Here is a 45886-nt window from a genome sequence, read left to right as displayed (position 1 = left end):
TTAATCCCCAGGCGAACCGCATCATGAATCTGCCATTGATCCTTGAAATGGGGTATGCTACAGGAATTGCATGCAAAAAAAGGCCAGCCTTCCCACATTCACGGCGGACGAATTGGTCGTTGTCAACAATGCGGTTGCCATGGCCGAGGAGTTGGTCAGCAACCACTATAAAATGTCAGCCAGCCAGTGGCTCCATCCCAAGTACGATATCAAGACGCTGGCCGATCTCAACCCAAACGAAATCGTCGATGGCCCCTTTGCCCAGATCATTCGCTATGAGGGCAAGCCGGACGGCGGCATTCTGGGGTCCAGCAGCTACGATTTTTATAAAGTCTGTATTCAGGATCATGCGATCCTGGAAGTGCTGCAGGCACAACCTGAAATCGCCCTCTTCCCCTTCGGCCTCTATGTGGTCACCCACGAATTGGTCCATATCGTCCGCTTCAGTCGTTTTCTGCAAAGCTTCAATGCCACCGAATTGGAAAAACGCACTGAAGAGCACCGCGTTCACCGCATTACCCGAACCATTCTCGATAGCGTCAAAACACCTGGCATGCATGCCGTGTTGACCTATTACGGGACGTGGCATAGCCCCATTGATGGATTAAAATCGATCCCCTGATTTTGGTCTCCATTTTCTTGACAAGCCTGAAAGACGACATATATTAGTCAAGTCATTTCGACGAAACACCCTATAATAATTAATGGTTGCAATACGTTAGAGGAGTCTCGACATGCCGCTCTACGAATACCAATGCACTGCGTGCGGGAAAATCGAGGAAGCCATTCAGAAATTTTCGGACCCCCCGTTGACCACCTGCAAACACTGCTCGGGTGCGCTGACGAAGCTTATTTCCCAGAGCAGTTTTCACTTGAAGGGTACCGGTTGGTATGTGACGGACTACTCTAAAAAATCTTCCCCAAAAGACGAAAAAAAAGCAGCAACATCGTCGAGTGAGAAGACATCATCCGATAGTACTGGCACCAAAGCGGACGCAAGCGACAAATAGTGCCACCAACCAAGGCTGGCCACGCTGACAATGGGCTGAAGGGCAGTGATGTGTGTATCAGGCCGGTCGTTGTCAAGTCCACCATAATTATAATTATATCCTTTACAATCGATAACATGTGATTAGTTTTGTGGATCCTCTTCAGAAAGGGGCACCCCGCTTCTCTAAAAATTGTCTGTTATCAACGGGTTCTTTGGTGATGCCCGTTCAAATAGCGAAGGATCGATTTTTTCAGTCATTAACATGCGTACCCATCGAAAAAAGGAGAAATGCAGAAATGAAACTCAGACCATTACAGGATCGCATTCTGGTGCAGCGCGTCGAGGAAGAGACCAAAACCAAAGGCGGGATCATCATTCCGGACACGGCCAAAGAGAAACCGGCTGAAGGCAAGGTCGTCGCCGTGGGTAATGGCAAGGTCGCCGATGATGGCAATCGTATCGCACTGGAAATCAAGGTCGACGATCGGATTCTGTTTGGAAAATACTCAGGTACTGAAGTCAAAATCGAAGGTGAAGAGTACTTGATCATGCGTGAAGACGACGTGCTCGGCGTCATTGAGTAGAACAGACTTTACTATAACGTCAGATAGGGAGGTTAAGCAATATGGCTGGTAAGATAATTAAATATGATATGAAAGCCCGCGAAGCGATGCTCAATGGCGTCAAAGCGCTTGCCGATGCAGTGGTCGTTACCCTTGGCCCCAAGGGAAGAAATGTCGTGATCGACAAATCGTGGGGATCGCCCACCGTGACCAAGGACGGCGTCACCGTGGCCAAGGAAATCGAGCTGGAAGACAAATTCGAGAACATGGGCGCTCAGATGGTAAAAGAAGTCGCCAGCAAAACCAGTGACATGGCCGGTGATGGAACCACGACGGCAACCGTGCTTGCCCGTGCCATCTATGAAGAAGGTCAGAAACTGGTCGCCGCCGGCAACAATCCCATGGCAATCAAGCGCGGCATCGACAAAGCCGTTGAAACCATCGTCAAAGAGCTCCACAAAATGAGCAAGCCGACCAAGGATCAGCGCGAGATCGCCCAGGTCGGGACCATTTCGGCCAACAATGACGAGACCATTGGCAACATTATCGCCGAAGCCATGAATAAGGTTGGCAAGGAAGGCGTCATCACCGTCGAAGAAGCCAAGGGAATGGAAACCACTTTGGAGGTTGTCGAGGGCATGCAGTTCGATCGCGGCTACCTCTCTCCCTATTTCGTCACCGATCCCGAGAAAATGGTTGCTTCCCTGGAAGACCCCTACATCCTCATCAACGAGAAAAAGGTCAGCAACATGAAAGACCTGTTGCCGGTCCTTGAGCAGGTGGCCAAGATGGGTAAACCGCTGGTCATTATTGCCGAAGATGTCGATGGTGAAGCGTTGGCGACCTTGGTGGTCAACAAGCTGCGGGGTACCCTTCAGGTTGCGGCCGTGAAGGCTCCGGGTTTTGGCGATCGGCGCAAGGCCATGCTGGAAGATATCGCCATTCTGACCGGTGGCCAGGTGGTATCCGAAGACCTGGGCATCAAACTGGAAAACATGACCATCACCGACCTGGGCAAGGCCAAACGGATCACCATCGACAAAGACAATACCACGATCGTTGACGGCGCCGGTGCACGTTCCGCCCTGGAAGGCCGGGTCAAACAGATTCGTGCCCAGATTGAAGAGACCAGCTCCGATTACGATCGCGAGAAGTTGCAGGAACGGTTGGCCAAACTGATCGGCGGCGTCGCCGTGATCAATGTCGGCGCGGCCACGGAAACCGAAATGAAAGAGAAGAAAGCCCGTGTTGAGGATGCACTCAACGCCACTCGGGCGGCCGTGGAAGAGGGCATCGTTCCCGGCGGCGGTGTCGCCTTGGTGCGCACCCTTTCTACCCTGGATAAAATAAAAATTAAAGCTGATCAAAAATTGGGCGTTAAAGTAGTTATGCGCGCCATTGAGGAACCCCTGCGTCGCATCGCGTCCAATGCCGGTTACGAGGGCAGCGTTGTGATTGACAAGGTCAAGAACGCCGAAGGCGCCATGGGCTACAACGCGGCCACCAACGAGTACGAAGATCTGATCGAGGCCGGTGTAATCGACCCGACCAAAGTGGTCCGCTTCGCCCTGCAAAATGCCGGTAGCGTGGCATCCTTGATGCTCACCACCGAGGCAATGATCGCTGAAAAGCCCGAAGAAAAAGCTGCTGACCCGATGGCGGGTGCTGGCGGCATGGGCGGCATGGGTGGCATGGGCGGTATGGGTGGTATGATGTAAGTCATTCCCCAACCCGTCCTTTTGATTCGAAAAGCCTCCTCAGGTCGACCCTGGGGAGGCTTTTTCTGTTAATATGGACGACCACATAGACGCTTGACAACACGTCAGTAATCAGGTTACTGAAATTAATAAGAAAGTTTCCATAATTTGACCAACGACACCCAAAATATGAGGTATCTGATGAGTCGCAGAACGAATTCAATTTTACATGTCTGCTTGTTTTGCCTGGTTTGCCTGGCTGTAACCACACCGGCGGCAGCGAAGGATAAACTCAACGTCGTTGAAAGCGAAACAGGCTTCTATTATACCATCCAAAAGGGGGATACACTCTGGGATCTTTCCAATCAATTCAATGACTCACCTTGGTTGTGGCCGGAATTGTGGGAAGAGAACAAACAAATCAGCAACCCCCACTGGATTTTCCCCGGTGAACGAATTCGGCTCTACAAAAAGTCAGGTTCTCAGGGTATCGCCGATGAGGCGCCGATCATGCACGCCCCCAAGGCCGATGTCCCCTTCTTTCTTTTTCCCTCCATTCAACGCGTCGGGTTCATCCGCAAGCCACCGGTCGCACCAACGGGCACGATTCTTGACATTGAGGGAAAAAAGAACTGATCAGCGAGGGCGATATTGTTTATATTCGACCGTCAAGCGATGGCGGCGACCAGCTCATCCCAGGAAGCCGACATACCGTCTTCCGCTATATGCAACCGACCGACGACCACAATTCCACAGAAACCATCGGCACCCAGCATTACATCCTCGGCGTCATCGAAGTGACCCAACAGGACCCGGATCTGGTAACCGCCAAGGTACTCAAATCATATCGAACGATCCATCTTAACGATCTCTTGATGCCCTATGTGCAAGAATCCCCTAAAGTTGTACGCCAGCCGAGCACGCCGGGTATTGATGGGCAGATCATCATCTCCGAAGACCACACCACCCTGACCGGTGACAATGTGCTTGCCTTTATCGACAAAGGCCGGAACGACAACCTTGAAGTCGGCCAACAATACGACCTCTACCGTCAACAAAAATCGGATAGCGGCGCCATCATGCCACCGATTTCGATGGGTACCTTCATCGTCCTTCACACGGAAGAAAACACGTCCACCGTGGTCATCACCGATGCCGTCAACAACATCGAACGCGGCGAGCGATTTCGTACGCCGGTCGAATAAAAGTAAAAAAGGCAGCTTCCGGCAATAACACCGGAAGCTGCCTTTTCTTCTTCAGATGTATTTTTATGGATGGCGCCGGTCAGGGAGCCAACCGCTTCCCGGACCGCCTCTCAAAGATTGCCACCCGAGGTAACCCGCAGTACCTCCTGGTACGTCGTCGTACCGTCCATGAGTCGCTCAATCGCACTTTCACGCAATGAAATCATTCCTTCGGCACGCGCCCCCTCGGTCAATGCAGCCAAATCCGCGTCCGGGACCGTCAGGGCTTTTATGGTATCGGAAAATGGCAGCACCTCATGGATCGTCGTCCTGCCCGAGTAGCCCGTCTGCCTGCATTTCTGGCACCCCTGCCCTTGGTAAAGAGACAATCGCCCGGTCCGGCCGGTTGCCAAACCCATGGCCTCCAGCGCGGAGGCGTCGATTTCAATTTTCTCCTTGCAATTATTGCATATTTTCCGAACCAGGCGTTGGGATAAAATGCCGCGCAAGGTGGCCTGGATCAGGAAGGAGGGAACTCCCAGGTCCATGAGGCGGATGATCGACGACGGTGCATCGTTGGTATGTAGTGTTGACAGAACCAGATGCCCGGTGAGTGCTGCCTGGATGGCATTTTCGGCCGTTTCCAGGTCTCTGAGCTCACCAACCATGATGATATCGGGATCCTGGCGCAGGATATTGCGCATGATCGATCCGAAGGTGATTCCCAACTGCGGTTTGACGGCAATCTGATTGAAGTCCTCGTGAACCATTTCAATGGGATCTTCGATGGTGGTCACATTGACCCGCGTGGTACTGATTTTTCGTAGGGTGGAATAAAGCGTTGTTGACTTGCCGCTGCCTGTGGGACCGCAAACCAGCACCAACCCGTGGGAATGGGAGACAATCTGGTTGTATTTGGCCATGTCGACGGAAGAAAAGCCCAGATGCTCCAGGTCTTGGAACAGAATGTCCGGGTCCATGATGCGCATGACCACCTTTTCGCCAAAGGCAACGGGAATGGTGGAAACGCGGATCTCCACTTCGACGTCATTCTTGCCGGTCTTGATGCGCCCATCCTGGGGCCGCCGCTTTTCAGCCATATCGAGCCCGGAGAGGTTCTTGATCCGACTCACAATGGCAGAGTGGACATTTTTGGGCAGCCGGTAAACGGTGTGCAAAACCCCGTCGATGCGTATCCGGACCAGGCTTACCGCTCGTTTGGGTTCAATATGAATATCGCTGGCTTTCTGATCAAAGGCATAGACAAACAGGTGGTTGACGGCGTTGACCACATGCTGGTCGTTGGAGGGCAGCTCATCGGCGGATTTGAGATGAATAAACCGTTCGAGATTGCCCAGATCCACCGTCGGCCCGGAAAACTGATGCTCGGCGGCGGCAATGGATCGCTTGAAGCCGAAAAACTCCTCGATCAGCTTGATGATATCCGAACGGGGACTGACCACCGCATTGACCCGCAACTGACTGGCCCGGGCGATATCGTCGAAGACCTCGTGATTGAACGGGTTCGGCGTAGCGACGGTCAGCTCACCCTGGCTGACGCCGATGGGCAAAACCAGATGGTTCTTCGCAAAAGAGATCGGGATGGTCGTGGTGACCAGGTTAAGATCCAGCTTCAACGGGTCGACCTTGACAAAGGGGATGTTCCAGCTTGCCGCCAGGGCCTGGAAAATGGAATCCTCATCAACGGTTTTGGATGGGTTGTCCCTTCGTTTGAGGTTCAGGGAAACGATGGCGTCGATCAACAGAAAGGGTTTGTCACGCGCCTCATCGATGACAGGCTCACCGGACTTGCCGCGACGCCTTTTGTATTGCTGAATCATCTCAAACCGGTTGGCGTAGAAATCCCTTGCCTGGGAGAATGAAATCAGCGCGCTTTTTTCCAAAACAGCCAGTAGCCGTTTGGATGACCAAACGTCACTCACGTCCACCTCGTCTTCGTTATCCGCACAGGCCATTGCTGCGCATGGTTTCCATCTATAACGTTAACATCGCCTGACTGCAAAATAAATTAAGTCGAGGGACGAAAAAGTGGAGAACAGCCCTTCCGGCTTCAATGGGTCTCGATCAAAACCTCGGTGAGCCGCCTGCGCAACGCCTCCAACTGTTTGGACTTGAATGCCCGGCGGGTATCCTCGATCACCGTGATGGCCTCCTTGAGCGCATCCTTCAGCACGGCCTCCCGGGTTCGTTGGGGACATCGGGCCCGTCGGCATCCATCCAGTCCTTCCGAGCCTTTTTCAAGGATGGCGCTGACCAGGCAGCAATGCATGTCCATCCCCTGCCTCAGGCTGCGGATGCTGTTGTCCAAGGCTGCCAATACGTCAGGGTGGTCCAGGTCTCCGGCTTTCATTTTCTTCTCCACGGCCGTTATATTTTTTTTGATGGAATAGTTTTTTTAGGAATGACAAACTTTATTTTTCTACTCTAATAATCGTCATCCGGGATGACTGTCAAGCCTTTTTCACAAGTCCTTCGCTGACGAAATAATCCTTGACAATCCTGACGGTTCATGGTTCTTGTGCAGTACATACAGTTTTTGGTATTCCTAAATTTTATTGGAATGTCTTACGATCTTCGACATTTTGGACGAAGAAAGTGAAGGCGTAACGCGAACCGCATCTTCCATGCGGAAACGGGTTGCGCTTTTTTTGTTCATGACGTCGATCAGCAGATTGAATCAACCGCTAATACAAGGAAACGACCTCATGCCATTCTCTCTTTCCCGATCGTTTGCCGCGCGGCCGGCCGATCCGCAACGCCCTTGGCATTCGCGGCCCACGAATAGAAATAAAACGATCAGGAGAAAACCTTGGAAACGGGTGATCCATGGACGGCCCCTGTTGAGAATGATTTCCAAGCCAGCGGGACGTTGACCGCCTGACTGGCAATTGAATGATGGCTGCACCACCCGCGGTTGGCCGGCGAACCGCCATTGGCGGCAGGCAATATCGACGTTGCCACACCGCGCCCCCATCCCAATCCTTCCCCCTCTCCGCCCGGCCTGAACGGGGCTCCCCACCCCTTCAGGCCTTCATTAACGCTCTGCTTGCATCTCTCATTGTTGAACGGTATAAAATGAGGGTTGTAATCGTTTCAGAGCCTCTCCCTTACAAATCCCTTCGCCCATACGCTGAAAAATGGTTGGCGAAGCGCGCCGGAGATATGCCAGATGGCCAATGAATCAGATGCGAATCTGCCCCTTGCCGTATTGATTGACGCCGATAATGCGAACCCGTCTATAGTCGAGGGTTTGCTGACGGAAGTCGCCAAACTGGGTACCGCAAGCGTCAAACGGATTTATGGCGATTGGACCACGCCGAACCTATCATCATGGAAATCCGTTCTGCTGGAGTACGCCATTCAGCCCATCCAGCAGTTCAGGTACACAAGCGGCAAGAATGCCACGGACAGCGCAATGATCATCGATGCCATGGATTTGCTCTATACGGGTAATTTTTCCGGATTCTGTCTGGTTTCGAGTGACAGCGACTTTACCCGTTTGGCCGCACGCATCCGAGAATCCGGTAAGTGGGTTTACGGATTTGGAGAGCGAAAAACACCACGCGCTTTTGTTTCCGCCTGTGATCGGTTCATCTATACCGAGGTCTTTGTTCAGGCCCAGGACGAAGTTGACAAGGCCTCCGTATCAGCTAAAGCAAAGACACTACGTGGTAATACAAAGCTTATCAATTTAATCCGGTCGGCTATCGAAGCAGCCTCCGATGAAAACGGCTGGGCCCAGTTGTCACCAGTCGGCAGTTTTATCAACAAGACAGCGAACGACTTTGATCCACGCAACTACGGGTTTGCCAAACTCAGTGAATTGGTCAAAGCCATCGGTCTTTTCGAAATCGATCGCAGGGAGCATCGTATTTATGTCAAGGACAACCGCAAAAAGACGAAATCTTAAACGTGTTTGGCGGCAAACGCTGGCAGCTGCGATCGGCCTGCCGCTCCTTGGAATGCAAAGAGCCCTGGCCCAACCCGGCCCTCCATGAAGGAGTATTGGCCATGCACACCGCCCTACTGGTCATTGATGTTCAAGATTGGTGATCTGCGGTTATGCCTCGGAGTTTTGCGTGGACACCACGGTCCGGCGCGCGGCGGGACTGGGCTATGCGGTACTGCTGGCCGCCGACGCTCACACCACGCACGACAAAGCCCATGCCTCGAGCGCCTGGATCCGGAACCATGTGAATGCCACGCGTCCATCTATCACCAGCTTTGGCGTGCCCATCGCCGCCATTGCCTCGGTCGATATCGAATTCGGGGACACCATTGCTCGGAAGGTAACAGGCTAAGCGAGCTAAGGATGATGGACTCGTAAAAAGCGGCCTACCCCTCGCGGGGAAACATTTGGGTTAACAAAGCAACCAAAATTTCGGGGCACTTCCTTAGAAGTCGCATTTCCCAACTGTCGATGGGACTCCATCGGCGGAACGCGCCATGCCACGCCCTGCGCTCCCATACCCACCGAAACGCGCCTGGTAGGCCCTTGGCTGCAACCCGGTCAATTTAACGAAAATCTTCCTAAAGAACGAAATGTCGGCGTAGCACCAGGTCGGCGATTTCGGCGACCGTGTGGCGCCCATCTTCCAGGAGGCGTTTGGCGCTTTCGATGCGGAGTTGTTGCAGGTAGCCCAGCGGCGTATACCCGGTGGCCTGTTTGAAGCGCCGTTCCAGGGACCGCCGGCTGATTCGCTGGCTCGCCGCCAGATGGTCGTAGTCGACGGCTTCGGTATGGTGATCTTCCATCCAGGCCTGGACGCTGGCCACCACCGGGTCACCGTGGGCCTTGGAGAGAAGAAAGGCGCCATAGGGGCGCTGGGTCTCGCGCCCCATGTCCAGGACCATGGTCTTGGCACACTGGACAGCGGTCTGACGGCCGCAGAATTTCTCCACCAGATAAAGGGAGAGGTCCATGCCCGCGTTTGCACCCGCCGCGCAATAGAGCCGTCCATGGTCGATGAACATACGGTCCAAATCCAGGTTTACCCGGGGATAACGGCTGCGGAACTGGTCGGCAAAACCCCAATGCAGGGTGGCCGACCGTCCGTCCAAAAGACCGGTCTCGGCCAGGAGGAAGACACCGGTGCAGATACTGGCCACATGGGCGCCCCGGGCATACTGGCGGCGAATCCAGGGCACCAGGGCGGGTCCGGTGGTTAGGATTCGATCGATATAGGTGGCCGAGGCGATCACGATCAGATCGGTCTCATCCACCGCATCAATGCTGCAGTGGGGTTGGACCATCACGTTGTTCAGGCAGCGAATCGGCCGGCCATCCGCCGAGGCGATGGAGACCTCGAAAAACGGGGTCTGGGGCAATTTTCCCAGGCGGTTCCATAGCCGCCCGGCCTGATTGAAGATATCCATGGGACCGAACAAGGTGCTGGCCATGGAATTGTAACAGCCGAGCAGGGTTATCCGGTGAATCGTCTTGCCCATCATACCCGTCTCCACCAAGCAAACGGTAGTTGTCGTGATCGCCTCTCAAGATACCGTTTATGCCATTTTTGTGGTCAGCACGCAACAGCTATGATTGAAGCCCCGTCGGGCAATACCGCAACGACCGATAGCCCAAAAACACGATCCTGAATACGATATGGATGGGTGTAGAGCGCTCTTCTCACCGAGCCTGACGAGTCAGCGCAATACTTTGTAAGTGCAGAGCTTGCAGATCACTTCTTCAGCCTTCAAGTAATCGGTATCGTGCATATCGATCAGTTCCCACCCCCGGTCCTGCTCCAGCTCGATCATGTGCTGGCGATACCCATAATCTTCATAGGCGCCCTGACGGATGGTGAAGCAAACCAAGCCACCCGGCTTGGTGATCCGGATCAGCTCGTCAAAGGCATTTGCCTTGACGTGACCATAGGTAAATGTGCCCGTGCAGACAACCGCATCGTATTGATTTTCCGAAAGGGCCAGCGGCTTGCTCAGGTCGGCTTGCATATGCGCTTGATAAATGTTTTTACGGCGGGCCTCTTCCAACATCTCCGCGGAGTAATCCAAGCGTCGATGTTCCGATAACCTCTTTTGACCAGCTCCTGCCCCACCAGCCCGTGCCGCATCCCGCATCGAGAATGGCGGCTTTTTTATCGCCAAGAAACCGGTCAAGCGTTTCGGCGGTGGCCACATGGGCCACGTAGCCGAAATTTCCCACCGTATCGGTTTCGTAATCGGCGGCCCAAGCCTTGTATGCATCCATCAGTTCGGTATGATTTTTTGCCGTATAGACCTTTTCGAGGGTTTCAATATCACTGACCATGGCTTGTTTCCTTTTCTCCTTTGATATTTTCCGATGATTATTCGCTCATCACCTTGTAGGCACAAAACTTGGCGGTGACTTCCTCCTTGAGAATGATATTACCGCTGAGAAGATATTTTTACTGAGCATGATTTGTGCCACCGCACATTGACCTCGCCGACCAAGGGCGAAAGGGTGCCATTACCGACTGACATGACAGGAAATAACTATCTACCATGCAAGATGCGGCAACCAAGACATCGCAGCATAACCGAAAAAAAGGGGGAGAGATGATGGGCAATAAGTAGTCAGTCTGAATCGGCCGCTAACAAAGACGAGCATATTATGCCCGAAAGAATATCCGACAAAGCTTCCATTTATTCCATGGCCACCGCCGCGCAGAGCCCAATAAATTAATATCTATATAATATAACAATATGTTCAAAACTCTGAAACGCCAGACCGACGACAGAGGGCAACACAACAAGTGTGCAATTTTTCTCAAATCCTAAGTGTACACAATCGGCAAGCGGCCCATGCATTACGGGGCATAGATAGTGAATGGCTCTGTCCATCGTCCCGTCTTGATCGAAAAAAAGGATAATTGTCGGTATCCCCCCTCAAGGTGTCGTTTATGCCGCTTCCACTTCCAGAGCGTGGTCGCTATGATGGCAACCGTAATCCGACGCGCAGCGTAACCAACGGCGTCGCCCGGAAATAACACCCCAAGCCAAGGAGGCATGAAATGACTAATGAAACGATCAAACATGCACTGGCACCATGCGGATTGAGCTGCGAAACCTGTTTTGCCCATGTGGACGGTGGCATTCGACGGGCCAGTCAAGCCCTCAAGGAGAAGTTGGGCAATTTCGGTCCCTACGCCGCGTTCTTTGAAAATTTGATGCGTGAACCGGTCTTCGCGAACTACCCGGCTTTCCAGGCCATGCTCGATTACCTGGCCGAAGGCCACTGCACCGGCTGCCGCAACGAGCAGTGCCGGATGTTCAAGGAATGCGGGGTACGCCCCTGCCATCAGGAGAAGCAGGTCGACTTCTGCTACCAGTGCACGGATTTTCCCTGCGAACAAACCAACTTCAGTAAGCCGCTCTACCGGACCTGGGTGCGGGTCAACGAGAAAATCAGAGAGGAGGGTCTTGCGGCCTATTACGCGGCCACCCAGATACTGTCCCGGTATCCTTAAAGGTCTATGCCGATGATAGGATAAACGCGTTTGCGATATTTCGACAATCGCTTCAGTAAACTGCCACGGGCTCGTCCAGCAAACGCCGTATCGCCATCAGCAGTTTACTTTTTACAACCGGTTTATGCAATAGTGCCCGCACACCGATCGGTTCAATGGTTTGCTCTGTTACCAAACGGGTGTACCCCGTGCATAGGATAATGGGTAAATCCGGACGAATGGCAAGCATCTCCTTCGCCAATCGATCACCGGTTATTTTCGGCATGGTCACATCCGATAATACCAAGTCAAAATTATCCGGTCTTTCCTTGAAATGTTCAAGGGCTAGCAAACTGTCATTTTCGGCTGTCACTTGGTACCCGTACTTGGATAAAAGGTCGCCGATCACCTTAAGAATGACGGGTTCATCATCAATCATGAGGATTCGTTCGCTGCCATTGGGCAGGGCCTCTTCAACGGTCGATTTATTTTTATTGATTTGTGCTTTGACCGCTGGGAAAAGGATGCTAAATGTGGAGCCTTCGCCCACAGTCGACCTTACGGAAATGTCGCCGCCATAATCCTTTACGATACCATGCACGACCGAAAGCCCCAACCCCGTACCTTCCCCCAAATCTTTGGTGGTGAAGTAAGGGTCAAAAATGGATGCCATAATTTCCGGCGGCATGCCGCAACCCGTATCGCTGATATCCAGTCGCAGATAGCTCCCCGGGGCCAGGTTCGGCATCGTCGACACCATGCCTTCGGTAAAATCGGACTGTGTCAGCTTGACTTCCAGGATCCCACCGTAAGGCTCCATGGCATGGCTGGCATTGGTACAAAGATTCATGACAATTTGATGAATTTGAGTTGGATCTGCAAGGATCGGATCCAGCTTCTTGTCGATCTGTTGCTTAATCGTAATACTCGAAGGCAGGGTCGACCGCAGCAGTTTTAAAACCTCTTTGACGATGATCCCGATATTCAAGGGCAACAAATCGGTATTCGTTCTTCGACTGAAGGTTAAAATCTGTCTGGCCAGGTCTGTGGCCCGAACACCCGCCCGATGGACTTCTTTAATATATCCGTGGGCCTTGGCGGACGGGTCCACGCCTTCCATGGCCAATTCGGTGTAGCCCATAATGGCGGACAGGATGTTGTTGAAGTCATGGGCGATCCCACCGGCCAACGTTCCCAGGGACTCCATTTTTTGGGCCTGGCGAAGTTGATCTTCAAGCGCGACCCGTTGGGTGATATCTTCCGAGACCTCCACCGCACTGACGATCGCACCCGCGTCATCCCTGACCGGAAATCCATGAATCCGCCAAACGCGACCATCGGGGGTCTTTTTGTGAATGGAATACTTTTTTCCGTTTTGGAAGGCGTCTACGACAGGGCAGTCATCGCAAGCCGCTTTTTGGTCTTTCCAGAGTGCATGGCAAGGGCGACCAATGATTTCCTGTCTGGACATGCCCGCCACCCGGCATGCTTCCCTGTTGGGCCACAAAACACGCATCCGAGGATCAACAAGAACGATCATGCTTGTCTGCGCGTCAAGAATGGTTTTCAACCGTAGTTCCGAATTTCTAAGGGCCTCCTGTGCCAGGCGCTGATCCGTTATATCAATACAGAAGCTTAACAAGCAGTTTGGAAAATTTGGGAAGGAGATCGGCACCTGAACATTTTTAAACCATCGGATGTTGCCATCTGCCGTCGTGAAAGATATTTCCTTTTTCTCATCCCCATCGCTACCCGATGCTGCGTTCCCATGCGCCCCACCGCTGGCGTAAAAGCCGAAGGGAGATATTTCCTTTTGCGTTTTCCCGATCATTGCCGGTATGGTCGTCCCATAAAGATCGGCAACAGCCTGATTCACAAGGATAAAACGACCATCCGAATCTTCAATAAAAATACAATTCGGTGATATGTCAAGCACCAATCGAAGCCGTTGCTCACTATCCTTATATCGATTCTCGGCTATTTTCCGATCGGTGATGTTTTCATGAGCAATGACAACTTTATGGGGTATCTCACCTGTAAATGGTGTCACGCGAGCATGGAACCAGCGTTTCTGGTCGGCACTATGGCAGGGGTACTCCAGTTCAAAAAATCCTTTTCACCTTTAATAACGGCACGAATGCCATTTGCGAAATCAAGGGCGATATGGCTATCACTGCCGGATGCACGCTCACACGCATCCAGGTAGTTCAATCCGATAAATCCGTCTTCTCGATTGGCGCCGTTGTCCCTGGCAAATGTCAGCCAGGCCGCATTGACCGAAAGAATCTTTCCAATAGGGTCCAGTATCGCGATGTGGGCTGCCAGCGCATCCATGGCGCAACGTAAAAATTGCTCCGATTCACGCAATGAATTCTGGTATTGATGCCGTTCGACCGCATAAACGATAATTCTCGTCAACAGCTCACCAGAGACTTTGCCTTTGACAAGGTAGTCCTGAGCACCGGCTTTTACAGCCGACCGTCCCGTTTCCTCATCATCATAGCCTGTCAGAACGACAATGGGAACCTGCGGCACGGTTTCACGGATTTTCCACACCGTTTCAATTCCGTTGCTGTCCGGAAGCCCCAGATCGAGAAGAATCAGATCGGTTGAATTCATCTTCAGATGCTTGATCGCATCCGAAAGTCTTGTAACATGGGTAAATCGAAATATTCTTGTCGGATTGTCAGCCACAAGATCCTGGATCAGGTCGGCATCTCCAGGGTTGTCCTCGATGATCAAAATATCTAACGGGGGTATCACTGTTTGGCTCCATTGGGTGGCAAAACAACAATGCTCAACCAGAAATCCTCTATTGACTCAACCACCTTCATGAATTGGTCAAAGGCGATGGGTTTGGTGATGTAACAATTGGCATGCAGGTTGTAGGATCGGAGAACGTCCTCTTCCGCCTTTGACGTGGTAAGAATGACAACAGGGATCCGCTTCAGGTAATCATCTTTTTTATTTCTGACAGAACCTCCCTGCCATCCATACGAGGTAGATTGAGGTCCAGGAGGATCAGGTCCGGGCGTGGCGCATTTGCATATTTGTCGGATCGTTTGATAAATGCCATGGCTTCAACGCCATCCTCAACCACATAAAGGTTGTTGCTTATCTTGCTGTTTTCAAGCGCCTCGCGTGCCAAATCGGCATCACCTGGATTATCTTCCACCAACAGGATATCAACCGCTTTGGCCATGCATTGTCCACTCATTTTGCCTCTCATTTTTTGGATATGGAAATATTCGCTCCCAGAATTATCGACGGGCAGCCTTTTCTGCGCCATGGCGGAAACACGGGCCAGGGATGAATTCCTATTTACCCTGCCTTGAGGATAAAATAGAAAGTACTTCCCTTGCCCGGTTCGGATTTCAGCCAAATCCTTCCACCAAATCGTTCGACAATCCGTTTGCATATCGATAGGCCAATGCCCGTCCCGGCATACTCACTGCGTGTATGCAGTCGCTGAAAAATAACAAAAATCTTTTCCAGGTACCGTTCCTCGATACCGATACCATTGTCAGCAACGCTAAAGCGCCAATACTCACCGTCTTTTTCGGCACCGACATGGATACGTGGAGAAGTATCACCCCGGAATTTGATCGCATTACCGACCAGGTTCTGAAACAACTGCGTCAGCTGCGTTCCATCCGCCGCAACGGAAGGCAGCGGATCTTGGGTGATTACAGCCCCGGACTCCGCAATGGCCGCCTCAAGATTGGAAAGCGCATTCTGCAGTGCGGGTTGGCTTTCCACCTTTGCGATTTCGCCGCCCTTGGTGGTGACGCGAGAATAGGCCAGCAGGTCCTGGATCAACTGCTGCATGCGAACGGCACCGTCCACGGCGTAATGAATATACTTATTGGCTTTTTCGTCCAGTTTATCCTTGTACCGATCAGCCAGGAGTTGGGAATAACTTGAAACCATGCGCAAGGGCTCCTGCAAATCATGGGATGCCACATAGGCGAATTGTTGCAGTTCTTCATTGGAACGCTTCAGGTCGGCCATCACTTGTTCGCGTAAAGCGGTTTCCTTTTTTCGCTCTTCAATTTCTGCCGCAAGCGCATCCCGTGATACAAGCGTGGTCGACAGTCTTTTGACCATCCTGTCAAAGGCCCGTGCCAAATCGGCGATTTCACCCCGTCCTTTCGTTGCCAGGGACACCTCCAGTCGGCCGGCTTCTATCTTATCCGTCGATTCCAACAGCCGTCGAAGCGGGATGGTCACGTGAAAGGCGCTTGCCCACCCGAGGCTGGCGGCAAGCAGCGATATTCCAGCGACAATTCCCAGAACCGTCTTTCTCAGTCGGTCAATCGGTGCATATGCCTCGGCCTGATCGACCTCGGTGACCAGGCATAATTCCCATTCCGGCATCCACTGATAGGCCCCGATAACGGGTACACCGCGATAATCAAGATACAAGCCGACGCCATCTTTTTGTTGCAAGGCTTCGGCCACACCTTGGGTATGGATGGATTTCCTGAGCGCATAATCCTTACCGAAGCGAGGTTCAGTGACGTAAAAATTAAACTTATTGACAAGATAGGTGTCTTCGGTTTCGCTCAATCCGCTACGCTTTTCCATGATCTTGGAAAGCTGGGACAAGTCCAGACGGCCGGCCAAAACGGCGATGGTTTCGCCGTTCAAATCTTTAAGTGGCGTACTGACCGTCATGGCGGGTTTCTGGATTGACATTCCGTAATAAACATTCTGAATAAAGGTGCCTTTTTTACCGTTGATGAAAAAAGGCCGATTGTCTTTGTATTTGCCTTCCTGCCGACGATCAGTCGAAACCATCAGCAACCCGTCGGAAGCCCGCAGGATGAACAACTCCCAAAAAGTCCCTTTTTCTAGTACCGGATTGAGATGTTCCTTGATGCGTTGATGGGCAATTTCATGTGACAGGTCAGTCGGATCGTGAGCGGCTTGAATGGCAGGAAAGGTGTTTTTGAAAAAAGGACTGATGGCAATCATTTCTATAAGCTGGGCACTGTCATGCACCCAGCGTTCATATTCTGCCTCTTTCAGAAGATTGGTGGATACAAGATGGCTTATCGTATTTTCTTCTATGGTACAGCGCCCATTATAAAACGATAGATATCCTATCACCAAAGCGGGAACGACGGTCAGCAGAAGAAAAATCAAGGATAGCTTGGTGTTCAGTTTCACCTCAACCCCTCTTGTTTGATCCTATCGAGGAATTGCATGGTAAACAGTTGATTTACCTGATCCTTGGGATTGTCTATGAGCCCCTGTTCAGCCAACATCTGGTGCATATCATGCCAATCCTTGGGTCGCATCCATCCAATCATGTCTTCACCGGTGTGGACGAGTGGAAGCATGGCCTCAAACATCGCCGTCTGGATCTTCCGATCCTTTGTCTGCGCGTATTTCATTATCGTTTCGATGGTACCTGTGGGATCACCGACGGCTGTTTGCCAGCCTTTCAAAGAAGCCCTCAAAAAACGGAACAGTTTCTCGGATTGCCTGTCAACCATTTGGTCCGTGGTAGCCAGGGTGTCGGAATAAAAACGAACTTTGTAGTCTCCGGGCCAAATGATATTGGGGGCGTAACCCTTTTGCCGAACCTTGATCAGCCCGCCTGTTGCATAAGCTGCGGTCACATCCACGGAACCATTGTAAAATCCTTTATATTCAGGGTCATAGGGAACATTCCGAATCAAAGCCATATCCATTCCAAGGGTTTTTATCATGGCATCCAATTGGAATTCGAAATCCCTGACACTGCCTTGTTGGCCAGCGGAAGCAATGGTTTTGCCGACAAAATCCTGGGGACGAAGAATGCCTGACCCAGGCATGGACAGATAAACGACGGCACTGCGCCGATAGATGGCAGCAATGGCTTTTATGGGAATGCCTTGATTCCGCCGAATGATGATGTCTTCCGGAGACAACACCGCGACATCGGCAACACCGCTGGTGATGGCGCTGACCAGATCGGTTTTTCCATTGTTTGGTATCAGACAACGTCAAGGTCCTCTTTGGCGTAATATCCCTTATCCATAGCGACATAAAACCCGGCAAACTGCGCTTGATGGATCCACTTCAATTGAACCCGGATCTTTTCAGCGGCCATTGCCGATGGGGTACTTTCCAATGCAATAACCAGTATAATCAGGATGATTCGCCGTATCCCCATGTTCTCCCTTTCGGTAGTATGCCGCTAGTGGATGATATCGGAATCAGGGAAAAAGACTTAATAGAATTTTTGTTCTTGACAAGGTTATTGGGCGTCAATTAAAAAGAAACCAGCTGGCCGGTTTTTAATTAATTCGTCGAATGATTGAAAGAAGACAATGCGCTCAATTGATAAATTTAATAATTTCACGGAAAAAGGAAGAAAACAGATTGACCAGATCTGCCTCACGGCAGCAAAAGTGTTTGGTCAAAATGGGTATCTATCCGCCACCTTAAGCGATGTCGCCCTGGCTGCGGGAACCACCAAAGGGGGATATTTCACTATTTTTCAACCAAAGAAGAGCTGCTCTTTTTAATCGTTCATCGATACATGAACAATTCATTGAAAGGATTGGAAAAAAAGCTATCGGCCGTCAAATCTCCCAGGGAAAAATTATACACGTTTATCAGCCACCACATTCATAATTACGTGGAACATCAAAACGAGTCACGCCTGGCTTTACTTGAACGCTCCAACTTACCCCGGGAAAGCTTGGAGGTCATAAAGGAGGGGGAAAGACAGTACGAAACGATTTTGAGATCCATCGTCGATGGCGTGGTTAAGGAAAAAGGAGAAAATCTCGATAGCGTACGGCTGATTTCATTTTCCCTGCTAGGGATGTGCACCTTCCCCTACATGTGGTTCGACCCCGAAGGCCAGTCGACACCGCATCAACTCATCGAAACCATATTTAAGATTTTTTGCGGCAACTTAAAAATTGATCAATCATAGGATCTTCAAGAAAGAATTGGCACCTTACTTCCGAACTGCTACGAACTTGATTTAAAAGTTTAAAATACCAATGGTTAGGTTTCATCCCGTGATGAAATAAGCGGTTGTAGGACGCTTTCATCGCGGAGATTTATAAACCAAAAACATACCGGCTGGCCGGTTTTTAAAAGAGGTAAAATGAATTTTGAATTTACCAAGGAACAAATGGAGATAAGAAAATCCGCTCGTCAATTCGCCAAAAATGAATTTCCGCAGATCGCCAAGGAAATTGATGCACAAGAGAAGTTCCCTTTCGAGTTATGGAAAAAGGCCAGTGAAGTTGGCTTTATTGGTTGTTACGTCACGGAAAAGTATGAAGGCGCAGGGTATGGCATTACGGAACACTGTTGTATCGCGGAAGAATTTTGGCGAGTCGATCCCGGTTGCGGACAGTGTTTATGCTCGGTCGCCATAGGCGCTGAAGTCATTGACCGATTTGGTAGCGAAGAACAAAAAAAAGCATTCCTTACGCCGGTGGTCACTGGTGAAAAAATCATGGGGATAGCGATTACCGAACCAAACGCCGGCAGCGATGCGTTTTCGATTACGACCGAAGCCAGAAAAGATGGTAATGAATATATCCTCAATGGCCAGAAAACATTCATTACCAATGGCAGCATTGGACACTTCCTGGTGGTCTTTTGCGTAACCGATCCGGAAGCTGAAAATTATCGCAAACGATTCAGCATGATCATCGTCGAAACCGACCGTCCGGGATTCAAATCCCAGAAGATGTCGGGAAAGCTTGGTGTTCGGGCGTCTGACACGTCGGAGGTGTGGTTTAACCAAGTACGCGTTCCTGAAGAAAACAGGATCGGTGTTGAAGGTGAGGGCGCAAAATACCTGATGGGTTTTTTCAATCGCTCACGGTTGATGGTAGCAGCGTTCGGCGTGGGACTGGCCCAGGGCGCCATGGAGCTTGGCATAAACCACATCCAACAGAGAAGACAGTTCGGAAAAAGGCTGGCCGACTTTCAGGTCAATCGAAGCAAGGTCGCTGAGATGGCAACGTTTATCGAAGCTGCAAGGTGCCTGACCTACAAAGCGACGCAGATGGCGGACAATGGGCATTACGACAAAAAATTGGTTGCCATGGCAAAATGGTTTTCCGGTTGGATAGCGGTTCGGACGGTTGATGAAGCGCTGCAAATGCATGGTGGCTATGGCTACATGGGGGAATACGATATTTCCAGATTCTACCGGGACGCCAAAATTCTGGAAATATATGAGGGCACGAAAGAAGTAGAAAAAGAAATCGTAGCAAATAGCATTCTAAAATAATTGTTAAATCTTAATTTCATGACAACAAAAAAGAGGTGAGATTATGTCGAAAAATAAAGTTTGTTTTGTCAGTGGCGCGGCAAGGGGCAAAGGCAATGGTAGAGCGATCGCATTATCTCTAGCAGAAAAGGGTTATGCTGTAGCCGTTGGAGATATTCTTTACGAAGAAGCGAAATCGGTTTCAAATGAAATAATAAGTAAAGGGTGTAAATCATGTGCAGTAAAAATAGATCTAAGCAATTTTGAATCAGTTAAAGAGGGGTTCGATACAATAACGCAAGAGCTTGGGTCCGTAGATATTTTAATAAACAATGCAGCCATTATGACAAACATGAACACCATAAGCAAAATGGCGCCACAGGCATGGGATAATGAAATTAAAGTGAACCTCTCTGGGGCGTTTTATTGTGTAAAACAAGTATTACCTTCAATGATTGAAAACAAATGGGGCCGTATCGTCAATATCTCTTCAGTAGCAGGAACAATGGGAGGCTATGGCCAGTGTTCCTACTCCTCAAGCAAGGCCGGGTTGATTGGACTTACCAAACAATTGCCCTGGAAGGTGCAGCGTTCGGTGTAACATCAAATGTGATCACATTAGGTGTTTTTGGCACCAATGCTTTCGATGATCTTAATGAAAAAGCGAAAGAAAAAATCCTTAAACGCGTTGCATTGAAAAAGGAAGGAGATCCAAAAGATGTGGCGGCTCTGGTAAATTTTCTATCTTCTGAAGACGCCAAGTATATAACTGGGGCAAATATCATGCTAACTGGCGGTTTAGATCTTTTTGTATTTTGATAAAAGCATGAGGTAAAAAATGAAAAATTTTAAATTTATCAATATTGAAATAGATACAAGCATAGCATTGGTTACCCTGAATAGACCACCGGTCAATGCATTGAATCATCAATTTGAAGAGGAAATAGATACTATTTTTGATGATCTTGATAAAATGCCGGATGTAAGGGTTGTCATTATCACCGGAGCTGGAAACAAAGCATTTATGGCGGGTGCGGATATTAAGGAAATAATCAGTTTTGATGAGAACAACGCCATCCAAATGTCTGCTGGATCCCAGAAAGTATTTAATAAAATCGAATCCTCTGAAAAAATAATAATTGCTGCAATCAACGGGTTGGCATTAGGTGGCGGATGTGAACTCTCGATTGCATGTGATATTCGGGTTGCCGATGAAACTGCCTTGTTTGGTTTTCCTGAAGTCAAATTGGGGTTGATGCCTGGCGCCGGTGGAACACAACGATTAACCAGGCTTGTAGGAGTAGGAAATGCCAAAAAAATGATACTAACCGGCAATCCAATAACAGCTCAGATTGCATATGAAATTGGCTTAATCGAACAGGTTTGCCAAAAAGGGGATTGTGTTAAAGAAGCCCAAAAGATAGCCAAACAAATCGTTAGCAATGGTCCGCTTGCAATTGTCAACTCAAAAAAAGCGATTAACAAAGGCCTTGAAACAATCTTTGAAGATGGTCTTCGCATGGAAACAAAACTCTTTTCTGATCTTTTCAATACAGAGGACAGAAAAGAAGGAATAAATGCTTTTTTAGAAAAAAGAAAACCAGAATTCAAAAACAAATAGCCTTCATTATATTTTAAAGGGAACCTCTAAATCTTAATAAAAGGTGGATTATGAATACTATTTGTACCTTAAGAACTATCTTGAAAAGAAATATTGAACATAATCCAGATAAGTTAGCATTTGTTGAGAATGATAAAAAGTATAGTTTTTTGGAATTTAGCAATAGAGTCTTTAAAATGGGCAACACATTGTTAAATATGGGCCTTAATAAAGGTGATAGAATCGCGTTATTGGCAGAAAATTGTATAGAAGCCATTGAATTTTGGCTAAACGGGCCTTGCGCGGGTTTAATTTCGGTTCCACTCAATTTTCGATTGGCACCGAGGGAAATTTTGATAACACTTTCAGACTGTCAAGCTGCCGTTTTGATCGTCCAGGAAAAGTACATCCCTTTTATAAACAAGATTAAAAGCGACCTAAAATTTGTAAAACACTTTATTTATATTGGAAATCGAGAAAATATGCCGGATGACTGGCAACACTATGAAGATTTACTTGAAAATTCGTCATCCGATATACCAAATGTCAGCATTAACGAAAATGATATTGCCGCCCTAGTTTATACAAGCGGAACGACTGGATCGCCAAAAGGAACGATAACCACCCATCGCAATCTTTATCATGCCGGAAGAGCATATAATCTGAATTTAAAGCTAACCAGAAACGAGTTCGGCATTTTGGCCGTACCGCTATTTCATATAGCCGGTGGTGCTGATGTCATGCTGAATCAGTATGGTGGAAATCCATGTGTAATAATGAACAAATGGGACGTTGTAGACTTTTTAAGCCTCGTTGAAAAATACAAAGTAACAACAGGCATGCTCATCACACCGATGGTAATTTATCTTAGTGAATACCCCGACGTTCATAAATACGACATTAGCAGTTTAAAAAGCCTCCACTTTGCCGGCGCTCCGCTTAGTGCCGCTTCATATGAAAAAGTGTTAAATAAATTCGGAAATGTATTTTATAGTTTGTTTGGTGCTACGGAAACTACTGGACCGGCGACTTTGTTACTGACGGATGATGTTGAAAAGGCCATGAGTGGGGAAGACAAGCAGAAATTAGGTTCATGCGGAAGAGCGTTTATAGACACGGAAATTCAGGTTGTCGACGAAAATGATAATATTTGTCCTCCCGGAAAGATCGGCGAAATGAGAGTTCGCGGATTGGGCATTACCAGCGGATATTGGAATAAAGACGAACAAACAAAATCGGTCTATCGAGGAGGATGGTATTATCCGCTGGACATCTGCATGAAAGACAAAGAAGGATATGTCTATGTTATTGATAGAAAAAAAGACATGATTATCTCCGGCGGCGAGAATGTATACCCAACAGAAGTCGAATCTGTTCTTTGTAATCATCCTGCTGTTAAAGAAGTTTCCGTTATCGGTCAGCCAGATCCAAAATGGGGAGAAATAGTAACCGCAGTGGTTGTAAAAACAGATGATGAAGAGGTCACCGACAATGAACTAAGGGATTACTGCAGACAATATATTGGTGGCTACAAGGTACCCAAAAAGATAATCTTTTTAAATGAATTACCAAAAAGCTCCATAGGAAAAATATTAAGATATAAGCTCAGGGAAGGGCTAAAAAGCAAGTGATTATTTTGCAAGTGGAATTACTAAACGGGCAGAAAGGAAATTAACGATGTTGACAAAAGCATTTATACCATATGGTGGCTATTATTCAACTCCATTTGCACGTTGGCAAGGCACGCTTTCCAATGAGCACTCTCTAATCCTGGGAGCAAATACAGCCAAAAGATGGTTTTCCGCAAAAAAGATCGATCCAAAGGATATCGATTATCTCATTTTAGGGGCGACGATTGGTCAAAAACAGTGGTTTTATGGTGCCCCATGGACGGCTGCCCTCATGGGTAACCCCGACATATCCGGAATGACAATCAGTCAAGCTTGCACGACTTCAGCAACATGTGTTTGGCAGGCGGCCGTCAATGTCGAAAATGGCGTTTACAACAATGTTTTTACCTTGATGGCTGATCGCACGTCAAATGGCGCACATACAGTTTGGCCGAATCCAAAAGGTCCTGGGGGTCAAGTGGAATCCGAGAACTGGATGATGGATAATTTCAATAAAGATCCTTGGGCTGGCGATGCAATGATTGTCACGGCGGAAAGAGTAGCAAAAGAGCTTGGACTTTCGAAAGAAGCGCTTGATGAAGATGCTTGGGTGAGATACTCACAATACAAAGATGCGCTTGAAAATGACAGAGAATTCCAAAAACGGTATATGTTCCCAGTCGAGGCGAATATATCAAAAAAGAAAAAAATTGTATTGGAAGAGGATGAGGGGATCTTCCTACATACCGAGGAAAGTATTAAACAGCTCAAACCCGCACTAAATGGTGGCATTATCACCTCCGCTTCCCAAACCCACCCAGCAGACGGGAATTGCGGATTGATTGTGACGACAAAAGACAATGCAAAAGATTTAAGCACGAATGCTGATATATGCATCCAAATTATTTCCTATGGCTATCACAGGGCGAAAGCGGGATATATGCCCATGGGACCGCCGCCTGCCGCAAAAAAGGCATTAGAGAACGCTAATATCAGTGTAAAAGATCTCAAGGCCATCAAAACGCATAATCCTTTTGCGACAAATGATTTGTTCATGGCAAAAGAAATGTCTATTGATGTCAGACAGTTTAATAATTACGGCAGTTCCCTGGTTTATGGTCATCCGCAAGGGCCAACTGCAGGACGTGCTATTATCGAGGGGATTGAAGAAGTTGTCCTTTTGGGTGGTGGCTATTTTCTATTTGCGGGTTGTGCGGCAGGAGATTGCGGTGTTGGGCTTGTTTTAAAGATAAGCTAACAGGCGCTGAATTTGAAAAAAAGGCTCATCGCGGATTTGTGTGAACTTTTTCCGCGATGAGCATTTACTTTGCTGAATCCAAAAACTCTTTTCCAATGAACGCCAGCGCCTTCCAGCGTGGGTTTTATTTTAGGGTACCCAGGTAACAATGCCGTCATTGGGGTTTTGTTCCTTCCAGCGCCAAAATGCTTCGACATCGCGAACACCACCTTCAATGACAGCTTGATAGATCTGAATGGACATCACCTTTCTTTCGATCGGAATGGTGTTTTTTATCCTAAGAATCGCTTCTTGCATGTCGTGGGTCAAAGCGTTGGAAATACGTTCCGCCACGTTTTCAAAATAACCGGCATAGGGCGATTCATTAAGAATATGAATCATATCAATTTGCCATGTCTTGCCATCTCGATCCTCATAAAAAGCATGCCATTCAATACATCTATCCTCGGCTTCCAGCAAATTTGAATAATTAATCGTCTTAATGCGTCTGTTCTCAGCAAGTTTGGATATTGCCAAAAAGCTATCCGCAAGCTTGAAGGGATGGGTATAGATGTGAAAATCGATATCGCGATTCTTTATCATTAAGCCGGTCTTTAAAGACCCGACCAGGTTGATGGTGGCCCCAATCGAAGACCAAATTTTTATGACATCGGTGTGTTCAATGACGGACCAGGCTTCTCTCTGCATCTTCTTTGAGGTTTCTATAATGTTTTTCATTTTACTTCTTTCAGTTCAAAATCATCGATACAAATCAGAACCAACACTTCAGCCGACCGGGTGGCGGGATCTGTTGAAGGTTTCCGAGTATGGACTTGGCTTTCATCATTTTTTCGGAATGGGACGGCTCTTCACTCACCACGACCGCGAGCCCTTCGTCAAACCATGTGGGCATGGAAGAGATGCCAAACACCCCGCCCATTTTCGCGTCCATCCTTGCCCTAAGCTCGGCATGCGACCATTCATGCGTCAGAATGGGAGTCGTCAGCCCTTTTTGAGAGATGAGTATCTTGGATGTTCCAAGAAGCAACCCACGTTGAGAAGTTCCCCCCAGACGCTTAAAAGAGGCTTGCGTAGAACATGCGAGAATATCCGGGGCGCTGATAACACCACCATAGAAATTGATGATTTTTTCTTTTGCCGCCATGGCAATGCCTGCGACTTTCTCTCTGTCCGCAGGTGACATATCGGGATTGACGAACACGTGGGGGGCAATTTTTTCCATTCCCAGAGTAGATGGCGATATCAGATAGGTTTTTGCCCGATTGACCTGCGTGCATCCACTCAAAAGCACAATAAGCATCCAAAGCCCAAGGTATTTTCGCTTCTTCATTGCACCCCTTTTTGATGACGCCTGCATGTCCGGAAGAAAGGCCATCTGCCGGAACAATAATCCAACAAGCAGGTTGTTCCGTCAAGCAATTAGGTCGTTTCATGACTTATATTTAGAGGTTTAATGTTGCTTGGAAGAATGACCGATAATAGGAATCAGGACGGTGCAAGCCTATCGCAATCGCAAATCGGTCACGGGTTGGGCAAGGTGGATTGTCACCGTCAACTTCATGGGAAGGAGAAAAATCACGATTGCCATGCAAAAAACAATTCAAACCCTGATCATCGCCTGTTGTGCTATTTTGGCGGCAAACACAGCCCATTCATTTGATATCAAAATTGCCGTCATTCAAGATAAGAAAACGGAAAGCAGCGAATATCGATTATTGAAAGCGTACCTTAACCGCAAGGGAATCAAGCCTGTCCTGTACGCATACAATAGCTACCCGCTGGCATCGAAAAATTTCCAGAATGGCGTCGTCAATATCATGTTCACCGGATCTTGCATTGCCGCATTGATGATCAAGGAAAAAATCGCGTATCCTGTGGTCCGTCCAATTGATCCGAATGGGGTCAGCACCTATTCAGCGGTGATTATCGGACCTGCCGGCACAAATGAATCAGACGGCATCCTATCCTTATTGAAAGGCAAGAAAATTGCGGCGTGCGAACTTGCGTCCAGCGGAGAGATCTTTGTTCGCGCCGACCTGTTGGCTGACGGCCAAATGGTACTGACAAAGTCACACAGCGATGCGCTTGAAAAATTGAGAAGCCATGAAGTTGACTATGCCGTCGTCAAAAATACCGTCTGGGATGCTTCAAAAAAGAAATTTCCACAACTTAAGCAGATTGGTAGCGATGCAAGACAACACCCCAATGGAACACTCATCGCGTCTTATCAGGCCGATCGAAAAAAAATCCAGGACCTGAAAAAAGCGCTGCTCGATCTTGAAGGCGACAATTCACCAGAAGCGGTCGCTTTCAGATCCGGCACAAACATACAAGGGTTTATCGATACCCGAGAAACCGATTTTCAAGATACATTTGCGCTACTCAAAAAAGCCGGGATGTGAAATGCGCGTCGATTCGTAAAAAAATGGCGTGAGAAAAAAAGCAACACCACCACGGAACGTAGATACAACCCCAGTTAACGAAGCAGAGCCATGACATAAACGTCATGATACTGCCCGTCGATCAGGCTGCCGCGACGCAAAATACCTTCAATCTCGAAACCAAAACGTTCGTAGAGCGCTTTCGCATTGATGTTGTCGGCCCGAACGTGGAGTTCGATCCGCGAAAGGCCTTTCTCCCAGGACGTATCCATCGCAGCTTGCATTAACCGCGCGCCAAGGCCTTTGTGGCGTGCGGATGGCAACAGGGCAATCCCCAGAATCCCAATATGGGCCCGCGACTCACCCATATGCGGGGAAACATCAACCCAGCCGACAATTTCACCTTCTTTGAGCACCACAAAATGCGGCGCACCCAAGCGCCGAAGCATCCGGTAGAATTCAAGCGACTGCTCCAACGGCGGAGCCTGGGTAAAAGCCAAATATTTCTTTTCGCGGGCAACGATATCGATGGCGCGGTGCAGACCGATATAGTGACTCTCAACGGCGGGTTCGATAGTGTAGTTCATCATGGTTATACCCATGCAAATGCAACGACCATCGTGACCGGGTCCCTCCCTACACATTAACGAAGGTGTAGGTTTTACGGCCCTTTCCTAAAAACCTGAACATGCCGGACCCCGTTAACCGGGAAAGCACTTGATCTTCTTTCAGGTGATGATCGCTGAAGGACAATGTGCCTGCGGGTTTAAGTACCCTGTTTAGTTCCTGCAAAACGTCCTGCGGGCAAGCAAGATCGTGGAATACATCATACAAGAGAACCGTATCCACACGATTGTCGGAAAGCCCGGTGCCGCAGTCGGATTCAATGGTCTCGATGTTTTCGATACCTTTCCTTGCGGCCATATCCTTGACACCCTGAACGGCAAGGGGGTGGATGTCCAAGGCATAGATCTTACCTGAAGGCCCCACCAAATCGGCAAGCGGCATGATATACCCACCGGGGCCGCAGCCAAAATCGAGAACGGTGAATCCGCGCTCGATGCCAGCTTCTTTTAAAACATCCAAACGAGGATTAAAGAGATCTCGAAACTTGAACATCAGCTTCATCAGTTTGAAGCTGAAGCTCGACATGGGTTTAGTTGTTTCCACCATTTCTGTTACAGTCCTCCGGCTGCAAGGCATTGGTTATCTATTTTTCAAAGCGGTCCGCTTCTCTTCGATACGCTGGATCACATCCTTGGCTACAACCAATGGCTCCAGCTTGGCTTTGGCCGAGGGGTGAGACAAAAGCTGCAAGATCTCTCTCTCGAATCCCTGGGATACAAACTCAATGATACGATCCATGACTGAATGGAAGCATTCCGCCAGAAGGTCTTCACTCTCGAAAAGACTGGAAAAGAGGCGTGTAGCCTCCTCAAGCCGTTTCAGGCGGATCAAGGCCAACAATTTTTCAACAATGGCAGCGACGTAACCAAGCACCCTGTCAGATGAGAATAGCTCGCCGAGTTTATCTAATGCAAGATCAAAACAGGGCATACTCACCAAAGATAGCCCTATAAATCCCATTTAGACCTCCCCAAGATCGGCTAAATCCGGTTAATACAAATCTAACACTTCCCTAATCATATCCCAACCATCTCGCCCTACTCTTGCACCGATCCCAGACAGGGACAGCCTTCACACTCTTTGTTAGGACTTGACCCAGCGTGAATCTGAACCAACTCAAAGCCCTGGACGCCCTGGCCCAGGCCGGAACCTTTGCCGGCGCGGCCAAGCACCTCGGCCTGACCCAACCGGCCGTTTCCATCCAATTGCGCCGGTTGCAGGAGCACCATGGCGTCAAGCTGTTCTGGCGTAACGGCGGTCAACTGGAATTCAGCAGGCTGGGAGAAAGCCTGGTGGTCAAAGCCAGGACCATCCTCGGCTTGCTGGACGACTTCGAAAAGACGCTGGCCTCCGCCGGTTCGCTGACCAGCGGAAACCTGGCCATCGGCCTGTCCTGCCACTACTTCGTCATGGACCTGTTGGCGGTCTTCATGGAGCGCTACCCCGGCATCCAGGTGAAAGCCCGCATCGGTGATTCCGCCAACCTGATCGCCGATGTGCTCGCCGGCCGCCTGGATCTTGCCGAGGTGACCGGCGAGGCGCCGGACCCGCGCCTGTTCAACCTGAACTACAGCGACCAGTCCATCGTTCTTTTCGTGGACCGCCGCCATCCGTGGGCCAAAGTGCCGTTTATCGCCGCCGAGGCACTGGACGCCCAAGCCATGGTGGCCCGTCACCCCTCCTCCATGACCCGCCAGATCTTTCAAAAACGCCTCAAGGATCGCGGGATCGCCCTACGCGTGGTCCTGGAACTGGACGCCTGGGAGGCCATGAAGGCCGCCGTGGCCGCCGGCATCGGCTTCGGGATTGCCCTGGCGGACGAATTCGTCCCCGATGAACGGCTGGTCGGTATACCGGTGAAGGGCATCGACCTTTTGGCCAAGCAGTATTTCGTCTGTCTGCCCGCGTTCGAACGCCTTCAGCCGGTGCAGGCCTTTTTCAGTGTGGTTCGCTCGGTACGGCAATTGCGCGCCGACCGGCCGTCCCATTCCATTCGCCAGACCCCGCCGGAGCGCCTCAACGACCCGGCGCCTTTTTTCCGCCATACGGCGGAACGATCCGTTTGCATTGAACCGATGATAAAGGAGAACACGCCATGCGAAAGCCCCACCTGAAACTGAGCGCCCTTGCCGGCATCCTGATGGTCCTCTTCATGCTGATCGGCGCCGCTGCCGCCAGCGCCGAGGAGCTCCTGGTCTACACGGCCCTGGAAGACGACGAGATTCCGCGCTACCTGGAGATCTTCAAAAAGGATCATCCGGGCATCGAGGTCAAGATCGTGCGCGATTCCACGGGCATTGTCACGGCCAAGCTGCTCGCCGAAAAGGACAATCCCCAGGCCGACGTGGTTTGGGGAACCGCCGCCACCAGCCTGATGCTCTGCGATCAGGCCGGCATGGTCGAACCCTACGCCCCCAAGGGGCTCGACAAGGTGCGTCCGAAGATGCGCGACGCCAATAATCCGCCTCACTGGGTGGGCATCAAGGCCTGGATGACCGGGTTCTGCGTCAACACCATCGAATGCGACGCCCTCAACCTACCGATTCCCAAGTCCTTCAACGATTTGCTCGACCCGGTCTACAAAGGCCAGTTGGCCATGCCCAATCCGGCTTCCTCGGGAACCGGTTTCCTCACCGTGTCGGCAATTCTGCAGTCCATGGGAGAAGAAAAAGGCTGGGCCTACCTGGATAAACTGCACGAGAATATCGCCCGCTACACCCACTCGGGTTCCAAGCCCTGCAAGCTGGCCGGTGCCGGTGAAGTGGCCATCGGCGTCTCCTTCGCCTACCGGGGTTTCATGCAGAAGCAAAAGGGCGAGCCGGTCCAGACAGTCTTTCCTGCCGAGGGTTCCGGCTGGGATGTGGAAGCCAACTGCCTGATCAAGAAGGCCACCATCAAACCGGCCGCCAAAACCTTTCTGGACTGGGCCATCGGTGAGGACATCATGAAGGCCTACGCCCAGGTCTACCCGGTCACGGCCTATGCCACCGGCGTACCGATCCCCGAAGGCTTCCCGGCTGATCCCGAAAACCAGCTCATCAAAAACGATTTCGACTGGGCCGCCAAGAACCGCCAGCGCATCCTGGATGAGTGGACCCGCCGCTACGACGGCAAGAGCGATCCCAAATAATATAAAGCCGCATTTCCGACGGATTCGTAAAAAGCCCGAGATCAAGGCTTGCGAATTCCGAGGAATGAGGCGTACTTTTGCGTACGCCGCAGTGACGAGGGATACGCGTAACGCCGATATCGGGCTTTTTACGAATCCGTCAAGATACGGAGCAAGCATGAACGACAAACCGACCTACCTGCAAGTGCAGAACGTCTCCAAAGTCTTCGGCCAGTTCACCGCCCTTCAGGGGATTTCCTTCTCCGCCGCGCGGGGAGAATTCATCTCCATTCTCGGCCCCAGCGGCTGCGGCAAGACGACCCTTTTACGCGTCATCGCCGGCCTGGAACGGCAGACCCGCGGGACCGTTTTCATCGAGGGCCGGGATGTTTCCGCGTTTCCCGTCTCACGCCGCAAGGTCGGCATTGTCTTCCAATCCTACGCCCTTTTCCCCAACCTGACCGCCCGTGAGAACATCGCCTATGGCCTCAAGCGCCAGGGAAAGCCCCGATCGGCGGTAAATGCCCACGTGGATGAACTGCTGGACCTGGTCGGGCTGGGCGGCATGGGCCGGAAGCACCCCGCCCAGTTGTCCGGCGGCCAGCAGCAGCGGGTCGCATTGGCGCGCGCCATCGCCGTTGCACCGGATCTTCTGCTGCTGGACGAGCCCCTCTCCGCCCTGGACGCCAAGGTGAGGCAGAAGCTGCGCGGCGAAATCCGCCAGCTTCAGCAGCGCCTGGGCATTACCACGATCATGGTCACCCACGATCAGGAAGAGGCCCTGACCATGGCCGACCGCATTCTGGTCATCGAGCAGGGCCGTCTGGCCCAGGACGGCACCCCCCACGAGATCTACGACAAGCCTGCTTCCCCCTTTGTGGCCAATTTCATCGGCACGATGAATTTCATCGAGGGCGCCACCAAGATCGACAACGGGCTTTACGGCATCGGCAATACCCGGCTGCGCATCAGCGGCGAAAACGGCAGCAGCCGCCTGCCCGCCGGCTGCCGCGTCACCCTGGCGATCCGGCCCGAGGACATTCTCCTGCAGGGCGATCCCGCCGCGCCCAATCGCTTGAACGCCCGGGTGGCCGGCATGGAGTACCGCGGCTCGCTGTTCCGCATCGATCTTTGTTTGCCGAATGCAACCCATGGTGCCGGCACGCTCACGGCCGAAGTGCCCACCCACGCCGTCCGACATCTGGCGATCACCCCGGACACAAACTTACCGGTATACCTGCCCGTCGATCGGCTGCGGGTGTATGCCAACGAAGGGGTTCAGGTAAGAATCTGACGCTCGAGCAAAACACGATCATGTCAACCATCACCGCCGAGAAACAGCTAAAACCGGGCACCTTTACCGTGGCGACCAACCTGGACCGAGAGCAATGGATCAAACGTCTTTTGATCGTCCTGGTCTGCGTCTGGCTGATGGTGGTGGTGGTTCTGCCCCTGTTCCAACTGCTGGTCAAAAGCGTTATCGACGACAGCGGCCGTTTCGTGGGGCTTGCCCACTTCATCACTTACTTCAAGACACCGGCCCTCTCCCAGGCCCTGTTCAACAGCCTCTTTGTTTCGACGGTCACCACCCTGTTCGCCGTCGGCCTCGGCTTCCCCTGGGCTTACGCCCTCACCCGCACCCGCATGCCGGCCAAGGGATTCTTCAAGGCCGTCGCCATGATGCCGCTGTTCGCGCCGACCCTGCTCAACGGCATCGCGCTGGTCTATCTCTTCGGCCGCAAGGGACTGATCACCCGGGGATTCTTCGGCGCCCTGCCCGGCATGGACATCCACGTGTACGGATCGGTGGGCATCATCATCGCCGAGGTCCTGTTCACCTTTCCCCAGGCCGTGCTGATTCTCTCCATCGCCCTGACCATGACCGACGCGCGCCTTTACGAAGCCGCCGAGTCCCTGGGCGCCGGCCGGGTGCGCAGCTTCTTCACCGTGACCCTGCCGGCGTGCGCTACGGCCTGGCCAGCGCGGTGATGGTCTGCTTCATCCTGGCCTTTACCGACTTCGGTGCCCCCAAGGTGATCGGCGGCAACACCAACATCCTGGCCACGGACATCTACAAACAGGTGATCGGCCAGCAGAACTTTACCATGGGCGCCGTGGTCAGCGTGGTGCTGCTGATTCCCACGGTGGTGGCCTTTGTCGTCGACCGCATCGTCCAGCACCGGCAGGTCTCCCAGATCGCCGCCAAATCGGTCCCCCTGGTTCCCCGGCCGCAGGCACTGCGCGACCGGCTCTACCTGGGATTCTGCGGCCTGGGCGCGGTTCTCATCCTCGGTTTTTATCTCACCGCCGTGTACGCCTCCCTGGTCAAGGTATGGCCCTACACCCTCACCCTGGGATTCTGGCATTATCACTTCTCGGGCACCGGCGGAGGCGGCTATGCCGCCTTCTTCAACAGTGTGCGCATGAGTCTCTATTCGGCCGTTTTCGGCACGGCGATCACCTTCGGCAGCGCCTATCTCATCGAGAAGACCCGTCAGATGAAGATCCTGCGCCAGGCGGCCTATTTTCTCGCCATCCTGCCCCTGGCCCTGCCCGGCCTGGTCATCGGTCTGGCGTATATCTTCTTCTTCAACGCGCCGGGTTGGCGCATCGGCGGCGTCTTTCTGCCCAACCCCCTGAATGTCATCTACGCCTCGATGGCGATTCTGGTGATCAGCAACATCGTGCACTTTTTCTCGGTCAGTTTTCTCACGGCCACCACGGCCCTCAAGCAGCTCGACCGCGAATTCGAAACCGTGTCCGAATCCATGGGCGTCGCCTTTACCCGAACGTTCATGCGCGTCACGGTGCCTGTCTGCATCCCGGCAATCCTGGAAATCGGCATGTACTACTTCGTCAATTCCATGGCCACCGTGTCTGCGGTGATCTTCCTCTACTCGGCGGATCTACCTTTGGCGTCGGTGGCCGTGGCCAACATGGACGACGCCGGCGACGTGGCCCCGGCCTGCGCCATGTCGGTGCTGATTCTGCTCACCAACCTTACCGTGCGCATCCTCTACGGTTTTCTCACACGGCGGATCAAGACCCGCAGCCAGGCCTGGGCCAACCGTTAACGCGACATCTCGAAAGGAAAATCCTCGATGACCGTTTTTTCTCCCCCTGCCCCGACCATCGGCCCGGTTCAGGCCGTGGTGCTCGACTGGGCCGGAACCACCGTCGATTACGGCTGCATGGGTCCGGCCGCCGTTTTCGTGGATGTTTTCGCCGCCTTTGATATCCAGGTGACCGTCTCCGACGCCCGCCAATTCATGGGCCTGGCCAAGAAAGACCACATCCGCCGGATGTGCGCCCTGCCCGGCGTTGTCGCCCAATGGCGGCAGCGCCACAGCCGCGTTCCCGATGAAAGCGACGTGGACCGGTTATATGCCCGTACCGAGCCGATGATGGTCGAGACCATCGTCCATCACGCCCGGCCCATCGATGGCCTGCTGCCGTTCGTCGCCGCCATGCACGAACGGGGAATCAAGATCGGCGCCTGCACCGGCTACACGGCGCCGATGATGGCCGCTCTGAGCCCCAAGGCCGCCGAATACGGCTATGTACCGGACGTTAGCGTGTGTGCCTCGGATGTCCCCCAGGGGCGTCCGCATCCCTGGATGTGCTACCAGAACGCCATGGCCCTGGGCGTTTATCCCATGGCGGCGATGGTGAAAATCGGCGATACGATCAGTGATGTGGAAGAGGGGCGCAACGCCGGCATGTGGACCGTCGGCCTGACCCAATCGGGCAATGAACTGGGACTGCCCCAAGACCTGGTGGACGCGCTGGCCCCGCAAGACCTGACGGCACGGCTGGCGGCCATCGAGGCCCGCTATCGCGGATGCCGGGGCCCATTATGTGGTCCGGGGGATTTGGGAATGCCTGGCGGTGGTCGACGCTATCAGCCGCCGCTTAGTCGAAGGTGAGCACCCGGATGCCGCCGGCGCGACAAAAAGGAGCACCGCCGCATGACGCACCCATCCGACAACCGCGCGGATGTGCCCAGCGAGGGCGACAGCAACCGCTCGAGTTATCGCCAGGCCTGGCAGTTCCGCCACATCGACCGGCAAACCCAGGCCTGGCTCGACCGCGATGCGCGCGCCTACCTGCGCCAGAGTCTCTCCACGCCTTGCCTCAATCTGCTCGATAGCTGTCAGGGAACCACCCTGACCGATCGCCAGGGCCGCGAGATCCTCGATTTTCACGGCAACAGCGTCCACCAGGTGGGCTACGGCCACCCCCGGGTGATCGCCGCCATCAAGGCGCAACTGGATCGCCTGCCCTTCTGCCCGCGGCGCTACACCAACATTCCGGCAATCGCGCTGGCCGAGAAACTGGCGGAAATCACCCCCATGCCCCTGGGCAAGGTGCTGTTGGTCCCGGGGGGCACCAGCGCGGTGGGCATGGCGCTCAAGCTGGCCCGGACAGCCACCGGCCGCTTCAAGACCATTTCCATGTGGGACAGTTTTCACGGCGCTTCCCTGGACGCCATTTCAGTGGGCGGCGAAGCGCTCTTTCGCAGCGGCATCGGGCCGCTCTTGCCCGGCTGCGTGCATGTGCCGCCGGCCGACCCGTACCGCTGCGTGTGGAATGCCAATGGTGACTGCGCCGCCTGCGATCTCAAATGCGCGGCTACATCGAATACGTGATGGAACGGGAGGGCGACATCGGCGCGGTGATCGCCGAGCCGATCCGCTGCACGGCGGTCAATCCGCCGCCACCGGGGTATTGGCAACGCGTGCGCAACGCCTGCGACCGCCACGGCGCCCTGTTGATCTTCGACGAAACCGCCGTCTGCCTGGGCCGCACGGGGCGCCTTTTTGCTTTCGCGCATGAAGGCGTGGTGCCCGACATCCTCATCCTGGGCAAGGGCCTGGGCGGCGGCGTGTTTCCCCTGGCGGCGATCGTGGCGCGCATCGATCTGGACATGGCGCCGGAAAAAGCCTCGGGCACTATACCCATGAGAAAAACCCCGTGGCCTGCGCCGCGGCCCTGGCCACCCTCGACGTCATTTTTGAGGAAGCACTTGCCACGCGGGCCGGTGCGCTAGGGGATGCGGCCATGAAGCGACTTTCCGGCTGGCAGACAAAGTCTCCCCTGATCGGGGATGTGCGCGGCCGTGGCCTGCTCTTCGGTCTGGATCTGGTGACGGACCCCGCCCGGAAAACCCCGGCCGTGGATGCGGCCGACCGCATCCTGTACGCTTGCCTTGAAATGGGACTCAGCTTCAAGGTTTCCCACGGCGGTTTTCTCACCCTGACCCCACCCCTGACGATCGGTGAAACCGAACTGGACCGCGCCCTGACGATCCTCGAATCGGTCATCGAAACCCTTGGTACGAAAGGTGCTGCAAGCGCATGAACCCAGATCAACTGCCCGACAACCCCTACCTGCTGCTCACCCCCGGCCCCTTGAGCACCACCAAGACCGTCAAGGCGGCCATGCTACGCGACTGGTGTACCTGGGACGCGGATTACAACCGGCTGGTGCAAAGCGTCCGCCACGACCTGGTGAGTCTGGCCGGCGCCCTTGACACCCACACCGCCGTCTTGATGCAGGGCAGCGGCACCTTTTGCGTGGAGGCCACCGTGACCACGGCCATCCCGCCTACGGGGAAACTGCTGGTTCTGGCCAACGGGGCCTATGGCCGGCGTATCGTCGACATCGCCCGGCGTTGCGGCATCGACCACCGGGTGATCGACAGCGGCGAACTGGCTCCGCCGGATACGCAGCGTGTGGATACCGTTCTTGCCGCCGACCCCGCCATCACCACGTGGCCGTGGTGCACTGTGAAACCACCACCGGCATGCTCAACCCGGCAGCCGAGATCGCCCGCATCGTCAAGGCCCACAGGCGCATTTTCATCCTCGACGCCATGAGTAGTTTCGGCGGCGTGCCCCTGGATGTCGCGTCGATGGGCGTGGACTACCTGATCAGCAGCGCCAACAAGTGCATTCAGGGCGTACCGGGATTCGGTTTCGTGATCGCCCGGAGAGAAATTTTGGAGCACACCCGCGGTCAGGCGCGCTCCCTGAGCCTGGATCTTTTCGACCAGTGGCAGACCATGGAGACCCACCCCGGCAAATGGCGGTTCACCTCTCCCACCCACGTGGTGCGGGCCTTTGCCCAGGCATTGGGAGAACTCGCCGTCGAGGGCGGCATCCCGGCGCGCCACAAGCGCTACGGCGACAACCAGCGCATCCTCGTGGCCGGCATGCGGGATCTGGGATTCGCCCCCCTCCTGCCCGCGGCGCTGCAATCGCCCATCATCACCGCCTTTCATTCGCCGGACCGCCCCACCTGGGATTTCAAGCGCTTTTACGCCGCGCTGAAGGAAAAAGGCTTCGTGATCTACCCGGGCAAGGTGACCCAATGCGAGACCTTCCGCATCGGCAATATCGGCGATGTGCAGGCCGGCGACATGCATCGCCTGCTGGAGGCCATGGCCGCAGTTCTGCACGAGATCGGAATCGAATAGGCGCGGTTGCCGCTGGCGCTGAATACAAAAATCTCAATCGGTCGGCGGGTTCACTTCCGGCGATTGCCAGTCGACGTGCACCAGGCTGGCCGCCGAGAGCCTGCCCGGCGATTGTTTGGCCTTTTTCTTCATACCGGCGATAAACACACCGATCTCCTCCGGCGAGTAAATCCGGTGGACATCTTTCGGAAGGTTGAGGATGACACTGCTGACCGTCATCAAGGGGAAGCATTTCAGTTGGCCGTCACGGTCCCGCGCCTGGATGCAGCCTTTGTCGAGCGCCTCTTTCGGATAAAAGCTTTCCACACTGGTCTTGAATTCCCCGGCGATGGTCCGTACGTCGCTGATGACCGTTTCCGGGGGACGACCCTTGACACCCATGAAGAAATCATCGCCGCCCACATGTCCGACGAACCGGTCGCGGCTCGGGTCAAAGGCCTTCAGCATCTCGGCGAAAAGCAGGATCACCCGGTCCCCCTGGCGAAAGCCATACTTGTCGTTATAAGCTTTGAAGTTGTCGAAGTCGAAGTAGACCAAGCTATAGTTGTCCGAGACATCGCGCAGGGCCTGGGAGATATAGGCAAAAATGCAGTTGTTCCCGGGCAGGTTGGAAAGGGGGTTCTGGTCCCGGGCCAGGGCCAATTTCTTCTCGTTGAGAATTTTCAGCATGGATTGGGCATTCAGGAAACCGGCATAGCGCATCTCCCGCGTGACCAGAATCCCCTCCAGGGGGGCATTTCCCGAAAAAAGATCCAGGATATGGTCGATGGGCATATGCACATCCATCCGGGGCACACGGGTGATGAATTCATCGATATTTTTCTTTAGGGCCTGGTTCTCCAAAACGAAACGCCCGTATCGAGAGTAGATGAAGGCCTTGATGGACGACTCGCGGATGATGCCCAGGGGTTCGCCGGCGGCGTCGACCACCGGGAAAAAGGTACGCGTGATGTGGTTCTTGAAGGCGTCCAGGATGTCGGTCATCGGTGCATCATAACGTATCGGCGGGATCGCCTCGATCTCCGATTCGAGCAGGGAGGTCTCCAAATGGCCGACCTTCCGCCGGTCACATTCGCACCATTGGGCGACAACGGCATACTGGTTCGCCAGGCGCGTGGTATCCCGCACCGGTGGCTGGATCAGTAGGCCCTTCACCAAATCGCAGCCGAGCTTCCGGCATTCATGGAATTCATCCTCCCGCCGCACGTCGTCGGCAATCACGAGGCTCCCCAGTTGATGGGCCGCGGCGACCAGACAGGTTGCGAGCATGCGCTTTTCCGCGTCACCGTCGAGCCTGTCGATGAAAAAACGATCGAGCGTGATGTATTCCGGCCGCCAATCATAGAGCAGGCGCAGTCCGGCAGCCCCTTCTCCGAATCCGCCCGCGGCAATCCGCAAGCCGTCTTGCCGCAGGCGGTGCAACCATCGCGGAATCATCGGCAGGCTGTCAATCGGCGGTTGCAAACCGATCACCACACCGGTTTTAACACAGGCCGGAATGCCGTCGTGCGTCAATACCTCAGTAAGCGCGTCGACATCCTCGTTTTCATCGGCAAGGAGGCGCGCATCCAGGTCAAAAAAAAGGACAGCCCGGGAATCCCGGGAAAGGGTGCCCAATTGCGCCATGGCCTTGCGCAGCAGCCATCCCTGGAAAAAGGCCAGGCGTCCTTCCCCATGGGCGCGGTCAAATAGGCCTGACAGAGGTTCGGAATCGGCCTGACCGGTATTTTCGATGCTGACGGCATAGCCGGGACAGGCACCGCTGTGGATATTGACGATAGGTTGAAAAGCAAGCGCCAACCGGTCCAGGAGGGACGTCCAGAATGCATCCGTCGATTTTGCCATGAAGAGACTCCGCTTTCGAATCGAATAGGGTCAGGCCAGCATCCGGAATTCGGCAAAACCAAGCCGGCGCTGGATGGCGGATCTCCGCATCCAGTGCCTGGGGTGGTAATTTGAAGGATCGATCCCTTCAAAATCAGATTTTTGTTCGAATGCCCATATTTTTTCAATGTCTAGCCAATTTCTAACATTTATCGGCCACATTGACACTCATCTGAATGATCAGCGGATAATGGGGTATATGATTCGTCGCATCTTTATCGGCTACCTGGTGGGCATATGGGGACTGGTCGGGGTCTGGATCTGGACGGCTCTCGCCGACGCCCAGGAAATCCTCAGCGGCGCCGGGGCCACTTTTCCCCGTCCGTTTTACCAGCGTTTGATCGAGGTCTATAAAAAGCGCACCGGTGTCCGTATCGATTATCGAGGTGTCGGTTCCGGCGCGGGTATCCGCCTGCTGCTGGAGAAAAAGGTCGATTTCGGCGCATCGGATATTTATCTGTCCGACGGGGAACTGGCCAAACTGCCCTCACCACTGCTGCACATTCCCACCTGCATCGGCGCCGTGGCCATCATCACCCATTTGCCGGGCAACCCGACCCTGAATCTGGATCCGGCGCTTCTGGCCGATATCTTCATGGGGCGAATCACCCGGTGGTCGGCCAAGCCCATCCGCGCCATCAATAGCGGGGTGATACCGGCAAAGCTGACCATCCGCGTGGTGCATCGGGCGGACAGCAGCGGGACGAACTACATCCTGACCGATTATCTTTCCAAAACCAGCCGGTGTGGCGGACGTCCGTGGGCCGTGGCAAACGCGTGAACTGGCCGGTGGGAATGGGGACCTCGGGAAATGCCGGGGTCGCCGCGATGGTCGCCCGGATCCCCGGCAGCATCGGTTACGTATCCCTGAACTATGCCGAAGCCCAGGGCCTGGCGGTGGCCGCGATCCGCAATCAGTCCGGCCGCTATATTAAGCCGACGCCGCAAACGGTCTCCCAGGCGGCCCAGATTCCCTTGCCCGACGATGCCAGAATGCTGATATCCGATACCGCCGTGCCCGATGGATACCCCATCAGCGCCTTCACCTATATTCTGGTCTACCAAGAGCAGGCCTACGGCCAACGCACGCATGCAAAATCCGATATGCTGGTCGATTTTTTGCGGTTCATTGTCCATGACGGGCAGCCCTTTGCTGCCGAACTGTCCTACGCTCCCCTACCCGACGAGGCGATCCAATGTGCCGAGCGAACCATCCGGTCCATCATCTATACGGCCCCACCCTGAATCGACCGTCCGAACGCCGCCGGAACGGATGGCGGTTTGCCGGACGTCTGATTTCCGCTTTGGGCATCGTCATGCTGGTCCTTTTCGCCACCGACAAAGGGACGGCCAACAATCAAACCCTTGTACGCGTGTTCGATGCCACGCGGTCGATGGCACCCGATTGCAGCCAGGTTTGGCATCTGGTGCTCGACGCCGTCGCCGAAAAGGAGAACTGGTCCATCCAATACACCTCGGGAACATTGACGGAAGGTCAGGCACGTTTGGCCGACGGTCGTGTCGATCTTCTCACGGGCGTGCCGAACCTGCCTTGCAATCCGCGACAGCAAGTGATCTCCCAGGAGAGTGTGCTTTCCACATGGTCCCAAATTTATACCCACCCGTCCATTTCGGTTCAGTCGATTCTGGATCTCAATCGTCATACCGTCGGCATCCCGGAGCAAAATGCCCAGGGCGTCACCGCCCGTAAAATGCTGGACGGCCTGGGACTCGACATCCAGTTGGTCGAATTCAAAACCGGCCGGGAGATGCTCGCGGCTCTCGACAAAAGGTGGATCGATGCCGCCGTGGTCGACCGGCTTTATAGTGCCGTTCAACTGAAGCACTCCCAACTCATCCAGACGGCGATCCTCTTTCCGCCGACCGACTATCGTTTCGCCGCCCGATCGGCGCTCCGGGAACGACTACTCAACCCCATCGACTACCACCTGCGGCGCATGAAGGCCGATCCGACCTCGGCCTACCACCGCCACCTGAATGCCCTTTTTGACAATCGGACGGAGCTGCGCATCCTCGGCTACCTCAAATTGGGGCTGCTGGTTACCGCCATCGGCCTTCTGGGCGCCTTCGTGCACGTCACCATCCTGCGACACCGCATCCGATCGCGGACTTTCGAGCTGGCCCGCCGGAACACCGACCTCAAGGCCGAACTCAAGCGGCGGCACAAGGCCGAGGAGGCCCAGGCCGACAGCGAGTGCCGGTTGCGAGAAATGTTCGACGCCTGCCGACGCTCCGAGGAGAAATACCGGCTGCTGGTGGAAAACGCCCATGATCTCATCGTGGTCATTCAAAAGCAGATGATTACCTTCGCCAATCCGAGCGCCAACGGGTTTTCGGATACGCGGAAGCCGATCTTCGACAGATTCCTTTCTCTTCCCTGATCGATCCCGAAGACCGGCAAGCCGTGATGGGCGTTCAGCACCCCGTTAACCGGAAATCACCGCCATCCTATCCGACCGTTCGGGCGCACACCAAACGGGGCGAGCGTTGCTGGCTGCAAATGCATTCGGTGCCCATCGATTGGGAAGGCAAACCCGCGGAGTTGTGCCTGATGCGTGACGTGACCACTTCCAAGCGGATGGAGGCGCAGCTCTATCAGGCGCAGAAGATACAGGCGATTGGCACTTTGGCCGGCGGCGTGGCCCACGACTTCAACAACATCCTGGCCGCCATTCTGGGAAACACCGAATTATGCAAGTTAAAAATCGCTCCGGAAAACGGCCTGAACCATAACCTGGACCAGATCTTCAGTGCCGGCCAGCGGGCCAAGGCATTGATCAACCAAATCCTCACCTTCAGCCGGCAAAAAGAGAAAGACCAGCAACCCATCGAAATCCGTTACGGCATCAAGGAAGCGTTGAAGCTGCTGCAGGCCACCCTACCGTCGACCATCGAGATCCGGGACAACATCCATAAACAGCCCAGCATCGTGGTTGCCGACCAGACCCAGATCCACCAGATCGTCATGAATGTTTGCACCAACGCCGCTCACGCCATGCAGGAAAGGGGCGGGATCCTGAAAATCGGATTGACCAATATCGACTTGACGGCTCCGCTCGCCGGAACGGTCGCCAAGCTGGAACCGGGTGCCTATGCGGTCATCACGGTCACCGACAACGGCATCGGCATGTCGCCGGAAACGCGCGAATGCATCTTCGACCCCTATTTCACCACCAAGCCCCAGGGCAAGGGCACCGGCCTGGGTCTGTCCATGGTTCATGGGATCGTCCGGGCATTGGGCGGCAGCATCAATGTCCACAGCGAACCCGGCGTGGGCAGCACCTTCGAGATCTATCTTCCCCGTACCGGCCAGCCTTCCGTCGTGGCGGTTTCGGCGCAACAGCCCATACCCGGCGGGCACGAGCGCATTCTCCTGGTTGACGACGAGGCCATGCTGGTCGACATGACGTCGGAACTGCTGCTGCAGTTGGGATACCAGGTCGTCGGTCGGACCAGCAGCCTCGAAGCCCTGCAGGTTTTCCGGACGGATCCCCAACACTTCGACCTGGTGGTCACCGACCAGACCATGCCCAACATGACCGGCAAGGAACTGGCCAGCCGGGTCATGGCCACCCGCCCGGACCTGCCGGTGGTCATTTGCACCGGCTTCAGTCAAGCCATCGACGAGGAGGAGGCGCTCTCTTTGGGTATCCGGGCCTTTGTCAAAAAACCGATTCTGCGCAACGAGCTTGCCGCGGCCGTACGCTTTGCTCTGGATGGTTGCTGTGAGGCGGTTAGAGCCCAGGCCTAACAAGTTCATGCCCATACCGGATGGGATATCAATAGCATCAATTCCTTCTTTCAATCGGTTCTAACCAAACATTAAACCAACCCTAACACCATTTTAACACCCCGCCATTAAGGTGCCCCCCATGGTTCGTCGGCTTCACGCATCCCCCGTTGGTTTGCGCTCAGGCACGATGGTATCTCGTTCAATTCTATTCGTTTTTCACAAGGAGCAATCGATGAAGAAGCAGCAGTCAAGTGGCAGGAAAATGAAGAAAATGGTGCTGGGCACGGTGTTGTCCGCTTCGCTTTGCCTGGCCGGCGCGGTGCCGTCGCTGGCCGGTCACGATCCCGGCCCGCAGCCGTTTTTTGCCGGTCATCATCACGGTTATCATGCCCCCGAGGGGCAGTGGCTCTCCGGTGATTTCCACCAGCACACCTATTACACCGACGGGGCCACCCCTTTTGACTTCGTCATGGAAAAAAACAACGAATTCGGTCTGGACTGGTGGGCCAACTCCGAGCATGGCGGCGAGAGAAACCGGGACGGGAACGGCAATTACTGGGACGACGAGACGGTTTACTCCAAAAACCCGATTTTGGGAGATTTTGAGGACTCCGGCGGTCATCAGGAAATGTGGCGTTGGCAGAGCTACGGGACTTCGCTTACCCCGACATCCTGGAAAGCCGCGCCACTTACGCGGACAGACAAATCTTCTCGGGACTCGAATGGAACGTTCCGGACCACGAGCACTGCAGCGTCGGTGTGGTCTCCGAAAGCACGGGTCCGTTGGCCATCAGCGCCTTTGAGTTCCAGTTCGATGATTCGGACGACGATACCTCAAGGGAAGGAGAATGGACCCCCTATGGCGTGCTGGCCAAACAAAACGAAACCAATGCGGACAGCATCGCGGCCTGCAGCTGGATGCAGGAACAGTATGACAACGGTCTGATCGACAACGCCTGGATCATCTTCGCCCACATCGAACGCCATGGTGCCTGGAGCACCGGCGGCTACGACATCGAAAACTTCCGTGATTACAACAATGCGGCACCGGATATCTGTTTCGGTTTTGAAGGCGCCCCCGGGCATCAAGCCAATCACAACCGCGGTGGTTTCGGCTCTGGGGCTTCCGGCGGCGGCACCTATGGCGGTGTCGGCTACTATTCGGCGACCGTCGGCGGACTCTGGGACGCCCTTTTGGGTGAAGGCCGCCACTGGTTCAACTACGCCAACTCAGACTATCACAGGCATCATTCCGTCGGCGGTGATGACTTCTACCCCGGCGAGTACCAGAAAACCTACGTTTACGCCATTGACAGCGATGGTGACGGCGAATACTCGCGCAACGAAATCGCCAACGGCCTGCGCTCCGGAAACGCCTACTTCGTATTCGGCGACCTGATCAACGCCCTGACGTTCAACGTCACCGACAAGCGCAACAACCAGGCGGTCATGGGCGAAGACATGCATATCAAGGATCGTGGCTGGCAAAAACAACCGGTAACGGTCACCATCAAGTTCAAGAGCCCGGAGACCAACAATAACACGGATGCCGTGGCGGTTGATCATATCGATTTGATCGCCGGCAAAATCACCGGCAAGATCGATCCCGACAGTGCGGATTATACCAACGCGACCAACGCCACCACCCAGGTCATCGCCACCTTCACATCCAAGGACTGGAAAACGGACCGTGAAGGGTATAACGTGATCACCTACCGCATCAACCATCTGGAGAGTGACACCTACTTCCGCCTGCGGGGCAGCAACCTGGCCGCCGGCACCGCGAATGAACTCGACGCCGATGGCAATCCGCTGCTGGACACCGAGGCCGACAATCTTGGCCTGGACGGCGCCGCCGAAGCCTGGGCCGATCTGTGGTTCTACTCCAACCCCATTTTCGTCTATCTGGATTAAGCCACCGATCGGACGTTATTCGATCCGTCCAATCTAAAATAAGAAAGGGGGAGATGATTGCATCTCCCCTTTTCCCGTTCACTTCGCGAGTAAAACCATGCTTAACGCACTGCCCTATCTGTTGATGGTGCTTTCGGGTTTCGCCGGCCTGGGTTACGAAATGGTCTGGGTCCGTGCCCTCTCGGCCGGCCTGGGGCAGAGATGATCTCGGTGCTGGCCGTTATCGCCGCCTTTTTCATCGGCACCGCCATCGGCGCCCGGCTGCTGGAAGCCCCGTTGTGCACCCGCCGGGATCCCCGCCGCGGCTATGCCTTGCTGGAACTGGCCATCGGGGCCTGGGCCCTAATGCTCGTTCATCTGATCCCCTGGGTCGCTGCCCTGGGCGCCCGTCTGATGGGCGTCTCCCCGCCACCGGCTTTGCAATGGGGCGTCACCTTTCTGCTGCCCCTGATCCTTTTACTGCCGGCCACCCTGGCCATGGGGGCGACCCTGCCGGCCATGGTCGCCATCGCCACGCGCATCAACCGGTCGGATCGGAATATCGGTGGATTGTACGGCGCCAATACGCTGGGGGCCGTGGCCGGGACCCTGGCGGCAACCTTCTGGATCGTGCCGGCCGTGGGTTTCAGCCATACCCAGTACCTCCTGGCCCTGGCCAACCTGGCTTGCGCCCTGGGCGTCTTCGGGCTCTCAATAAAGATGCCGGCCAAAGCGCCGGTGGTCGTATCCCGACGGCCGTTTGAAAGCGCCCCGGCCAGACGGCTTCTGCTTACCCTGTTTCTCACCGGCCTGCTGGGCATCGGCTACGAAGTCCTCACCGTGCGCGTCCTCAGCCAGGTGCTGGAAAACACGGTATTCAGCTATGCCATCCTCTTATCGATCTATCTTTTCGGCACCGCCGCCGGCGCGGTCGGCTACCAGTTTTTTCTCTCCAGGCGTCGCTTCACAGCAACCCTTGGCGGCCTGCTGGTGGCCCAGGCCCTGACCTGTATTACCGGCATGGGGTCGCTTTGGCAGAGCACCGCTGTTTATACCGCCCTGGGCCGCATGGGTATCCGTTGGGCCGAGGCCGGCGTGGCCTTGGCCGCCTTCCTGCCGCCAACCCTGGTCATGGGGGCCCTGTTCAGCCATCTGACCCAGGCGGCGAAACAG

The 45886-nt window shown here is 53.5% G+C and carries 51 protein-coding genes and 1 pseudogene; 34 read left to right on the top strand and 18 right to left on the bottom strand.

The window, feature by feature from the left end:
* Positions 1-70: 70 nt before the first annotated feature.
* The 6 genes from JCM12296_RS09715 to JCM12296_RS09690 all read left to right on the top strand — a co-directional run bounded on the left by JCM12296_RS09715 (position 71) and on the right by JCM12296_RS09690 (position 4456).
* Positions 71-622, top strand: coding sequence for a hypothetical protein (locus tag JCM12296_RS09715; RefSeq protein WP_054691991.1), 552 nt, complete (start codon positions 71-73; stop codon positions 620-622).
* Positions 623-734: 112 nt separating this feature from the next.
* Positions 735-1010 carry an FmdB family zinc ribbon protein gene (locus JCM12296_RS09710; RefSeq protein WP_054691988.1) on the top strand — a complete coding sequence of 92 codons (276 nt, stop codon included), beginning with the start codon at positions 735-737 and terminating at the stop codon, positions 1008-1010.
* A gap of 277 nt (positions 1011-1287) precedes the next feature.
* Positions 1288-1575, top strand: a complete 288-nt coding sequence (groES, locus tag JCM12296_RS09705; RefSeq protein ID WP_054691984.1) for a co-chaperone GroES — start codon at positions 1288-1290, stop codon at positions 1573-1575.
* 41 nt (positions 1576-1616) lie between these two features.
* Positions 1617-3272, top strand: coding sequence for a chaperonin GroEL (gene groL, locus JCM12296_RS09700; RefSeq protein WP_054691981.1), 1656 nt, complete (start codon positions 1617-1619; stop codon positions 3270-3272).
* Positions 3273-3419: 147 nt separating this feature from the next.
* Complete coding sequence (locus JCM12296_RS09695; protein WP_083456009.1) at positions 3420-3887, top strand: LysM peptidoglycan-binding domain-containing protein; 468 nt, start codon at positions 3420-3422, stop codon at positions 3885-3887.
* Between the two features lie 89 nt (positions 3888-3976).
* Entirely contained in the window at positions 3977-4456 is a 480-nt protein-coding gene (locus JCM12296_RS09690) for a hypothetical protein (RefSeq protein ID WP_054691975.1), read from the top strand.
* 110 nt (positions 4457-4566) lie between these two features.
* On the opposite strand, the gene JCM12296_RS09685 is transcribed toward JCM12296_RS09690, so the two are convergent.
* The gene (locus JCM12296_RS09685; protein WP_054691972.1) at positions 4567-6411 is read right to left on the bottom strand and encodes a GspE/PulE family protein; all 1845 of its coding nucleotides are present in this window, start codon (positions 6409-6411) and stop codon (positions 4567-4569) included.
* A 95-nt stretch (positions 6412-6506) separates the two neighbouring features.
* The gene (locus tag JCM12296_RS09680; protein ID WP_054691969.1) at positions 6507-6806 is read right to left on the bottom strand and encodes a hypothetical protein; all 300 of its coding nucleotides are present in this window, start codon (positions 6804-6806) and stop codon (positions 6507-6509) included.
* Between the two features lie 819 nt (positions 6807-7625).
* On the opposite strand from JCM12296_RS09680, the gene JCM12296_RS09670 reads away from it, so the two are divergent.
* Together JCM12296_RS09670 and JCM12296_RS09665 are read left to right on the top strand one after the other, a co-directional pair.
* Positions 7626-8366, top strand: coding sequence for an NYN domain-containing protein (locus tag JCM12296_RS09670; RefSeq protein ID WP_054691963.1), 741 nt, complete (start codon positions 7626-7628; stop codon positions 8364-8366).
* 139 nt (positions 8367-8505) lie between these two features.
* Positions 8506-8757: an isochorismatase family protein gene (locus JCM12296_RS09665; RefSeq protein ID WP_213182298.1), complete on the top strand. Its 252-nt coding sequence runs from the start codon at positions 8506-8508 to the stop codon at positions 8755-8757.
* A 229-nt stretch (positions 8758-8986) separates the two neighbouring features.
* On the opposite strand, the gene JCM12296_RS09660 is transcribed toward JCM12296_RS09665, so the two are convergent.
* The 3 genes from JCM12296_RS09660 to JCM12296_RS41620 form a co-directional block, all read right to left on the bottom strand.
* Positions 8987-9907 (bottom strand): GlxA family transcriptional regulator, encoded by a 921-nt coding sequence (locus JCM12296_RS09660; RefSeq protein ID WP_218188032.1) that lies wholly within the window; start codon positions 9905-9907, stop codon positions 8987-8989.
* 195 nt (positions 9908-10102) lie between these two features.
* A complete protein-coding gene (locus tag JCM12296_RS41625) occupies positions 10103-10471 on the bottom strand; it encodes a class I SAM-dependent DNA methyltransferase (protein WP_218188031.1) in 369 nt (122 codons plus the stop codon).
* Positions 10431-10727 (bottom strand): class I SAM-dependent methyltransferase, encoded by a 297-nt coding sequence (locus tag JCM12296_RS41620; protein WP_218188030.1) that lies wholly within the window; start codon positions 10725-10727, stop codon positions 10431-10433. Before JCM12296_RS41620 ends, JCM12296_RS41625 begins: the two co-directional genes overlap by 41 nt.
* Positions 10728-11451: 724 nt before the next feature.
* On the opposite strand from JCM12296_RS41620, the gene JCM12296_RS09650 reads away from it, so the two are divergent.
* Positions 11452-11907 carry a DUF3795 domain-containing protein gene (locus JCM12296_RS09650; RefSeq protein ID WP_054691960.1) on the top strand — a complete coding sequence of 152 codons (456 nt, stop codon included), beginning with the start codon at positions 11452-11454 and terminating at the stop codon, positions 11905-11907.
* Positions 11908-11959: 52 nt separating this feature from the next.
* Here the strand turns inward: JCM12296_RS09650 and JCM12296_RS09645 are convergent, their stop codons facing one another.
* The 6 genes from JCM12296_RS09645 to JCM12296_RS50350 all read right to left on the bottom strand — a co-directional run bounded on the left by JCM12296_RS09645 (position 11960) and on the right by JCM12296_RS50350 (position 17986).
* On the bottom strand, positions 11960-13936 hold the full coding sequence (locus JCM12296_RS09645; RefSeq protein ID WP_083456007.1) for a PAS domain-containing hybrid sensor histidine kinase/response regulator: 1977 nt from the start codon (positions 13934-13936) through the stop codon (positions 11960-11962).
* A complete protein-coding gene (locus JCM12296_RS09640) occupies positions 13933-14649 on the bottom strand; it encodes a response regulator (RefSeq protein WP_054691954.1) in 717 nt (238 codons plus the stop codon). The genes JCM12296_RS09645 and JCM12296_RS09640 overlap by 4 nt, the downstream gene beginning before the upstream one ends.
* A 184-nt stretch (positions 14650-14833) precedes the next feature.
* A complete protein-coding gene (locus JCM12296_RS41615) occupies positions 14834-15088 on the bottom strand; it encodes a response regulator (RefSeq protein WP_218188029.1) in 255 nt (84 codons plus the stop codon).
* A 119-nt stretch (positions 15089-15207) separates the two neighbouring features.
* On the bottom strand, positions 15208-17058 hold the full coding sequence (locus JCM12296_RS09630) for a sensor histidine kinase (RefSeq protein WP_054691952.1): 1851 nt from the start codon (positions 17056-17058) through the stop codon (positions 15208-15210).
* A complete protein-coding gene (locus JCM12296_RS09625) occupies positions 17055-17870 on the bottom strand; it encodes an ABC transporter substrate-binding protein (RefSeq protein ID WP_281491966.1) in 816 nt (271 codons plus the stop codon). The genes JCM12296_RS09630 and JCM12296_RS09625 overlap by 4 nt, the downstream gene beginning before the upstream one ends.
* Positions 17870-17986: an ABC transporter substrate-binding protein gene (locus JCM12296_RS50350; RefSeq protein WP_172683832.1), complete on the bottom strand. Its 117-nt coding sequence runs from the start codon at positions 17984-17986 to the stop codon at positions 17870-17872. Before JCM12296_RS50350 ends, JCM12296_RS09625 begins: the two co-directional genes overlap by 1 nt.
* A gap of 220 nt (positions 17987-18206) precedes the next feature.
* On the opposite strand from JCM12296_RS50350, the gene JCM12296_RS09615 reads away from it, so the two are divergent.
* The 7 genes and pseudogenes from JCM12296_RS09615 to JCM12296_RS09580 all read left to right on the top strand — a co-directional run bounded on the left by JCM12296_RS09615 (position 18207) and on the right by JCM12296_RS09580 (position 24587).
* Positions 18207-18404 carry a TetR family transcriptional regulator gene (locus tag JCM12296_RS09615; RefSeq protein ID WP_054691944.1) on the top strand — a complete coding sequence of 66 codons (198 nt, stop codon included), beginning with the start codon at positions 18207-18209 and terminating at the stop codon, positions 18402-18404.
* 26 nt (positions 18405-18430) lie between these two features.
* Entirely contained in the window at positions 18431-18820 is a 390-nt protein-coding gene (locus JCM12296_RS09610) for a TetR-type transcription factor C-terminal domain-containing protein (RefSeq protein ID WP_157067503.1), read from the top strand.
* Positions 18821-18997: 177 nt separating this feature from the next.
* Positions 18998-20140: an acyl-CoA dehydrogenase family protein gene (locus JCM12296_RS09605; protein ID WP_054691939.1), complete on the top strand. Its 1143-nt coding sequence runs from the start codon at positions 18998-19000 to the stop codon at positions 20138-20140.
* A 43-nt stretch (positions 20141-20183) separates the two neighbouring features.
* Positions 20184-20938 (top strand): annotated as a pseudogene (locus JCM12296_RS09600) (3-oxoacyl-ACP reductase family protein).
* Between the two features lie 19 nt (positions 20939-20957).
* Positions 20958-21740 (top strand): enoyl-CoA hydratase/isomerase family protein, encoded by a 783-nt coding sequence (locus JCM12296_RS09590; protein ID WP_054691930.1) that lies wholly within the window; start codon positions 20958-20960, stop codon positions 21738-21740.
* Positions 21741-21820: 80 nt separating this feature from the next.
* Entirely contained in the window at positions 21821-23350 is a 1530-nt protein-coding gene (locus tag JCM12296_RS09585) for a class I adenylate-forming enzyme family protein (RefSeq protein WP_172683831.1), read from the top strand.
* A 46-nt stretch (positions 23351-23396) separates the two neighbouring features.
* Entirely contained in the window at positions 23397-24587 is a 1191-nt protein-coding gene (locus JCM12296_RS09580) for a thiolase family protein (RefSeq protein ID WP_054691924.1), read from the top strand.
* Positions 24588-24716: 129 nt separating this feature from the next.
* On the opposite strand, the gene JCM12296_RS09575 is transcribed toward JCM12296_RS09580, so the two are convergent.
* Positions 24717-25304 carry a nucleotidyltransferase domain-containing protein gene (locus tag JCM12296_RS09575; RefSeq protein ID WP_054691921.1) on the bottom strand — a complete coding sequence of 196 codons (588 nt, stop codon included), beginning with the start codon at positions 25302-25304 and terminating at the stop codon, positions 24717-24719.
* A 34-nt stretch (positions 25305-25338) separates the two neighbouring features.
* Positions 25339-25962 (bottom strand): hypothetical protein, encoded by a 624-nt coding sequence (locus tag JCM12296_RS09570; RefSeq protein ID WP_054691920.1) that lies wholly within the window; start codon positions 25960-25962, stop codon positions 25339-25341.
* A 118-nt stretch (positions 25963-26080) separates the two neighbouring features.
* Between JCM12296_RS09570 and JCM12296_RS09565 the strand changes: the two genes are divergently transcribed.
* Positions 26081-26989 carry a phosphate/phosphite/phosphonate ABC transporter substrate-binding protein gene (locus tag JCM12296_RS09565; RefSeq protein WP_054691917.1) on the top strand — a complete coding sequence of 303 codons (909 nt, stop codon included), beginning with the start codon at positions 26081-26083 and terminating at the stop codon, positions 26987-26989.
* A gap of 74 nt (positions 26990-27063) precedes the next feature.
* Here JCM12296_RS09565 and JCM12296_RS09560 read toward each other — a convergent pair whose 3' ends face one another.
* Genes JCM12296_RS09560 through JCM12296_RS09550 form a run of 3 tightly spaced genes read right to left on the bottom strand, consistent with a single transcriptional unit; the run spans position 27064 to position 28555 of the window.
* Positions 27064-27558: a GNAT family N-acetyltransferase gene (locus JCM12296_RS09560; RefSeq protein WP_213182307.1), complete on the bottom strand. Its 495-nt coding sequence runs from the start codon at positions 27556-27558 to the stop codon at positions 27064-27066.
* A 46-nt stretch (positions 27559-27604) separates the two neighbouring features.
* Positions 27605-28141: a class I SAM-dependent methyltransferase gene (locus JCM12296_RS09555; RefSeq protein WP_213182308.1), complete on the bottom strand. Its 537-nt coding sequence runs from the start codon at positions 28139-28141 to the stop codon at positions 27605-27607.
* A 33-nt stretch (positions 28142-28174) separates the two neighbouring features.
* The gene (locus JCM12296_RS09550) at positions 28175-28555 is read right to left on the bottom strand and encodes a hypothetical protein (protein ID WP_054691914.1); all 381 of its coding nucleotides are present in this window, start codon (positions 28553-28555) and stop codon (positions 28175-28177) included.
* Positions 28556-28695: 140 nt separating this feature from the next.
* On the opposite strand from JCM12296_RS09550, the gene JCM12296_RS09545 reads away from it, so the two are divergent.
* From JCM12296_RS09545 to JCM12296_RS41580, 11 genes are all read left to right on the top strand, one after another.
* Positions 28696-29709: a LysR substrate-binding domain-containing protein gene (locus tag JCM12296_RS09545; RefSeq protein ID WP_054691911.1), complete on the top strand. Its 1014-nt coding sequence runs from the start codon at positions 28696-28698 to the stop codon at positions 29707-29709.
* On the top strand, positions 29691-30725 hold the full coding sequence (locus JCM12296_RS09540; protein WP_083456003.1) for a putative 2-aminoethylphosphonate ABC transporter substrate-binding protein: 1035 nt from the start codon (positions 29691-29693) through the stop codon (positions 30723-30725). Before JCM12296_RS09545 ends, JCM12296_RS09540 begins: the two co-directional genes overlap by 19 nt.
* Positions 30726-30882: 157 nt before the next feature.
* Entirely contained in the window at positions 30883-31998 is a 1116-nt protein-coding gene (locus tag JCM12296_RS09535) for a putative 2-aminoethylphosphonate ABC transporter ATP-binding protein (protein WP_054691908.1), read from the top strand.
* A 20-nt stretch (positions 31999-32018) separates the two neighbouring features.
* On the top strand, positions 32019-32693 hold the full coding sequence (locus tag JCM12296_RS41610; RefSeq protein WP_218188028.1) for an ABC transporter permease subunit: 675 nt from the start codon (positions 32019-32021) through the stop codon (positions 32691-32693).
* Positions 32666-33778 carry an ABC transporter permease subunit gene (locus JCM12296_RS41605; protein WP_218188027.1) on the top strand — a complete coding sequence of 371 codons (1113 nt, stop codon included), beginning with the start codon at positions 32666-32668 and terminating at the stop codon, positions 33776-33778. The genes JCM12296_RS41610 and JCM12296_RS41605 overlap by 28 nt, the downstream gene beginning before the upstream one ends.
* Positions 33779-33805: 27 nt before the next feature.
* Positions 33806-34630, top strand: a complete 825-nt coding sequence (phnX, locus tag JCM12296_RS09525; protein WP_218188026.1) for a phosphonoacetaldehyde hydrolase — start codon at positions 33806-33808, stop codon at positions 34628-34630.
* Between the two features lie 42 nt (positions 34631-34672).
* The gene (locus JCM12296_RS47285) at positions 34673-35353 is read left to right on the top strand and encodes an aminotransferase class III-fold pyridoxal phosphate-dependent enzyme (protein WP_218188025.1); all 681 of its coding nucleotides are present in this window, start codon (positions 34673-34675) and stop codon (positions 35351-35353) included.
* The gene (locus JCM12296_RS47280) at positions 35353-35754 is read left to right on the top strand and encodes an aminotransferase class III-fold pyridoxal phosphate-dependent enzyme (protein ID WP_281491965.1); all 402 of its coding nucleotides are present in this window, start codon (positions 35353-35355) and stop codon (positions 35752-35754) included. The genes JCM12296_RS47285 and JCM12296_RS47280 overlap by 1 nt, the downstream gene beginning before the upstream one ends.
* Positions 35679-36065: an aminotransferase class III-fold pyridoxal phosphate-dependent enzyme gene (locus JCM12296_RS47275; RefSeq protein ID WP_218188023.1), complete on the top strand. Its 387-nt coding sequence runs from the start codon at positions 35679-35681 to the stop codon at positions 36063-36065. Before JCM12296_RS47280 ends, JCM12296_RS47275 begins: the two co-directional genes overlap by 76 nt.
* Entirely contained in the window at positions 36062-36583 is a 522-nt protein-coding gene (locus JCM12296_RS41585) for a hypothetical protein (RefSeq protein ID WP_218188022.1), read from the top strand. Before JCM12296_RS47275 ends, JCM12296_RS41585 begins: the two co-directional genes overlap by 4 nt.
* On the top strand, positions 36487-37182 hold the full coding sequence (locus tag JCM12296_RS41580) for a 2-aminoethylphosphonate--pyruvate transaminase (RefSeq protein WP_218188021.1): 696 nt from the start codon (positions 36487-36489) through the stop codon (positions 37180-37182). Before JCM12296_RS41585 ends, JCM12296_RS41580 begins: the two co-directional genes overlap by 97 nt.
* Positions 37183-37215: 33 nt before the next feature.
* On the opposite strand, the gene JCM12296_RS09510 is transcribed toward JCM12296_RS41580, so the two are convergent.
* A complete protein-coding gene (locus JCM12296_RS09510) occupies positions 37216-39027 on the bottom strand; it encodes an EAL domain-containing protein (RefSeq protein ID WP_054691905.1) in 1812 nt (603 codons plus the stop codon).
* A gap of 238 nt (positions 39028-39265) precedes the next feature.
* On the opposite strand from JCM12296_RS09510, the gene JCM12296_RS47270 reads away from it, so the two are divergent.
* The 4 genes from JCM12296_RS47270 to JCM12296_RS09490 are packed head-to-tail and all read left to right on the top strand — an operon-like array spanning position 39266 to position 42838.
* Positions 39266-39847 (top strand): phosphate ABC transporter substrate-binding protein PstS, encoded by a 582-nt coding sequence (locus JCM12296_RS47270; RefSeq protein WP_172683830.1) that lies wholly within the window; start codon positions 39266-39268, stop codon positions 39845-39847.
* Positions 39826-40311: a substrate-binding domain-containing protein gene (locus JCM12296_RS47265; RefSeq protein ID WP_054691899.1), complete on the top strand. Its 486-nt coding sequence runs from the start codon at positions 39826-39828 to the stop codon at positions 40309-40311. The genes JCM12296_RS47270 and JCM12296_RS47265 overlap by 22 nt, the downstream gene beginning before the upstream one ends.
* A complete protein-coding gene (locus JCM12296_RS09495; RefSeq protein ID WP_054691896.1) occupies positions 40263-41468 on the top strand; it encodes a substrate-binding periplasmic protein in 1206 nt (401 codons plus the stop codon). The genes JCM12296_RS47265 and JCM12296_RS09495 overlap by 49 nt, the downstream gene beginning before the upstream one ends.
* Positions 41450-42838, top strand: coding sequence for an ATP-binding protein (locus JCM12296_RS09490; RefSeq protein WP_306303998.1), 1389 nt, complete (start codon positions 41450-41452; stop codon positions 42836-42838). The genes JCM12296_RS09495 and JCM12296_RS09490 overlap by 19 nt, the downstream gene beginning before the upstream one ends.
* Before the next feature lie 229 nt (positions 42839-43067).
* On the opposite strand, the gene JCM12296_RS38095 is transcribed toward JCM12296_RS09490, so the two are convergent.
* Positions 43068-43442: a hypothetical protein gene (locus tag JCM12296_RS38095; RefSeq protein ID WP_157067502.1), complete on the bottom strand. Its 375-nt coding sequence runs from the start codon at positions 43440-43442 to the stop codon at positions 43068-43070.
* Between the two features lie 14 nt (positions 43443-43456).
* Here JCM12296_RS38095 and JCM12296_RS09480 point away from each other — a divergent pair, with 14 nt between their 5' ends.
* Together JCM12296_RS09480 and JCM12296_RS09475 are read left to right on the top strand one after the other, a co-directional pair.
* On the top strand, positions 43457-44734 hold the full coding sequence (locus tag JCM12296_RS09480) for a CehA/McbA family metallohydrolase domain-containing protein (RefSeq protein ID WP_054691887.1): 1278 nt from the start codon (positions 43457-43459) through the stop codon (positions 44732-44734).
* Between the two features lie 201 nt (positions 44735-44935).
* Positions 44936-45886 (top strand): fused MFS/spermidine synthase (locus tag JCM12296_RS09475; protein ID WP_172683829.1); only part of this gene is annotated, 951 nt, incomplete at its 3' end.

It is taken from the genome of Desulfosarcina cetonica JCM 12296, assembly GCF_001311845.1.
In the GTDB taxonomy this organism is placed as follows: domain Bacteria; phylum Desulfobacterota; class Desulfobacteria; order Desulfobacterales; family Desulfosarcinaceae; genus Desulfosarcina; species Desulfosarcina cetonica.
The sequence above is the reverse complement of the archived record's forward strand: the minus strand, read 5'-3'. Positions and strand labels throughout refer to the sequence as shown.

Bases quoted from the DNA above. Each gene is read 5' to 3' on its own strand.
- JCM12296_RS09715 (WP_054691991.1), top strand. From the start codon at position 71: ATGCAAAAAAAGGCCAGCCTTCCCACATTCACGGCGGACGAATTGGTC.
- JCM12296_RS09710 (WP_054691988.1), top strand. From the start codon at position 735: ATGCCGCTCTACGAATACCAATGCACTGCGTGCGGGAAAATCGAGGAA.
- groES (WP_054691984.1), top strand. From the start codon at position 1,288: ATGAAACTCAGACCATTACAGGATCGCATTCTGGTGCAGCGCGTCGAG.
- groL (WP_054691981.1), top strand. From the start codon at position 1,617: ATGGCTGGTAAGATAATTAAATATGATATGAAAGCCCGCGAAGCGATG.
- JCM12296_RS09690 (WP_054691975.1), top strand. From the start codon at position 3,977: ATGCAACCGACCGACGACCACAATTCCACAGAAACCATCGGCACCCAG.
- JCM12296_RS09685 (WP_054691972.1), bottom strand. From the start codon at position 6,411: ATGGCCTGTGCGGATAACGAAGACGAGGTGGACGTGAGTGACGTTTGG.
- JCM12296_RS09680 (WP_054691969.1), bottom strand. From the start codon at position 6,806: ATGAAAGCCGGAGACCTGGACCACCCTGACGTATTGGCAGCCTTGGAC.
- JCM12296_RS09670 (WP_054691963.1), top strand. From the start codon at position 7,626: ATGGCCAATGAATCAGATGCGAATCTGCCCCTTGCCGTATTGATTGAC.
- JCM12296_RS09660 (WP_218188032.1), bottom strand. From the start codon at position 9,907: ATGATGGGCAAGACGATTCACCGGATAACCCTGCTCGGCTGTTACAAT.
- JCM12296_RS41620 (WP_218188030.1), bottom strand. From the start codon at position 10,727: ATGGTCAGTGATATTGAAACCCTCGAAAAGGTCTATACGGCAAAAAAT.
- JCM12296_RS09650 (WP_054691960.1), top strand. From the start codon at position 11,452: ATGACTAATGAAACGATCAAACATGCACTGGCACCATGCGGATTGAGC.
- JCM12296_RS41615 (WP_218188029.1), bottom strand. From the start codon at position 15,088: ATGGCCAAAGCGGTTGATATCCTGTTGGTGGAAGATAATCCAGGTGAT.
- JCM12296_RS50350 (WP_172683832.1), bottom strand. From the start codon at position 17,986: ATGGCCGCTGAAAAGATCCGGGTTCAATTGAAGTGGATCCATCAAGCG.
- JCM12296_RS09615 (WP_054691944.1), top strand. From the start codon at position 18,207: ATGCGCTCAATTGATAAATTTAATAATTTCACGGAAAAAGGAAGAAAA.
- JCM12296_RS09605 (WP_054691939.1), top strand. From the start codon at position 18,998: ATGAATTTTGAATTTACCAAGGAACAAATGGAGATAAGAAAATCCGCT.
- JCM12296_RS09590 (WP_054691930.1), top strand. From the start codon at position 20,958: ATGAAAAATTTTAAATTTATCAATATTGAAATAGATACAAGCATAGCA.
- JCM12296_RS09580 (WP_054691924.1), top strand. From the start codon at position 23,397: ATGTTGACAAAAGCATTTATACCATATGGTGGCTATTATTCAACTCCA.
- JCM12296_RS09575 (WP_054691921.1), bottom strand. From the start codon at position 25,304: ATGAAAAACATTATAGAAACCTCAAAGAAGATGCAGAGAGAAGCCTGG.
- JCM12296_RS09570 (WP_054691920.1), bottom strand. From the start codon at position 25,962: ATGGCCTTTCTTCCGGACATGCAGGCGTCATCAAAAAGGGGTGCAATG.
- JCM12296_RS09560 (WP_213182307.1), bottom strand. From the start codon at position 27,558: ATGATGAACTACACTATCGAACCCGCCGTTGAGAGTCACTATATCGGT.
- JCM12296_RS09555 (WP_213182308.1), bottom strand. From the start codon at position 28,141: ATGGTGGAAACAACTAAACCCATGTCGAGCTTCAGCTTCAAACTGATG.
- JCM12296_RS09550 (WP_054691914.1), bottom strand. From the start codon at position 28,555: ATGGGATTTATAGGGCTATCTTTGGTGAGTATGCCCTGTTTTGATCTT.
- JCM12296_RS09540 (WP_083456003.1), top strand. From the start codon at position 29,691: ATGCGAAAGCCCCACCTGAAACTGAGCGCCCTTGCCGGCATCCTGATG.
- JCM12296_RS09535 (WP_054691908.1), top strand. From the start codon at position 30,883: ATGAACGACAAACCGACCTACCTGCAAGTGCAGAACGTCTCCAAAGTC.
- JCM12296_RS41610 (WP_218188028.1), top strand. From the start codon at position 32,019: ATGTCAACCATCACCGCCGAGAAACAGCTAAAACCGGGCACCTTTACC.
- phnX (WP_218188026.1), top strand. From the start codon at position 33,806: ATGACCGTTTTTTCTCCCCCTGCCCCGACCATCGGCCCGGTTCAGGCC.
- JCM12296_RS47285 (WP_218188025.1), top strand. From the start codon at position 34,673: ATGACGCACCCATCCGACAACCGCGCGGATGTGCCCAGCGAGGGCGAC.
- JCM12296_RS47280 (WP_281491965.1), top strand. From the start codon at position 35,353: ATGGAACGGGAGGGCGACATCGGCGCGGTGATCGCCGAGCCGATCCGC.
- JCM12296_RS41585 (WP_218188022.1), top strand. From the start codon at position 36,062: ATGAACCCAGATCAACTGCCCGACAACCCCTACCTGCTGCTCACCCCC.
- JCM12296_RS09510 (WP_054691905.1), bottom strand. From the start codon at position 39,027: ATGGCAAAATCGACGGATGCATTCTGGACGTCCCTCCTGGACCGGTTG.
- JCM12296_RS47270 (WP_172683830.1), top strand. From the start codon at position 39,266: ATGATTCGTCGCATCTTTATCGGCTACCTGGTGGGCATATGGGGACTG.
- JCM12296_RS09495 (WP_054691896.1), top strand. From the start codon at position 40,263: ATGTGCCGAGCGAACCATCCGGTCCATCATCTATACGGCCCCACCCTG.
- JCM12296_RS38095 (WP_157067502.1), bottom strand. From the start codon at position 43,442: ATGACCGCCGGAGTCCTCAAAATCTCCCAAAATCGGGTTTTTGGAGTA.